Genomic DNA, 55,148 nt, shown 5'->3' with positions numbered 1-55,148 from the left:
TCAGGGACAGTGAATCGAGCGAAGAGGCGCTCCAGGATTCATTGAAGCTATTGGAGGAAAAATACGGTATAGATCGAGATGCCGAGATCCGTAAATTAGGCGAAAACCCGGGCGAGTGGATTGACCTGCTAAGGGAATTGAAACGTGGTCGGTAAAATCTTCGGCGTTGTGGAAGGGTTCTACCGAAGGCAATACACCTTTGAACAAAGACTGGACCTCATAGAATTTATCGGAAGTCTTAACCTCAACACCTATGTATATGGACCCAAGGCCGATATCTATCACCGCAAAAAATGGCGGGAAAAGTACCCTGACAGGAAACTGAAGGAATTCGAAAGACTCAATCAACACAGCACGGAAAGACATGTCAACTTCGTATATGCATTGAGCCCGGGTGACAGGCCAGATACCGGTGACGTGATCGAGAAGATCGACACACTGATAGACGTTGGCATCCGCCATTTCAGTATCTTCTTTGACGATATAAGAGTGCCGCTTGATGCTCGTACTGCCAAGAAGCAGGTGGATGCAACCAATGCCCTTTTCAAGCATCTTAAGGAAAGATTGGAGAAAACAAGTCTCTTCTTCTGCCCTACCCAGTATCGTGGATTCAAGAAGACCGAATATTTGAAGCACGTCGCGGTGAATCTTCACAAGGACATTGACATGATTTGGACCGGCAAGAATGTTGTCTCCTGGGCAATAACCGAGAGGGATGTAGCCAGGATCACCGAAACTGTTAATCGACCAGTCCTGATATGGGATAACATCTTCGCCAATGACTATATACCGGGTAGAATCCTCCGTTTCCCTTACCGCAGGCGCGCTCCTGGAATTGTCAGAGCGGTTCGTGGCATCCTAATCAACCCGATGAATAACTATCGTGAGTCAAAACCCCTGATCAGAACGGCGGCGATGTTCTTTCATGACCCTCATGTCTATGACACGCGCACGGCCTGGAAAGCAGCGACAACCGTTCTGTAACGCGACATGAGCATAACAGGTACAAAGTTACATACAATTAGAAGACTACGCCATAACATTTGAAATTCAATGTCATATTGCACATAGCTAAACCACTTTCTAATAAAATTCATTACCACAGTGCAAAAGTTCTATCAAAAAACCTCGAGAAACTGGCTAATATTATTGGGGCACACGCGTGCAGAATTGTTGACTTTGGCTAATATTCAGTTATAATACCAAAAGGAGATTTAGCATGCAAGAGCAAAAACCGCCGTTGAACATTGAGATTAGTCCTGAACAGTCTGAAGGTATATATGCCAACGGAGTCGGGATCCATCATACACCTTCAGAATTCATCCTTGATTTTCTGCGCGTGCTGCCTGGGGCCCAAAAAGCCAAGGTTTTCACGCGTATTATCATGACGCCCCAGAATGTCACACTGCTGAGGAACGCATTGGACGACAATATTAAGAAATACGAGGAACGTTTTGGCAATATCAAGATCTTCGGCAAAAACGAAAAAGAAATCGGTTTTAAGAAAAGTAATTGATTTCTTTGTAAAATCCGAGTATCACGCTTACCTGGTCGGTGGCTACGTACGAGACTCCACACTGGGCAGAGAATCAATTGACATTGACGTAGTGGTCGAAGGCGATGGCATTAAGGTCGCTCGTCTGTTAAATACGAAAATCAAGGGAAAACTGACAAGTCACGACGAATTTGGCACTGCATCCATCAGCATTAACAGTTACAGGGTGGATCTGGCCAGCGCGCGAACCGAGAAGTATCCTTCGCCAGCGCATCTCCCCCATGTATATCCATCGACTATAGTGGAGGATTTAAATCGCCGGGATTTCACAATAAATGCCATAGCCATGTCTATCTCGCGGGAAAACTTTGGGGAAATATTCGATCCTTTCGACGGCATGAGCGACATTAAGAAGAAACTGATAAGAATTCTTCACCGGAACAGTTTCGTAGACGATCCAACGCGCATCTTTCGGGCATTGAGGTACAAGAACCGCTTCGGATTCAAACTGGAAGATGAAACCGAGCGCCAGATGCGACAGGCATTAAAGGACGGAATGGTGCAGAAGCTGAGCGGACAGCGGATATTTAACGAACTCGGTTTGATATTCGCCGAAGTATCATACCCGTCAACGGTCAATGATTTGTGCAATCATGAAGTTTTGCCAATAAAACGGAGCGAACTGAAACTCATGCCTACTTCAAGCAAACATGCTTTCTACTTCCTGCTGTCAAAATTACCGAGAAACAGCATCCCGTTGCCAAAAGAAAGCAAGAGAATTGTTGATGATTTCCGGAGTATTAGCGGTGTCATAACAAAATTGAGCAGGGCGAGTAAAAGAAGCGCCATCTACGCAATACTCTGCCCAGTCACTGAAGAATTAGCAGAGGCAATAATGCTAATCAAGCCGGAACTGGCTGGAAAAATTAAGACTTACCGCAAGCTGATGAGAATAGAACCCTTCATTACCGGGAAGGATCTGCGAAAATACAACATAAAACCTCAGAAACAATACGCTAAGGTCCTAAAGAAGCTATTTGCTCTGCAGTTGGACAGGAAGTTCAAGAACCGCAAAGAAGCAATCGCCCACCTCAAGACCATCAAGAAGAAATGAACAGACTTCTAGGTCTTGTCATCTCAATACCCGCAATTCTGACAGTAATCACGGTGCACGAGTATTTTCACGGCTACGTAGCATACCGCCTCGGCGACGCGACGGCAAAATTCGCAGGACGCCTTACACTGAACCCAATCAAGCACATAGACCTCTTTGGGTTCATTGCTTTTCTGCTCCTTAGATTTGGCTGGGCTAAGCCAGTACCAGTCAATCCCTATAATTTCCGAGACATGAAGAAAGGTATGCTTTATACGTCCCTCGCCGGCCCCACGTCGAATTTTCTCTTTGCAATTCCTCTGGGCATTTTGCTGCGCGTGTTCCCTGGGTTGTTACAGAATAACGTTCTCAGGCCGATAGGTCTCATGCTCGGTCTCGGACTTATCTACAGTCTGATCTTTTGCGCGTTCAATCTAATACCGATCCCGCCGCTTGACGGGTCAAAAGTCCTTTTCAGCCTACTGCCACCACGTTACGTCCATATCGAGCACTGGCTCGAACGCTACGGGTTCGTGCTACTCATTGGATTGATATTTTTCGACCGGATTACAGGTATTCCAATACTATGGGGATGGATTGGACCTTTCGTGAATATTTTCACACGACTATTTGCTGGCACGCCTGCCGTCATAGCTTTGGGCCTCGGTCTTTTAGCATAGTGGTCCTTTCAATTTCAAATTTGTTGCAGGGTTAAAATAAGGGGGCAAAATGAGTAAAACCATCAAAATCATCATAGCCATTGTCTCCATAATAGTTGTTCTCACATTAGCAGGTTATATCGCGATCAGGTCATTTCTGACGCCAGAAAAACTGCGCCAGATATCAGAACAGATCGCCAGTCAATCTCTACAACGTCCAGTAGAAATAGGCAGTGTCAACCTATCAGTCGGCTTCGGAATCTCAATAAGTATAAGGGATGTATCGATCCCGAATGTTAAGGGATATAACGCTCAGCCGATGATTGAAATAGAAAAAACCGCACTCAATCTAAAATTGCTGCCTCTGCTCCAAAGACGCATTGTGATCGGCAGCATCGATTTCAATAAATTCACGCTCAATCTTGAACGTAATACAAGTAAGGAGCTCAATGTTCTCGCATTGATGCCTAAAGAGGCAAAAGGACCCGGATGGGCTCTGTCACTGGACAAATTGCGGCTCAAGAACTGCGAGCTTATGTATTATGATGCGGTCACAAAATCCACGTACCGATTGCATGATATCAACCAGAAAGTAAGTTTCAGGAAAAACCGGATATCGCTCACCGGCAATCAACTCGCATATTTGCCCAAGAATGAAATAGTGCCCGAAAGGGATATTATTATCGAAAATGCCGTAGAATATGACACTTCATCAAAAGACATGAACGTAAAGAGCATCAAAGTGCGCATGGATCCAGCATCCCTGACGATCTCTGGACAGATCGAACGAGGAGAATCCATAGATCTGCACGGTGAGATAGCAGTTGACAAAATGTCCAGGCTAACCGAACTTCTACCTGAAAAATACCGTTTTGAAAAATTGGACGGTGCACTGAAGAGCGAATTCTCCATATCGGGAACAACAAAGGAACCAGCGATCGAAGGCAGCTGTCAGATCGAAGATGTCACTATTGTGCCGAAGGGCATGAGCCGCGCAGTGGAACAGATCAATGGAGCATTCGCATTCACACGCAGCTCGATCCGTGATATTAAGATAGAGGGTAATATCGGCAAAACAAAATTCAGTATCGGGGGGAACATTTCGAATCTTGATAAACCTGCGCCGCTTTTCAACATTTCGACCCAACTCAATGGGAATCTTGATGACTTCCAATCGCTGACCCCGGAAATGAAGGATGTCAAATTATCGGGTATAATCACCGGTAATATAGCATTGAAGGGAACGATGAACGATCTGAGCTATTTCGGAGATATCCATATTCGCGAAGGCCTGATCGATGGCATCGGATTGGGTAGACCCATCAGTGATTTCACGGTCAAAGGAACCATGCAGAACAATGCGGCAAGAATCAGTGAATGCCATGGCCGAATCGGAAGATCTGATTTCTCACTAAGCGGTTTTGTCTCTAATTTCAAGAGACCTGTTGTGCAGATCAATAACCGTTCAAATATCATCGATCTCGATGAACTGTTGCCAGAGAAAGGAACCAGTGCGAGTAGAGCAGGCAAGAGCAAGCCGGGTAAACCCGTTCCACTGACCTTACAGGGCACGGTCGTTGTCAAAAAGCTGACGGGTTTGGATATGGAGTTTACCGATGTCAATGTTGATTTCAGCTATGTAGACGGGGTGATCGATCTCAAGAATTGCCGGGCGCAGGCATATGATGGTCAGGTTAACTTTGACTTTTACTACAATGCGTATAGTCCTGAACCCTACCGGATAAATTCAAGAATGACATCCGTTCAGGCGCAGAAAGTCACCAAGCGCTTTCTTGGCTTCGATCGAGTAAAAGGAGATCTTAGCGGCATTGCGAACTTTAACGGAAATGGACTGGACCAGCAAGCCGTACAATCTAATATTAACGGAACCGGGAATTTGAAAATCACTAACGGCGAGTTCAACAATTTTGAGTTCATGGTGAAACTTCTGGATTGGATGGGACTCAAAGACCAGAAGGTGGTCAAATTTAACAATCTTAATACCGGATTTACGATAGCGAACGGGCGTGCAAGCGCTGACGATTGGACAATGTCCGCGCGAGTAGGGGATTTTCTGGCCAGAGGAACCATTGGCTTGAACGGTTCGGTTGACATGAATATCGCGGTCACACTGTCAAAGCATTACTCCGATATTGTCAAACGGTACCATGGTGATTGGTTATTCTTCAACGATAAAGATGGACGGACCATTATCGATGTTATCGCAAGAGGAAAAATGAAAGCCCCTACGTTCACTCTGGACCGTAGCCGTATACAGGAAAGAATAAAAGGAAATATCAAGAACGAGTTCGATAAGAAAATAAAGGACTTCGAGTCAGATTTGAAAAACATTCTCAAGGGCATAAAATGACCGTTACAATGAAAGCAATCGGAAATGCCTGAACTGCCAGAAGTAGAAACCATCGCCCGCGAGCTGCGACCCAAGATCCGCGGTAGAACCATTACTGATTGTGTGATACTACGGCCTGACGTAATAGCACATCCGAAGCCGGCACAATTCTGCAAAGCAATTGTTGGAGAAAAAATACTTGACGTAAGCAGAAGAGCCAAGTATCTGATTCTGGAATTGGGTCACGAGAAACGGCTTGTTTTCCATCTGCGTCTTTCCGGAACCATGGCTATCATTCCAACACATCTTGAACCGCACAAATTCTCAAGACTCGCTCTAGTATTGAACGACTGCCAGTTATTGTTCAACGAACCTCGTGTGCTGGGACGGGTATATCTGATCAAGGCTAAAGATACTCCTCCCAACCTCAAGGGATTCTACAACCTCGGTTGTGAACCGGTTTCTGACGACTTCACACCTGATTACTTGAAGGCAAAGATAAAGAACCGAAAAGCAAGGATAAAATCGCTTCTCCTGGACCAAAATATCTGCGCGGGCATGGGTAATATATATTCTGACGAAGCTTTATTCCGCGCTGGCATTAGACCGCTGAGAAGGGCCAATCGGATAACGAACAGAGAAATAGAGAAACTCACAAAAGCGTTGAGAGATGTGATAACCGAAGGAATCCTCAATTTTGGCACATCGGTCTCTGACTACACAAGAACCGACGGGAAGGATGGTAATTTCCAGAATTTCCTTTGCGTATACGGGCGAGAAGGTGAACCTTGCAGAAAATGCGGCACCATGATAGCGCTGAAGAAGATCGGCAATCGAGGCACCAGGTACTGCCCGAAGTGCCAGCACTAGATACTGAACACACTGAAATAAAGGACACACTGAGACACTGAAAGGCCATCATGCATAGAGCAATGGCGCTACTTGATTATTATGCAAAGGGCATAGCGCATGGCGCATAGAGGAAAACATTGGTAACAAGGGGACTGGCTCCGTAAGGTGCCTGTCCCCGGGGATGTCCCGCTTTGCTGGAGACACCCTATCGTTGAAGACACGTCCGTATTACGGACTGGAGTATGCTCACGCTGCAGACATGCTTACGCTGAATTCATATCGCTGCGCTCCTGAAGACACGCCATGCTGGAGAATCGGAGATCCCCTCATCCCTCGCGGCCTTCGGACACTGAATTCTGCTGCTTCCGCAAATTGTCGAACGGTATTGGAGACCAAATTTGCGAGAATCCCGCTCAACGGAAGCGGGGCAAATCAAAGATTCACCTAAGCAGAGATTTGGCACGCTCAGATTTCCAATCAAATCAAGATTTGAAGAAACATGGCGTGGGCATAATTCGCGACGGAGACACCGCGCGCGTGTCATTGCGAGCCGTTTTCTGGCGAAGCAATCTCAGTCTTCAACGGGATTAACGAAAGTAACGGAATTAACGAAAGTATCGTATTCCCGTCCCACGTTGACATACGTGCACAAATGTGTATATTTACACTATGAAAGAATTTCCCAGCCGGTATGATCCTGCCGAAATGGAGAAAAAGTTATACGATTTCTGGTTAGAATCGAAGTTCTTCACGCCAGATATCAATTCGGACAAACCACCCTACACAATCATGATACCCCTACCCAATGTCACGGGACGACTTACCCTGGGGCACGTTCTCAATAATTCCCTTCAAGACATACTCATAAGATACAAGAAGCTTACCGGACACGAAACCTTATGGTTGATGGGTATGGACCATGCTGGAATCGCTACTCAAGTAGTGGTCGAAGAAAAGCTACGCAGCAGGAGTATTACAAAAGAGGAGCTGGGTAGGGAAAAATTCGTGGAGGAAGTATGGAAATGGAAGGAAGAATCTGCCCAGATTATTCGGGAACAATTGAAAAGAGCCGGCTACGCCCTAGACTGGTCTCGTGAACAATTCACGCTCTCTGAGAATTACTCTAAGAAAGTAATAAAGGTATTCGTTGACATGTACAATAAGGGTCTGATCTACCGGGGGGAATATATTATTAACTGGTGCCCGCGGTGCCTGACCGCGCTCTCTGACGAACAGGTAGAAACCGAGGAGAAACCCGGCAAACTATACTTTATCAGATATCCGATAGCCAGCAGCGATGAATACATAACCGTCGCTACGACCAGACCTGAAACAATGCTTGGGGATACAGCTGTATGCGTCAATCCACGTGATAAACGATATAAAGCATTCATCGGCCGCCGGGCTATCCTACCGATCATGGAAAGGGAAATACCCATCATTTCTGATGAATACGTTGACCCGGAGTTCGGTACGGGCGCACTGAAGGTCACCCCGGCGCATGATCCGTTCGATTTTGAGCTGGCGAAGAAGCATAAACTTGATTTCATTGATATCATGAATCCGGACGGCACTCTGAATGCCCTTACCCGGCAGTTCAACGGACAGGACCGTTACGAAGCAAGAAAGAAGATTGTCGAACAGTTAAAAGCTTCGGGCTTGCTTGAAAAGATCGAAGACTACAAACTACCGCTCGCAAAATGCGAGCGCTGTGACACTGCGATTGAGCCGAGAATCTCAAAACAATGGTTCGTTAGAATGAAACCACTGGCCGACCCGGCGCTCAAAGCGGTAAAAGAAAGCAGGGTACGCATTTTCCCTCAGAGGTGGGTGAACCTTTACAATTACTGGATGGAAAATGTAAGAGACTGGTGCATTTCACGGCAGCTCTGGTGGGGGCACCGCATACCGGTATACTACTGTAATTCCTGCTACGACCCTGATAGTGCTGATTCAGAGCAAGGTATCACGGTTGCCGAAGCAAAACCTGACCGTTGCTCTAATTGCGGCTCGGTAGATATATACCAGGATGAAGACGTCCTCGATACGTGGTTCTCTTCATGGTTGTGGCCTTTCGCAACACTCGGCTGGCCAGCTGATACCGAGGATTACCGTCGCTTCTACCCTACTCAAACACTCGTTACCGGTTGGGACATAATATATCTATGGGTCGCGCGTATGATCATGGCAGGATTGGAATTTACCAAACAAGTTCCCTTCACGGACGTCGCATTTCACGTCATGATCCGCGACGATAAAGGACGAAAGATGTCCAAAAGCCTGGGCAACTCACCCGATCCTATACAACTCATAGAGAAATATGGTGCTGACGCGCTGAGATTCGGCTTGCTCTTGATAACACCGCGAGAGCAGGATGTTCTCTTCACTGAAAAATCTATTGATGTGGGCAGGAAATTCTGTAACAAATTGTGGAATGCCGCAAGATTGATATCGATCACTGCAGCCGATGGGGAATTCGATATTGAACGAATCTCGGTGTACGATGCCTGGGTTATAGGCCGCTTTAACACACTGCTGTCGAAAGTTGAAGAAAATTTCGCTACTTATGAAATCAATGCAACAACAAAAGAGATATATGATTTTGTCTGGCATACGTTCTGCGATTGGTATCTGGAGTTCCTGAAGGCGAAACCTTCCGCTGTAGCAAGATATTTACTGAAGCAATTGCTGGTGACCCTGCACCCGTTCATGCCGTTTATCACCGAAGAGTTATATCAGAAATTCGGGTTCCAGAAAGAAAGCATCATGCTCGAGACTTGGCCGGATAAGATCAGCATCAAGAAGGATGCTCAGCATGTCGATCGGCTCGTCCATCTGATTGAAGAAATCCGTAATGTCCGTGGAATCTTCAATATTAATGCAAAAGAAAAACTGAATATCACAATAAATGCGGATGATGATATTACAGGTTTCTTCAAAGGGAATGAAGATATTGTAAAGAAATTATCCCTTACAGAAACTATCATGTATTCTCGACCGGGCAAAGAAGCGATGGCGAGCATCATCATGTCTGATATGGAGTGCTACGTTATACTATCAGGGATCGACATAGCTAAGGAAAAAGGGCGCCTGGACAGCGAAATTGATTTTCTCGCAAAACGGATCGATGAGATCAAGCACCGTTTGAACAATCCGAATTACATGAATAAAGCAAACGAAACAACCAAACAGAGGGAAAGAGAACGTCTTGAAGCCTTCCTGAAGAAAAAGGAAGGTATTCAGAAAGCGATGAAGAGATTATGAAATATCTGGGTTGGATAATCGCAATTTTGCTGGTGGCAGCGCTCTTTTATGCATATCGCACAAAATATGCCCCGCTCAAGAAAGATGTCACTGAATTACGCGAGGAAATCTCGATGTGGGAGGGCGTTCTCAGAGGCGAACAGGGTGTCAAAGGTGAACGCGAGCGATTCGCCACCGACCGGTTTTTTGACAACGACAAGCTTACACCGTTTGCCGAAGTCGAAATTCTACGGAAGTTCGACCTGCGTAATAGAGGTGTAGAGATCTACCTGACCGCGCCAAATGCGTTCACGCGGGCAGGTGATCTTCTCAGGTTTTTTACTGAACAGCACATCAAGTACCGAAATCTATCCATGTACGTTGCAGTCGATTCAGTCGAACGCTTTGAATACAAATTTATCAAGTGATTGCCATTTTATACCGAAAAACACTATTCTGCATGATCGTATTGCTCCTTATGTCTGTCGGTCTGGCGACGGCGGAGAAAAATTCTAACGTGGCAATGCTTTTGTGTGTGATTCCTGGCGGCGGGCAATTCTACACGGAGCGCTATGTAACCGGCGTAGTTATTGGAGCTGCTGAAATCGCCATCGGCTATTATGCCTACAAGTACCATCGTGACGATGACTATACAAAACGCAACTCCATGCTCTGGTGGGGGTTGTTCACCTTCGGTTTTTCATTAGCAGATGCCTACGTAGGGGCCAAAATGCATGGCTTTGATGTGGAAACTGATATTGATAAGGTAAGCGTTAGCTATAAGTTCAAATTCTAACAGGTCCTGTCGGTAAGTAAACCCATATCCCTTAAGATTGCCATTTCAAATAAGAAATTAGGGGAAACCTCGGAAGAATTGACGGAAAAAACGAAGTTTCCCTGAGTGTTCCGATGATTGTTACTTAATTTCTGTCATTCGCAGAAATTTTTGTTCATCAATAATCTTTACGCCCAGTCTCAAAGCCTTGTCGTACTTAGAACCAGGTTCTATTCCTTTTACCAGGTAGTCTGTTTTCTTGGATACACTCGACGATGGATGACCACCAAGCTTACGCACAACTTCCTGTGCTTCATCCCTGGTCATGGACTTCAGCTCACCTGAAAAGACGAAAGTCTTGCCGGTCAGAAGGCTCTCCGTGGTTCTTACAGGTTTTAGGCTGAAATTGAGACCGAATTTCTTGAGATTATTAATCGTGTCAACGTTCTTCTTAATACTAAAGTAATTTTTTATACTTGTAGCAAGTATCTCCCCAATTCCATCAATTTGAATCAATTCTTCAACCGAAGCTTTTACTATGCTATTGATATTGGTGAATTTCTCCACGAGCAAGTGTGAGGCATTGATTCCGATATTTGGTATGCCGAGAGCATACAGAACGCTCGTGAATGGCCGCTTCTTGCTCTGATCAATGCCAGCGATAAGGTTCTGAGCAGAGGTTTTACCCATACGTTCGATATCTGCTACCGTAGCTGCATCAAGCCTATAGATATCGTCAAAACCACTTACGAGCCCCACATCTACGAGTTTGTTGACCAGAACATACCCCAACCCTTCTATATCCATGGCTTGCCTAGACGCGAAATGAAGGATTTTCCCTTTTATTTGAGCCGGGCAAGAGGAATTAACGCAACGCCAGTCAGCTTCATCTGGCAAGCGATAGATCTTCTGATTGCAGACCGGGCATCTGCTTGGAAAACGAAATGTCTTCTCCCTGCCTGTCCGTTTCTCCTTAACGACCTCAACGACCTTGGGGATCACCTCGCCACCCTTCTCGATGACCACATGATCGCCAATTTTGATTTCACGCCGTTTTATTTCATCCTCGTTGTGCAAGGTTGCCCGCGATATGGTCGATCCTGACAGAGAAACCGGATCGAGCAGAGCCACGGGTGTTATCCTGCCGGTACGACCAACCTGCAGCTGGATATCCGTCAATTCAGTGATCGCCTGTCGTGCTGGATATTTGAAGGCAATAGCCCACTTCGGGCTTTTCGCTGTAAAACCAATTGTTTCACGGGCATGGAAATCATCGACCTTGATAACCAGACCATCCACCTCATAATCAAGCTTATCTCGCCTGTCCCGCCAGTACGCAATGTAGTCGAAAACCTCATCAATGCTTCTACAGAGTTCTACATGTGGTATGACCTTAAATCCTGCCTCGTGCAAAAGCCTTAGCACCGCATAGTGTGACCTGTAATTCGCTCCCGGTGACACCGGAACCGTATGGATGAAGATATCCAGACCTCTATCGGCGACGGCACGGGGGTCCTGCAGTTTTAGTGTACCGGCAGCGGCATTCCGAGGATTGGCAAACAGCGGTTCACCGGATTTTTCACGCTCTCGGTTCAACGCCTTGAAAGATGCCTTCGGCAGATAGACCTCTCCCCTGACCTCAATATCCTGCAAATCGGCTGCCTCAGTCAAGAGATGGAGCGGGACCGATCGTATCGTCCTCAGATTCTGTGTTATTTCATCACCATACACTCCGTCACCCCGTGTGGCGCCCCGCACAAAGTTGCCGTGCTGATAGTTCAGCGTTACTGCCACGCCATCGATCTTCAATGTCGTTTCATATTTGACCGGTGTCTCTACTATTTTTCTTATCCTTTTGTCAAAATCCCTGACTTCCTGCTCTGAGTAGGTATTATCCAGACTGAGCATCTTGATCCTATGCTCCACTGTCTTGAATTCACGTAGCGGTTCACCGCCAACGCGCTGGGTTGGCGAATCTGGGGTCACATACTCTGGATGTGCTCGTTCGAGTTCTTCCAGCTCTTTATAGAGACGATCATACTCGATATCAGAAATTTCTGGCTGGTTGAGCACATAATAACGGTAGTCATGATAATCTAATTCTCTACGTAAACGTTCTATTCTCTTCTTCGCCTGCCGTGACGTCACATTTAATTATACTAATTGCCCATTTTGAGTCAATATTCTGAATAATATTGTTGACTTTTTGGTGCGAATGTATAGAATTACGTAATGCCTAAGCAGGTAGATTTTCTGGTCGTAGGTTCGGGCATTGCCGGGTTGACTTTTGCTACCAAAGCAGCCAAGTATGGCAAAGTATCAGTCCTCACAAAAAAAAGAAAAGCAGATTCCAGCACCAATTATGCGCAAGGTGGAATCGCGGCCGTATTTGGCAGGGATGATGCTCCGCAGTATCATATAGAGGATACTGTGAAGGCAGGCGAGGGTTTATGCCATGAGGATGCGGTTGCGACCATGGTGCACGAAGGACCCGGATTGGTGCAAGAACTCCAGTCCATGGGATGTCGATTTTCAATGGATCCCCAGGGCAACTTTGACCTTGGACAAGAAGGCGGTCATTCCAGAAGACGCATCGTGCATGCGAAGGACTATACCGGGCAAGAAATAGAAAGAGTGCTGCTCGAGGAAACCAAGAAAGCTGGCGTGTCCATAAGCGAAAATGAAATCGCGCTGGACCTTCTCATCCAGAACGGCGATTGCCTTGGTATCTATTACCTTGATGCGGACACGCGTCAGATCGACATAATATATGCAAACGTGACGGTTTTGGCAACGGGCGGCATTGGCCAGGTATACCAGCATACTACAAATCCCCCGATCGCTACGGGTGACGGTATTGCAATGGCATATCGTGCTGGAGCAAAAATAGCAAATATGGAATTCGTGCAATTTCACCCGACTGCGGTATACAACATAAAGATCGACGGACGCTCCTTTCTCATCTCGGAAGCAGTGCGTGGCGAAGGAGGGACACTGAAAACAAAAGACGGGACCGCGTTCATGGAAAAATATGCAAGGGCTGGAAATCTAGCACCACGTGATGTCGTCGCCCGCGCATGCTTGAGTGAAATGATCGCGACAAATGCCAAATACGTGCTTCTCGATGTAGCCCACCTCCAGGCGGATTTTATTAAGAATCGCTTCCCTACAATCTACGAAACCTGCCTCTCCTGGGGTATCGACATCACACGTGAACCAATCCCTGTAGTACCGGCAGCGCACTACCTCTGTGGCGGGATACAGGTTAATGAATGGGCAGAATCCTCTATACCCAGATTATTTGCACTGGGTGAATGCAGCTGTACAGGAGTGCACGGGGCGAATCGACTCGCGTCGAATTCCCTGCTCGAAGCACTGGTGTTCGCCAGCCGAGCATCAGAACGGGTAAAGGAAATGAAAAACGTCAGCCCGGCAAAAAAGGTACAGATTAAGCAAAGTGCCAGGACCGGTCCGAACCTGATGTTTCAAATCAAGGAGATAATGGACCAAAATGTCGGGTTGATCAGGAATGAAAAAGCACTACGTGCGGCACAATCTATGATAGCGAAATTCAGGGACCTCTTTGAAGACGGTATCCACATAATCAACGCCGAGTCGCGCAACACGACCGTAATCGCAAAGCTCATCATTGAAAGTGCACTCGAGCGTAAAGAATCCCGTGGTCTGCACTTCATGACTGACCACCCTGAAAAACGTCGAGAGTATTCCAGTGATACAATAAAGAGAATCGATGACAACCGCAAATGACACTATTAAGGAGTCATCAACTAAATAGGAAAAAGGATGGAAACAGGAGAATTTGAGGTTTTACTAGAAGTAGGTCAGGCGTACTTATTAAGTAAGGATTATGGAAAAGCAATAACAAAATTCAGCGAGGCGCTTAGAATAAACCCTCACGACCCAGAGACGTATTATTATCTGGGGCTTGCATATGAGGGCGCCGAAAGGTATTCGGAAGCGGTGCAAACATACGAAAAAACACTCAAGATCGATCGTGGCCATGGCAATGCTGAAATCCGCCTCAACGAAGTCAAAAAGAAACTTGAAGAAACAAAGAAAAAAAAGAAATGATTTGCCCGAGGTGCCGGCAAAGAATGATCGAGAAAAGAGGCACACATCACAAGAAGAAAAAATATGTATGCTCCAGATGCGGCATGGTACGATTCGTCCAGTTAAAACGAAGGAAGTCGATCCAATAATGGATATACATATCACCTAACCAGGCATGGATAATTACTACTCCATATTGGGTATTATGCAGAACGCAACTCCCGGGGAGATAAAGAGAGCTTATCTCGGGCTCGTGCAGAAATATCACCCCGATCGTTTTGCCGATGCGCGAGAGAAACAAAAGGCACACGAAATATTCTCACGCGTAACGGCAGCATACCGAACTCTATCGGATGAGAAACTTCGGGCCAAATACGACCAATCCCTAACCAAATACACTACAGATGCAGACGAAGCAAAGGAAATCCAAGCGCAAAATCTCTTCAACCGGGCGGTAGAGCACATAAATAACGGGGAGCCATGGCCTGCCCTCAATCTACTCAAGACTGCGTACAGCTATGACATGCGCCCATTGTATCTTTCATACCTGGGACTTGCACAAGTATATACAAAAAGAAACCAATCCGACGGGTTCAAAAAACTAGAACATGCACTAAAAAAGGAATTATTCAACCCGACAATGCATTACAACATTGGATTGGCGTTTGAATTCGTCGGTAAGACAAAAGAAGCCCTTCGTTCATACAAACAGGTACTTACCTGGGACTCAAAACATAAGCGCGCAAAATTAGGTGTGGTACGGCTCAGTACATCGAAAAAGGGCTTCATTTCCAAGCTATTCGGAGGTAATAAGTGAAGAAGACGCCCACGCTCGCGCTTTTCGAGGAACTCTGTGAGAAGCTTTCGATCGTCGTCAAATATGATAGGTTTTTCGGTAAAGGAGGATATTGCCGATTGAGAGATAAATCCTACTTCATCATTAACGAGAGACTCTCGGCCGAAGCGAAAGAACACATATTCCTGCATGAAATGCGCAGCATCGAACTCAAGGATGTTGTACTACCGTCAAAGCTGAAAGAATTATTCGAAAAAAAATGCTCCTGAGAACGGAGCAGAGACAGAATTATACCATAATGTAATCACTTCATTTTTCATCTCTGATTTCACCAACCAACTCTTCGATCAAATCTTCAAGTGTTACTATCCCTACTTGATGTTCTCCATCGATGACGATTGCCATGTGTTCCCCTTTTTGCTTCATCGCAAGGAATATTGTCATGCACCTTTCATCAGCACGTACGAAGAAAGGTTCACGTAACGTAATTTCGCCTGAATAGAGATAGTCCTTGATATTGAATATACCGATAATATTGTTCCGTGTACCGACGTAGACAGGGATCCGCGTAAATATCCTGGTTTCGCTTTTCACAATTGTGTCGAGCTCATAACCTTGTGTACACATAAAGGCAGCATCCATTGGGATCATGACTTCACCAACTCTTCTTGTTGAAAAGTTGAAGAGCCGGGAAGCAAGCTTGCTGGCTTCTTCTTCGTATTCGCTCATCGCATGTACAATATCAAGACGCTGGGTTGAATGAGATTCACTTGTGCTGCGGAAGAGAATCGCAACATACTTTGCCATGTTAGCATATAGCCAAACGACCGGATAGGTCACGATCTCGATATAATAAATCACATTAGATAGTGTAGCCATTGTGCTGACCGGATGAGAGAGGGCAATCGATTTAGGTATGAATTGCCCAAAGAGTAGAGAGAAGAGGGATAATGTGACCGTAGATACGATGATACCATTACTACCCATTATGTCGACGAAGAATCTTGCGTAGAGAGTCGATGCAACAACAATTATGAAGTTCTCGCAAACCAGAATCGTGGAGAAGAATCTTTCGGGACGAGTGATGAACTTTTCAAGCCGTAATGCCCATCTCTTCTTCTCCCACTTTGCTTTGAGTATCTTTACTCTTTCAATACTTACGAGGGCAGTTTCGCTTGCTGTAAAAACACCGATGCTAATGGATAGTATGAGCGGCAAAATGAAATCTGTCACAGCTTCCTCACCAGTACCTTCTCGATGATACGGTCATGAATTTCCTCGACCGTCAACTCGAGACCCGATATATGAATTCGTGCTTTCTCACTAGGAATACCACCGAAATGGTTTAGGATATACCCCGCGAGCCTCTCGCCTTCATCGGCGAATGGCTCGACCTGCAGGATGCGCGCAAGATCGCCGATATTGATGTCTCCCTCGAATAGAAAAGTGTTTGCGTCAATTTTCTTGTAAGGCAGATCTGCGATTTCATCATACTCATCAATGATCTCCCCAAAAAGAGACTCTAAAATATCTTCTAGTGTAACTATGCCGGTGAAATTCCCGAATTCATCTACGACGATGCTTATATGGATACCTTTCTTCCTGAATTCCCCCAGCAAGTTGTCTAAATGCTTCGTTTCGGGGACCACGTAGAGTTCTCGCATCATGTCCTTGATGGTTGTTTCTGGCTGCTGCTTTCGTATACTATGCATAAAGAGATCCTTAGCGTAGAGGATACCAATAACTTCGCTCTTTTCATCAAAGACACATATCCTGGAATGTTTCTCTTCAGTAACCACCTTCCTGGCGTGTTCAAGACTTGACGTGGACTCGACGCCCACCACCTTCTGCCGCGGAGTCACTATTTGGCTTACGGTCATCTTGCCAAATTTGAGTATCTGGAAGCCGAACTCCTCTTCGCCTTCATCCAATACCTTGAAGCGCTTGGCCTCAGATAGCATCAATTTAATCTCTCTGTCAGAAATTGTCTCCGGTCTTGCGATCATCCGACGCCCGAGCATGCGATGCATAACTCCTTCCATACCACGAGAAACCGGAGAGAATAACCAGGAGAGATATTCAACGAACTTACCGAAACGCAACGCAAGAGTTTCGGCATTGGAAATAGCAACGGTCTTGGGCGCGATTTCTCCAAAGATAAGTATTATGGACGTCATCAGAATGAACTCAACGACGAAAGAAACTGTTGTGTCAAAATGGTAGCGTTGAATCGTTTGGAGCAGTATGACCGCGCCAACGGACGAAGCACCGACATTCACCAGAAGGTTGGCAAGAAGTATGGTCGCGAGTGTCTTGCCGGGGTTCTTCTTTATTCTCTCGAGCGATCGAGCGCCCTTTCTATCTTCGAAAAGAAGAGTCTTCAGCCGGAACCGTGATATCGAGAATATCGCGGCTTCCATTCCTGAAAAAAATGCACTACAGCATAGAAATATGCAGATGAGCAAAATATTGACCGGAAGATTATTCATTACTAAGATACTCGGCGCACTTCCTGTGCATGTCTGCGCCTTCACGCTTATTGCGGTGGTCATAACCAAGAAGATGCAACAGTCCGTGCACAATATAGTAGTTTAGCTCATAAGAATCCCGGGCCATCTTATCGCATAAGTATATTTCTGAGACTTCCCCGAGATTGAATGAGATAACGTTAGTCGTTCGCTTTCTATTGAGGAATATTTCATTCAAACGCCTGAGATATCTTCCATCAGCAATGATAATATTCACAGCGGGAAGGTCTTTTCGTTCGTCTTTCAGAACTTTTTTCACTAATCTGCGAATGGATGGCCTATCGATACGTTGGCGATCCGTTGTATTATAGATGTTTATTCGCATCAGCTGGATTGCGCCGGAATTGTATATTTATTTTTCTTTTCTTCCTTCACCGGCGGCTGCCCGCTTGTTAGCCTGTTCATAATCGACACGTGGATGAAAAACGCCCGTAAGGATCGGTATGAAAGCGGTCTTGATTTGTTCAAGATCACTACGGTTAATTGGGCAGTCGTCCAACTGCCCATCGTTGAACTTCTTGTCTATATTCTCCTTTACGATCTTCTGAATCTTGGCAACCGTTATATTATGCTCGCCTCGTGCTGCAGCTTCAACACTGTCCGCGAGCATGACCAATGCTGTCTCCTTGGTCTTTGGCCGAGGACCTGGATAGCGATAGGAATCCTGTGCAGTATCCTTTGACTCGGCGAGAGCCATCTTGTAGAACATTTCAATCATTGTAGTACCATGATGCTGTTCGATCACTTCGATCAGTTTCTTGGGCAGCTTCATCTTGCGCGCGGCCTCGATACCGTCCTTAACATGAGAAATTATCACCAGGGCACTCATTTGCGGTTTCAGCGTATCATGGGGATTACGTATCCCAATCTGATTTTCAATGAAATACTCCGGTTTTCTCAATTTCCCGATGTCATGATAATAAGCACCAACCCTGGCGAGAATAGGATCGCCACCAATGAACCGGGCTCCTGCCTCGGCGAGGTTACCGACAACGATTGAATGATGATATGTCCCAGGCGCTTCAATCGCCATTTCCTTGAAGATGGGTAAATTGAGATTTCCCAGTTCAAGTAGCGTGAGATCCGTCGTGAAATCGAATAATCTCTCAAATAGAGGCAAAAACAGCACAAAACTCAAATTTACGAGGATACTATTGAGAATACCCGATCCAAGATGTATCAAGTTTATGCCACCGTCGGACAGATAGATGTCGATGAAAAGAATCGCACTCACATTGGCCACTGCCAGATATATCAAAGGCCGATAGAATGCTAGTCTCGAATCTATTGTCTGGCTCGAAAAGGAGGCCACAAGGCCACTCACAAAAAGGAATGTGAAAATTCCCACAGAATTGAGAACAACACCGAATATCGTAGCGAATATTGCAGAAAACAATATCGCCACCTGAAAATTGAAATACAAAGCGAACATAAAAATAAAGAATGCGACAGGAGTCAAATATATCAGATCGGTGGCGTATGTGAACCTGGCGATCATCAGATAGGCGGCAGACAGCAGACAGATAAAATAGAGATTCTTCAACTCGAGCAGTTTGGCCTTTGTCGTTTGGTCGAATTTGAAAATCAGAAAGAGCAGCGCTAAATAAAGTACATTACGGAACAGGATAGTCTTGATTATCTCCCAGGTTCCTATTGATGTGTATGTGCTCTCCAAGGCGAGAATTTTTTCCATGGTTTCACTGTCAACGCGTCTGTGTTTCTCGGCTACAATTTCGCCTCTCAGTATTTTTCCTTTTGTCTTGGGGATATTGGCGAATACTTCGTCAATTCGTTCATCCGTTCTATCTGAGTTGAACGTAATATTAGGAGTAACAAAGAACGATGCGAGACTGCGGTATTCGGATGGTTGGTTTAGTGAGACCACACTGACTGCTTCTTCCAATGTAAAAAGGCGATCCATGGATTCCAGGGTCTCTTCGCTACCGCTCACTATCGCTATGATCCGGTTGGCGGAAGTCTTCTGATTCACTATCCCATTGGCATATAGTTCAGAAAGCCCCTTACGCAGGCGCTCAAGAGTGGTTCTGGGACTTCTCATCAAATATCTGATGGCACCGCTGCTCAACGCATACTGCTTCTGAATGAGAGATATCATCGAATCTCTATTTAGGTTCAATGCACGCACTGAATCTATCAACACAGCTAATCGAGTAATATCCGCAGATATACCACTGAATACCGTATTATCCAGTTCGAAGACCGGCGGTATTCTTCGCGCAATCTCTTCGCGTTCTTCCTGTAACCCTTGTTCAGTCTTTGGTATGTAGAAATCATACGGCGCGATAATGTCATAAGGAGCAATCTCACCAGTGGTTATATCATATTTCTGCGGTACGGCAGGTGGCGGAAAGATAACATTCAGCAGAAGTATCGTCCCTATGAATAAGAGTAGTTTAGGTTGAACTTTTGATATCATAAGCCTTGATTATCTTTTGCACAAGGTGATGCCTGACGACATCTTTTTCGTTCAGATATATGAATTCAATACCATCAATGTTCTTAAGCAAGTGCTGTATTTCGATCAAGCCAGAGAAAACGTTAGGCGGGAGGTCAATCTGGGTAATATCCCCCGTTACCACGACCTTGGAGCGCCAACCCATCCGTGTCAGAAACATCTTCATCTGCATACCGGTGGTGTTCTGTGCCTCATCCAGTATGATGAACGAATCATTAAGAGTTCGACCCCTCATGTAAGCGAGAGGCGCAATTTCTATGGTCTTTATATCCAGATATCTTCTAATCCGGTCGTACGGGAGAAAATCGTTGAGTGCATCATACAACGGGCGCAAGTAAGGATCGACTTTTTCTTCAATAGCTCCAGGTAAGAAACCCAGGGATTCACCCGCCTCAACTGCCGGCCGCGTCAACACCAGACGTTCTACTTTCTTTTCAATGAGAAATGATACGGCTTTGGCTACTGCAAGATATGTCTTGCCAGTACCAGCCGGTCCAATGCTTACGACAATATCATGATTATCAATGGTCTCCATATAGACAGACTGACCAGGCGATTTTGCCTTGATGAGTCTTTTCGGCGTGGGAATAGAATTCCCCTGCCCTCCCTCATGCTTATTGGTAGCCTCAGAGGTCTGTTCCACCCCTCCTGTCATATTCTTCAGACGATCACTAATCATCTTCTGCGCTGCTTTAACATTCTTCTCATTACCTTTGAGATAGATGTAATTGTCACGCATCGACACGGCAATACCGTAGCGCGCGTGTATATCTTTCAGAAAGTCGTCTTGGAATCCCGATATTGTTGTTGGATCACATCCTGAAATTGGTATTGATACTTTCACTTGAATGGGAGGGGCGAGTGTTCAACCCCTCCCTTGTATATTAATCATGAGGTATCACAAATTCCTGATTCGGATAAATGAAATCAGGATCTTTGATCTTATCTTTGTTTGCCTCGTAGATTTCGGGCCATCTTTTTGCATCAGAGTATATCGACAGATATGATGCAATCAGCCACAGGCAATCCCCGGATCCAACGGTATATTGATCCAGGGTTGGGATGAGTAGTACCCAGCCCGGGTATATAAGATTGGGATCAGTGATCTTGTCTGTGTTCGCTTCATGTATCCAAGGCCATTTTGAACCATCGCGATACACTTTGCTCATACTTGCGATCTTCGAGAGCCAATCTCCCTCTATCACGGTATACCTGCCCCACTGGCAGCGTTTCCATGTTTCCCGCAACTCTGCCACCTGCTCACTCAAACCTGAGTACATCATCTCCATTTTGGAGACAGACGTCCTCAATTCAGCAACCTCAGGCTCCAGTGCGGCGATATCTGCATTCACCTGGTCGAGTTCGGCCATGACGCTTGAGAGCTCAGCCTGTGCTTCCTCTTCAGTCATTTTGTCTTGGGCAAAAGCCATAACAGGAACCACGAAGCATAGAACAAGTGCGATTGATAGTATCTTTTTCATTTTGTCCTCCTCACTTCGCGCAACGGGCATCGATCTTCGCCTGCAATTCGTCGATTTCAGCCTGCAGTCCCGCTATGTCCGCTTCGAGTTCTGTACGCCTTGCCATCAGTTCGTCTTTTTCAGCCTGTAGACCAGCCAGTTTCGATTGTGCAGATTCGAGGGCAGCTCGGGCTTCAGCCAAAGCATCGAGCGTTTCCTGCTTCGCCATCTTAGGACCGCAACCGATAATCAAGACGGCCAGGAACAATAACGCAAGTGTCTTTTTCATAATACCTCCTCCCTGCATTCTTGTCATATATCAAACTATATTCATATTTGATAGTATGTCAATAGCCAAAAAATACCCAAGCAGAGGGCAATGCAATCGTGAATGAATGTGTTAATTTGCAGGTTTTTCAACACTTTTCATGCCACACCTGTTGACTTTTGCCAATATATGGCTATCATTTGGCATGGGAATTCATGCCATAATAGTAGCTGCCGGTGCCGGAAGAAGATTCGGTGACAAGAAACAGTTCTTCCTTGTCCGCGGCCGTCCCCTCTTCTTCTACGCGGCGTCTGTTTTTCAGAAGCATGACAAAGTCGACACAATCACCATCGTTGTGCCAAAAGCGAAGATAAGAAGCACGAAGAGAACAATCAGGGATGCCGGCCTGAACAAGATAAGCAGCGTCGTGGCCGGCGGCAAGCGGAGGCAAGATTCCGTTGTCAACGGGTTACGTACCCTGAGAAGCAAATCGGGCATCGTCATCATCCACGACGCGGTCAGACCGCTAGTCACACAATCAATGATAACAAAGGGCATTGCGATGTGCCGCAAACACAAAGCGGTCATTCTTGCAGTCAGAGTGAGCGATACGGTCAAGAGAGTTGTCAAACGTCGCGTTCAGGACACGATCCCACGTGAAGACCTTTTTCTTGTGCAAACGCCACAATTCTACGACTTGCAGACCATTAGAAAAGCCATGAAACAAGCCGATTTCCGCATCGAATATACTGATGAATCGGCAATCCTCGAATCACTGGGCAAATCGGTCTACGTATGCCAGGGCCACCCAGGCAACATCAAGGTCACGGACCGCAAAGACCTGGGAATAGTTGAGAGAAGCCTACCGTGAAGAAAGTAATAATCCTTGGTTCAACAGGGTCGATCGGTCGGAACACAGTACGGGTAATAAATAACCTCGGGAAATACAAAGTTGTCGGACTTGCTGCATACGGCAATTACCGGTTACTATCTGAGCAGGCATCGCTACTAAAACCGCAAATCATCACACTCATAAAAGATAAGCAACAGAAACACCTCAGGAAGAAACTCGGCCGTGTCAAACTGCTTGTTGGCGAAAACGGTATTGCAGAAATGATCGACACCCTCGATGCAGACAAGATTATCTGTGCACTAGCAAGTTCTATCGGTATCAGAGGCATCATGCGTGCGATCGAAAAGAAAATGGAGTTGTGCCTGGCAACAAAGGAAATACTCGTGAATTATGGAAATCTTGTCATGCAGAAAGCAAGGAAAGCGCGTGTAAAGATCATCCCCATCGACAGCGAACACTCGGCAATCTACCAGTGCCTCGAAGGTAGGAAAAAAGCGGATGTCATGAGTATTATCCTCACCGCATCGGGTGGTCCGTTCCTCAAGAGATCGTTGCGTAATGTGACCAAAAAGGACGTGCTGAATCATCCGGTTTGGAAAATGGGCAGAAAAATCACGGTTGATTCCGCAACAATGATGAACAAGGGACTTGAGGTTATCGAAGCTTACCATCTATTCAATTTCCCTGCGCACATGATAAAGGTCGTGATACATCCCGAAGCACTATGCCATTCGCTCGTTCAATTCAAAGACGGGACGTTACTGGCCCAACTATCAACTCCAGACATGCGTTTGCCTATACAATACGCGCTCACTGCGCCGGACCGATTGCCGTCCCCGACAACTTATCTCGATATCACGCAAAATAGGTCACTCACCTTTACTTCGCCAGATTTCAAAAAATTCCCTTGTCTGCGGTTAGCATATCAGGCGCTCGAAGTAGGCAAGACCATGCCAGCTGTACTCAATTCAGCCAATGAAGAGGCAGTTAAACTGTTCCTTGATGATAAAATCAAATTCAACCAAATACCGTCGATTATTGCGGAAGTTGTTGAACAGCATCAACCCCGTCAAGGTAACCTCGAGCATTACTTGCAGGCTACAGCGTGGGCGAAAGAGAGGGTCAAAAGCATAGCATGCTAGTTACGCTGCTCGCCTTTCTCTTCATCCTGGCATTTTCAATAACAATACATGAATTCGGACACTTCTTGATGGCTAAATTCTTCAAGATACCCGTTGAGAAATTCTCTATCGGCTACGGTCCTCCACTTATCCGCAAGAAAATCGGCGAAACCGATTTTCGTATCGCCTATTTCCCTTTGGGTGGTTATGTGAAGATCGCCGGTGAAGATGAGGGTGAAATTTCCCAGAAGACACTGAAAGACACTGAACACACAGAAAAAACACACACTGAAGTTAAGGATAAGGTTGCGGGTTTTTATGATGCACCAATATATCAACGTGTGCTCATAGTGCTGAGCGGACCGCTCTTCAATATTTTTTCATCATTCTTCGTATTCGCGGCAATAATCGGTATATACGGCATGTTGATAAATCCCTATATGAAAGTCGTAGTTGAACCCGGCACTGTTGCCGAGAACGCTGGTCTGCTGACGAACGATTCCATAGTCGCTGTATCCGGTATGCGCGTTCGTGATTGGGATGAAGCATCAGAAATACTTATTGAGCTTGAAGGTGAAGATGTGTCAATCGGTCTGATGCGCGACGGAACGTATTTGGAGAAGAATATAGTAATAAGATTAGACTCATTGGGCATCACGCCGCTCGTTCCACCTCTGCTGGGGTCTCTCAAACTTGACGGTCCGGCCCAAAAGGCAGGCATGAAGGAAGGCGTTCGCATCATTCAGATCGATAACCAAGACATAAGCTCGTGGAATCAAATGATAGAAATAGTTCGGCCTTCGAAGAATGTTCCGCTGTACTTTGTCTGGGAAGAAGATGGTGTTATCAAAGATGCACAGATCACACCGGTACCATTTTACGATCCCATTAGCGCCGACACGATAGGACAGATAGGTGCGATAATGCCGTTAGAGCGCAAGCACGTACCCTTAATAGACGTTGTGTCGCTCTCAGTGCAGAGAAGCATTGAGGTTCTGTGGTTGACCCTCAAGACACTATATCAACTGATCATCGGACGCATTTCTCGGCGTTCCATAGGTGGACCTATCGCGATCGCGCAGTTGAGTGGTGAGTCGGCGCGCTGGGGTTTTGAGAATTTACTGGGACTATTAGCGATCATATCGATCAATCTGGGGTTGATAAACCTCTTTCCGATTCCTGCGCTCGATGGTGGGCATGTTATGATATCCATTATCGAGGCACTAAGAAACAGGAGATTCTCCCACCGGACGCGCCTGATTATCCAGCAGGTAGGTTACGCAATCATCCTGCTCCTTATCATTTTCGTCACATTCAACGACATAACCAGGTGATTTACATCATCAAATCGGTAGATTTATGAAGATTCTCTTCTATAATCCCGCACCGAGTCAACGTCGCTACACGCCTTTTGAGGCACTAAGAGGAAGTCCCTTCTTCAGAAGACCAAATTATGACGCAATGCGCCTTGCACATCTTGCCAGGAGCCATGATTTCATATATGTAGACGAGCATATTGAGACCCTGCCTGACATATCGCCTGATATCGTTGTAATCCACGTACCGCTGAATCTCGGTCGTCACGTGGAAAACCTGACCGTCTCCAAATGGGGCAGTGAAACACCTACAGTGTGCTACGGTTCATATCCAACTCTCTTTCCATCCGGAACCATGGGATATTGCACATCGACCGTTATCGGTGATATCTGTGCCGTATGGAATAATATAATCACCGATTTCAGAAAGAAAAACCTCAAGGACATCTACACGTCGGACAAGATCCGGCACTTTGACGTCGACAGGGGATTTGAAATGAAATTCGGTTTTAATCCCTTCTTCTCACAGATAAGAACATCTTTCGGCTGTCACTGCGTGGAGGCACACAAAGACTACTGTTACGAGAATGTTCTTTACAAAAGTGCAGACCGATGGAATATCAACAGGGCAACCGAGGCAATTGCCCAAACGAAACGCAAAGCAGTATTTGTTCTGGATGATGATTTCCTCTATGATATCAGCTATAGTATGAGGCTTCTGGAAAAATGCTGGCGCTACAAAAAAATGTGGATATTTCAAACCACGAGCGATATTTTCAAAAGGCCGGAGTTATTTCATCAATTGCGTGACGACGGCGTGCGCATTATCTATCTGAAAGAAGACTGGCTGGGGCGTGATCTGATCGACAACATTGATAATGAATCATATCTAAAAGAAAAAGAGTATCAAATAGGAATGATCCATAACTGCCGTATAACAGCAGGATGCAAGATCAGATTAGGGTACGAGGGAGAAGACAGCCAGTTCTACCAGCGTCTATTGAAATTCCTTACAAGACTAAGAGTCGACATAATCGAACTCGCTGTACAGACCCCGTTACCCGACACAAAGACATATAAAGAATACCTGGCAAAAGGTCAGATCGTGCAAGACTACTCGCTCTATGATCAATGGATGCCGGTAGTGAATACTCCCGGGATGGCACCTCAAGCGCTCTATTCAACAATGGAGTGGCTGCGGGATCGCTTTTACTCGTGGGATTCAATAATGCTACGCAACATTATTGTGTCACCGCGGCTCGGTTTTTATAACACGATATTCTTTTATCTGATCCCGAATCTTTCGTACCGCAGCAATTTTCTCGAAAAGGTTGGATACCCGCCATAACATCAACAGGCATTTCAACATTACTTTAGTCCAAGATATTTGTGGATCTGCGGGATTATCCTGACGTCATCGAGCACCTGTAAGGCTGTTTTCTGTATATCGAGCAGACCATCTATGCGATCGCCAAAGACAGGTTGAATGACGAGTGGTATAGTCTTCCGCACGCGAGCAACGATCTCACAAACCGTCATGATTTCATGCATCTGGATATCGTTCGTTATCACGATTTTCACAAAAACACTCTTGTTCGCGGCAGATACCAAGGAACGTTCATGCTCCGCCCATAATGCAGATTGTCCAGTGGCGCTGGGTATCTTGAAATCGAGAGCAACGGAGTCAAAATAATCGACTAATCCCTCAAGATTCTCAGGCAGCGATCCGTTGGTTTCCAGGTACAATGACTTCTTTAACTCGCTAAGATGAATACAGATTTCGCGCAGGAACTCCCTCTGCAGCAACGGTTCGCCACCCGTGATCGCCACGAATCTGTCTTCGATCTTATCGACAACAAAATCAGGGGTCACAGGATTTTCGAAAACAGTACCCTTGTACAATAATTCTCCGTTCTTAGCCCTTGCTTCGCGGGTGTCACAGTAAGCGCATGAAAGATTGCATCCGTATAACCTCACGAATGTCATCCTCTGCCCTACCTGCACACCCTCGCCCTGCAGCGATGAGAAAATTTCTCTGACAAAACCCTTCATTGGGAAAATAACTATCTGCTATTGTTCGACAAGATCATTGGATGACTACTCTCACTCCACCCACTTAACCTTGCACCGTGACTTGTATATCCTATCTACTTCCTCAACGTACTCTTGCATGACTGCACCGGCAAAGGTCAGAGGGTCAACTTCATAATCGGCCAGGCCCTTTGTTTTCACCGGGGTGTTCTGTGAAGATATATTGATACCCATGTGTATGAGGGTAGAAAGAGGTGTCACCGTGGTAACCGACACAGATAGTTTTGAGTCATCATCGTATAGATCGGTATGAACTCGTCTTACGGCCAGGTCACCGAGTTGTCGGTTCAAGGAATCCTTGACGATATTTACAAGCATTAACTGCCTGAGCACACTCTTCTCAAGATCTGTATCGTGATGTTCAACAATGAAGTGGAGCATATTATCCGAGTATATCCTGTTGCCGGCCTTGAGGTCTTCAATATCGACCATGGCAGTCCTCTTTACATCGCAGGGACCGCAGAAAGCAACTATTGAGTCACCGATGACACCAAAGACTGAATAGGCAAAATTGCTCCTGAGCTGCTCACCCGTGTAGGTGATTCTTTCCTTCACGACATGATGCTTCATTCTTCGATCAATTTATCAAGATGTTCCTGCGCGGATTTGTTATCGGGCGACAGCTTGAGAACTAGTCTGAATGCATCACGTGCATCACTTATTTCATTCAGTGCCTCATATGCAATACCCAGGTTATAGTAGAGTTTGGGATCGGTCTTCTGAATCTTCTCGGCCTTGCGCAGAACCTTTATCGCTTCGTCATAACGTTGGCTCAAGATGTAGAATCCCCCCAGCTCGATCAGATCACTGTAGTCGTCGTTCATAGTTTCCTGATCTTGTCTATGTCTTCATTACGCCCGAGCAAGATATAGACATCGCCAGGTATGATTTCATCAGCTCCACCAGGGCCGACAATGAATTCCTCTTTGAAATCGGTTGAACCGTCCGGCTTGGAGTATGGAATTTTTCTCTTGATCGCGACAACACTCACCTTGTACTTATCACGCAGCTTGAGCTCGGAAAGAGTCTTGTTGGCAAATTTTTTCGGCGCAACCATCTCAACTATGCCATAAGTCTCCGAAACCTCAATGAAATCGAAGATCTTGGGACTGGCAAGACTCTGAGCCAGACGGTCGGCCATCTCTCGCTCCGGAATGGTTATCCGGTCAGCGCCCACCTTTCTGAGAATCTTTGAGTGCAGGTCGCTTTTTGCCTTGACAATGACCTGTCTCACCCCGAGTTCCTTCAATGTCAATGTGATCATGATGCTGTCTTCAACTGTATCACCCATACTTACTATTGCCGTATCAAAATCCTGCACACCCAACTCGCGCAGGGATTTTTCATCCGTGGCATCAAGAACAACTGCCTGCGATACTACACCTTCCATCGCCTTCACTTGCGCTTCGTCCTTGTCTATTGCCAGAACTTCAAAATTCTTCTCGCTCAAAGCGCGAGCAATGCTTGAGCCGAAACGGCCCAGGCCAATAACCACGAATTGTCTCATTCATCCTCCTCTTGTCTTACCTCCACGGATTTTTTTCTGCAGGTGTGCGATCAGTCCTCCATCACTGAGTATTCCCATGACAAAATCGGGCAGTCTCGACGATTGAACCGTTTTCCCTGTCTTACAATTCCTGACGAGGCCTTTCTCAAGATCGACCTCTATTTCATCACCGTGCTCCACCATGCGCGCCGCCCCGGGTGCGACAATCACCGGCAGACCAAGGTTGATGGCATTGCGAAAGAAAATCCGCGCAAAAGAATCAGCAACAACGGCACTTATGCCGAAAAATTTCAGGCACGTTGCTGCCTGCTCACGCGACGACCCGCAACCGAAGTTCTTGCCGGCAACGATTATTTCTCCTGGTTTGGCTGTTTTCAGGAAATCAGGATACACCGTTTCAAAACAATGCTTTGCCATTTCCTGTCGGTCGGTTGTAATCGACAGGTATGTCCCGGGATAGATGACGTCGGTATTGATGTCATCGCCAAACTTATAGACCTTGCCCCTGATCATCTTCATACAACTTTCTGGGCCTTGCGAGAGGCCTCTGGTGCAGTTATGACGCCGGTCAGCGCCGATGACGCCACGGTGGCTGGCGATGCCAGGTAGATGAATGATTCAGAACTTCCCATTCTGCCTTTGAAATTACGGTTTGTCGTTGATATACATACTTCACCTGGAGCCATCAATCCCTGGTGGGCACCAAGACAAGGGCCGCAGCCCGGGTTTAGCACTACCCCTCCTGCCTTGACGAAAATCTCAAGGTAACCTTTTCGCATTGCATCGAGATAAACTCGCCGAGAAGCAGGGATAACCAGAAGACGGACGTCCGGTGAGACCTTTTTACCAGCAAGAATCTCACTAGCAGCTGCCAGGTCTTCAAGGCGGCCATTGGTGCACGAGCCGATCAGTGCCTGATCGATCCTGGTGCCGGCAACTTCAGATACCGGCTTTACGTTATCCACGGTGTGCGGACACGCAATCATGCTCGTCAAAGAAGAGACATCGATGTTCATCTCCTCAACATATTCGGCATCAGAGTCCGGCAAAAGTGGTTCGAATTTTTGCTCGGTATGATCCCTAACATAGTCAATTGTTTTCGTATCGGGAGCAACAAATGCTACTTTGGCGCCCATCTCCATCGAGAGGTTTGTCAAAACCATTCTTGATGCAAGACTCATGTCACTGATTGTCGCTCCGGAAAATTCAACCGCGCGATAATCAGCGCCAGATGCACTTATCTTACCGATGATATTGAGTATAAGATCCTTCGCCGACACGTACTTCTGGAATTTACCGGTGACATTTATCATCATCGTCTCCGGAACCATGAACCAAAGCTCGCCGGTCGCCCACACCCCCGCCATCTCGGTGGCTCCAATGCCGGTCGCAAAAGTTCCGTACGCTCCATGGGTTGTCGTGTGAGAATCAGTACCAACCATGACATCACCTGGGCGGCTATGCCCGTGCTCGGGCAGTATCTGATGGCAGATGCCTTCTTTCAGATCATAAAAATACTTTATATGCTGTTTGGTCACGAACTGTCTTATCCGCTGGTGTGTCGCTGCGGTCTTTTCACTTTCAGCAGGAACGCGATGGTCGAATAGGATCACCATGCGATCTGGATTCCATACCTTTTCAACACCGATTTCTCTGAAAGCCCGCAATACGACATCGGCGTTTTCATGAGACATTGCCACATCTATCTTCGCAGTAACTACTTCCCGCGGCTTCACTGATTTTCTGCCCGCAGCTCGGGCAAGAATCTTCTCAGCAAGTGTCATGCCACGCACCCTGTATCTCTATTCTTCAGAGGATCTCTCCCACGGTCCGTCATATTCGGTCTCCTGTGTGCACATTCGCCTCATCGGCTTCTCCGATGTCATTTCTTCATAAACATGTGCGATCATGCCTGCAACCCTGCCAATGAGAAAAAATGCCTTTCCAAGCCGCCAGTCAAAACCCATGTCAGAGATGATTGCTGCGATCGCACCGTCGACATTTATTGGCAGCGCCTTCTTGCATGCGAATTCCTGCTCGATTGCCAGAGATAGCTTCACGTGCTCACGCTCAAAACCCAGATCCTTGGCAAGCAAGAACAAACGCCGTGTCCGGGGGTCCTGACTGTGAATACGGTGACCGAAACCAGGCATTCGTTTCTGCGTATCACTTAGATGCTTCAACAACTCGCGGGCGGTCGTCCCGTCGGACCAACCGTTCTCTTTACCTTTCTTAACCCATTCCTGCAGAATACGGGCTCCCTCCTCAATTGCGCCACCATGCACATCACCCACAGCAAGCACTCCGGCCGCTACTGCAGTCGGCAGTGGAACACCGGCAGAGGCAACCAATCTCGCTGCATGCGTCGTGGGAGGTGTTACGCCATGATCGACCGAAGAGGTGATGAGAGCGTCGATCATAGATGCCTCATTCTTGTCCGGCATTTTGCCGGTTAAAAGAAGAAAAAAAACAGAGGCGAAGGGAACGCTACCGATCAGATCCTCCTGCCGATAACCTCGGGTTACAATATGATTAGGTTCAATCTTCGAAATACCAGTCTTCCACATACCTCCTCCTCATCAACCACAATGATTGTCTAACCTCACTGTGCTTCGTGGCCGAGTGCCTTTTTCACTAACATGGGTATCTCGCTGAGAGTTTCTGCAATGAGCGCTCCGTTTTCATCCAATGCCCTGATCTTACTGGCTGCCGTACCCATGTTTCCTTCGATTATGGCACCTGCATGACCCAGTCTTTTTCCCTGGGGCGCCGCTTTACCAGTGATGTAGGCCACTACGGGTTTCGACATTTCCTTGATGTATGGAGCGGCCAGTTCTTCATACACGCCGCCTATCTCACCTGCCATTACCACGGCATCGGTCTCATCATCCTCTTCAAACAGCCTCAGTACGTCCTCGAAATTCGTACCCAATATTGGATCCCCGCCCAATCCCACGGACGTGGATTCACCGAGCCTGGCAAGGTTGAGCGAATTGGCAATATAATAAGTTACGGCGCCGCTGCGTGCGACCGTTCCGATACGACCGGATTGAAAAGCGATTTTTGGCAACATGCCGATCAGGGCTCTGCCCGGTGAAATGATCCCGGGGGTATTGCCGCCTATGATCATCGCGTTATTCTCTTTTGCCACCCGCCGTGCATACAGCATATCATGAACCGGTATTCTCTCGGTGATCACAACAATACGCTTGATACCAGCTTCGACCGCTTCAAGGATCGCATCTTTGGCAAAACGGGGAGGTACCCAGATACTCGAAACTGTCACATTGGGATGTTCAACCAAACAATCCCTGACCGTATCATAGACAGGAACACCTTCGACTTCCTGACCAATTTTGCCCGGCGTGACACCACCTACTATCCTCGTCCCATACTCCCGCATGAATTTTGTATGCAGCGCAGCATTGGTCCCGGTGATCCCCTGCACAATTGTCTCTGTATTCCTGTCGATTATTATCGACATCTATTTCTCCGCCTTGGCAGCACGTATCGTTTCCTTAATCACCTCTTCGATAGGCATATCATACGCATAGACCGTTATTTTCTGAAAGAGTTCAGGATGTTCACTCTTCGCCTGTTCGATTATTTTCCTCCCCTGTTCTTCCATATTGCCGGCCATTCTCATCACCATTGGTTTCACCGGTTTTTTCTCGATCACATACTGAACAACGGCTTTCGCCCAATCATCACAACGCGATATGCCGCCAAATCTTGCACCAAAAATAGCCTTCACCCGCGGATTATCGAGCAATAGTCCGAGCATAGCGCGTAATTTCTCCTGGGTCGGCGCTCCGCCAGAATCCATGAAATTCGCCGGCTTTCCGCCGTAATGCTGTATCAAATCAATTGCCGCAATACCGAAACCCGCGCCACCGGGGAAAACTCCGATATCACCATCGAGATCTACATAAGGAATCCCAGCCTTTTTCGCGATCCGCTCACGCTCACTCAATTCGCCAACTTCATGCCGGGCTGTGATGCCCATTTCCTTCAAATCAGGATGGCGGAACATTGCATCCTCATCCAGATCGACCTTTGCATCGAGCGCAAACAGCCTGTCACCCTCCGTCACAACGAGGGGATTGATCTCGGCGACTTTACAGTCGTAACCGAGAAAGAGGCGGTAAAGCCCCAGGATCACCCCTGCGCCAGCATTTAGCAATGCACCGTTCAATCCCAATCCGCTGGCGATCGTTCGAGCCATAAAAGCATGCATATCCGCACCGGTGTTCAAGTAGAACTTTAATAATTCTTCCGGTTTAGAGCGGGCCACTTCTTCGATATCAATGCCGCCATGCCGGCTGGTCATTACCAGGAACCGATGCTGGAGGCGGTCAACTATGACCGAAAGATATAGTTCCCGCTTGATCTTTATTCTCTGCTCAACCAGAACACGCTCAATACTGTGGCCGCCATGCATTTTACCCAATATCGAAGAAATCCTTTCCCGGGCCTCATCACGGTTAGAGGCAAACTGAACAAAGCCGGATTTAGCGCGGGCGCCCACAAAGGCCTGGGCCTTTATCACTACAGGATATGTTACCTTGTCCAATTGCTGATAGCTGTTCGAATCGATCACGACACCGGGAGGAACTGGCAAACCATACCGCGCAAAGATCCTTTTTCCTTCATATTCGTAGAGTCTCATAGGTGTCCTATTATATTTACTCCGGGTGTCAATGCAAGAGCTAGGCGCTAAGTCGTCTTCGCAATATCGAAATCAATAAAATCACAATGGTGGATTATGATCGCTTCCGGCGACCGGGTTACGCTTTCGCCTTCTTTTGAATGTGCAGCGACTATATGGGCAACTTCGACCGGCAAGCCTGCCTCGAGGACAAGACCATAGCCTGAGACCGGATGACGGACCAGTTTTCCGTACCCGCTCTTTGTAATGGTTGTGCCTTGCCGCTCATATTCGAGCAGTTTACCCACATCATGCACAAGGGCACCTGCAATCAAAACATCCATATCGAGGTCTTTCCTTGTCTGCCCTATCGCCATTGCCATGTCAGTAACGGTCCTGGTATGCTCTATCAAACTGGCTTCCACCTTAGCCAGAAGCGTGAAAGGAACGTCATCTATTTTGTCCCATTTTCCCTTTTCGATCGCAAGTAGCCACGCTTTGACGACACCATCCCGCAATTCCTTATTCTCTATTTTGTCTATTTGTGGAAAAATGTCTTCGATATATTTTCGATCCATATACCACCCTCTCTACATTTCACTCAGTATGCCTGAGATATTCCAGCAAACCACCTGCCTGCATTATCTTGATCTCAAGTGCCGACAGAGTACGCGCCTGCAACTTTTCACCGCGTGTCTCGTTTTTTATCGATCCGCTACTCACATCAATCTCCAAAATGTCGCCATCGGCCAGCTTTCCGGTATTTTCCAATATTAAGATCGGCAAACCTGTGTTCACACAATTCCGGTGGAATATACGTGCGAATGATTCGGCAATCACAACCGCTATCCCGATACCCTTGATTGCTACTGGCGCGTGCTCGCGTGACGAACCGCAACCGAAGTTCCTGCCGGCAACAATAATATCACCGGTGCTCACGCCGCTTTTGAATTCATCACCCCGATCAGTGCCTTCCATCGCATGACGCGCCATCTCAGCCTTGTCAGTCAAGGGCAGATACTTGCCCGGATAGATCTGGTCTGTATCGATATCATCACCGAATTTCCAAACACGTCCTCTCGCCGTCATAAACTCCTCGGATCAGTAATCTCACCCTTCAGAGCTGTCGCTGCGGCGGTCGCAGGCGATGCAAGGTACACATTCGCACCCTTGCCGAGTTTCCCCACAAAATTACGGTTGGAAGTAGAAACCATTGTCTCGCCTGGAGCGAGTATCCCGGGATGCCCGGTCGTACAGAGAGCACAACCTGGGTTGGTAACGACCGCGCCGCTGGCAAGGAAAATCTCGTGAACACCAGAACGCACCGCCTCCTTTGCCACGTCGATTGTCGCCGGCACAACGACCAATCTCAACCCATCTCTTATCCTGTGCCCATTCAATATTCTTGCGGCCGTTTGCAGATCTTCGTGACGGCCATTCGTACAAGAACCAATGAAAACTTGATCGACCTTTACCCCGGCTACATCGGCCACATCCCTCACATTATCGGGCGAGTGAGGACAGGCCACCTGGGGGACAAGATCGTCGACGGAGAACTCGTAGGTCTCACAGTATCTTGAATCCTGGTCTGCCGATATTCGCTCAAGCGGTTCTTCGGTGCGTACCCTGATAAAATCCAGCACTTGTTCATCCGGTACTATGAAACCAACATCGCCGGACATCTCGGTAACAAGACTGGTCACGGTAATACGCTCCGACAGATTCATGGATGCTACGGTCTCGCCGGAAAATTCGATCGCCTTATTGAGGGCGCCGCTTGTCGTGAGTTCTTTGACTATCGAAAGAATTAGATCCTTCGCTCCAACAAAATCCATGAATTTGCCGCTGACTTCGATCTTAATCGTCTCCGGGACCTGGAACCAGAGTTTACCCTTGTACATTGCACCGGCTATATCAGTAGTACCCATGCCAAAACCGGCGGCACCCACTGCTCCAAGGAGATTCATGTGACTGTCAGTACCCACGATAACATCCCATGGTTTCACCAAGCCGTTCTCTAAGAGTATATGCTGCCCTATGCCTGTATTCACATCGAACAGTCGCACACCCTGGCGCCGCGCAAAATCCCGCAGTATCTTCTGGTTCTCTGCAACCTTCTCATTACGCGCCGGAATATGGAGGTCAAAAGTTATCGCTACCCTGTCCGGGTCGAACACCGGCTGAGTACCGTAGCAACTTTCATATTCCTGAATGACATTGGGACCGCCAAAATCACGCATGGCAACAAGGTTCAACCTCGCCCATAAATAGTCACCGGGCTTAACATCCCTGCCGGCCGCACGTGAGAAGATCTTTTCAATGATGGTCATTTCTATTTAGATGATTAAATCTCCCTCTAACATTTATCAGCGATCGCTTCGGCCATCTCTAAACTCGTAGCATTGCCACCCATGTCATAGGTGCGGGTTTTGCCTTCTCTTATGACCGCTGAGACGGCATCCTCCACCCGTTTTGCCGCATTCGTATCACCAAGCCATTCGAGCATCATCCTGGCAGCCAGAACCGTCGCTATAGGATTTACCTTGTACATGCCTGCATACTTCGGTGCAGATCCGTGAGTTGGTTCGAATACTGCGTAATCGACCCCTATGTTGCCGCTTGAACCGAAACCCAGCCCGCCGGTCATCTGGGCGCACAGATCAGAAATGATATCACCGTAGAGATTCGGGGCAACCAGCACATCGTAATCATGGGGTCTTTTCAGCAGCCACTGGCAGAGTGAATCAACGTTCGCGTCATCCGGTTGGATTTCAGAATATGATTTCGCCACATCATAGAAGATCTCAAGAAACAGTCCATCCGTTGCCCTGACCACATTAGCCTTGTGGACGCACGTCACCTTCTTGCGCTTCTCCTTCCTGGCAAAATCGAATGCCGCTTCGATTATCCGCCGGCACCCCTTCGGAGTATTAACTTTGATGGAAATCGCAGCATCTCGCGCCACTTTTTCCATGCCTTTTATCTTCAACATCTCTTCGGGTACCGGATAGTATTCAACACCTGAATAAAGGTCCTCGGTATTTTCCCGGAATATGACAAAATCAATGTTCTCTTTATAGTTCAATGGATTACCAGGGTAGGCACGACACGGTCTGCGGCAAATGTAAAGATCGAATAACTGCCGCATGCGAACGATCGGACTCCGGTATACGTAACCTTTGTTCTGCAATGTTTTATCAAGCTCTTTGTCCGCAACCATCTTCGGCTTTGAAGTAATCGCTCCGAACATTGCCGCATCGGTATCCTTCATCAGATCGATCGTTCTCGTTGGAAGGGGATCCCCTTCCTTGCACCAAAATTCCCAACCGATATCGCCGTGCACATATTCTGCATCAAATTCAATTTTGTCAAGGACTATCTTGGTCGCATCGAGTACATCCTTACCAATACCATCACCTGGCAACCAGGCGATCCTATGTTTTGCCATCTCATTCTCCTTTGCGATCAGTGCCGTAACTCAATGAGGAAACCAGTCCTCTGTACCTGCATAGATGTACCACTTCGCCGGACACGCCGAAGCCGTCGAATGCAGATCTCGATTCTCTTTTTTTATTGTTGATTGACCGTACCTTGATAGATACGCCACTTCTTGTAAAGCTTCCCCCCCATTTTCTTGATGCCGTTGTTGACTTGGTGATTGTCCTCCAGAGTCCAGGAAAGTTCGCCTCCCTTGTACCCGAGTCGTTTACCCGCCTTAAAGGACTCCAGATATAACAGTGATTCCAGACCCATTTTTTGAAATTCCTTACGGACACCCATGATCACGAGTCTGACTTCCGTTATCTTCCGTTTGTAGTAGAGGAATTTTAGCATCTCGATCAAACCGAGATTGCCGTTGAGCTTCTTCAATACCTCATTATAATTGGGGACGCTCAACGATACCCCAACTGGTATGTTATTTACCTCGACTACGATCACTAATTCCGGCACTAGCAGGGGTTTGAGGACCCTGGCTATTTCTTTGAATTCCGATTCGGTCATCGCCACAGCACCCCAATTGGGACTCCAAGCATCGTTGTAAATTTCGCGGATCTTTCTTAATTCATTCGAGAAATCATTCATGTTAACAGGACGGACTTTTATATCCTGGATGCGCCGGCGGACGATGGATGTGATACGCTCAAGGTATTCGATCGGTGCATCGTCGGTATTGACGTAATATGCGTAGAGGTCCTTGGCTTTTTTCAAGCCCGATGCCAGTGCAAGATCGTGGTAGTATTCTGGGGTGAAGGTCATCATGATAAAGGGCGACGAAAAATATCCCTCCAGCAGAAATCCACATTCGTCATTCGTCGACGGATTCATCGGTCCTATGAATTTGTCCATACCTTTTTCGCGGTGGAATTTTCCCGCCGCTGCATAGAGTGCCTGCGCTACTTCGGCATCATTCTCACATTCAAAGAAACCAAAATACCCGGTGTTCTCTTTCCAGCATTCAACATAATTTCGGTCCACGATTGCCGCTATCCTACCGACCAGATGTTCTTTTCGATAAGCAAGTAACAACTCCCGCTCCGAATGCTCCCAGAAAGGATTCTGGGACATATCGAACAGATGATACACGTCCTTCCTCAGTGGAGGAACCCAGTACCTATCATTCTTATAAAGTTGATATGGGAATTCCACGAATTCTTTGAGTTGCTCTTCGTTTCCGACATGGACAATCGAAATCATTTTATCAACCCGATTTCCCTGGCGCATTTGGCAAAAGTATCGAGTACTATCTCTATGTCTTCATCGGTATGTGTTGCCATATAACTGGTCCTTATCAACGCCCGGCCTGGAGGTGTCGCGGGAGATATCACAGGATTGGCAAACACGTGATTGGTAAATAACATCTTCCACAACATGAAACAGGTCTCGTCGGCGCCTACGATTACCGGCACTACCGGGGTCTCAGACTCCCCCACATCGAGTCCGATACTCTTGAAACCTTCTAATATACGCTCGGTTATTTCCCAGAGCCGACGCCGACGTTCCGGCTCGGACTTGATTATATCCAGTGAAAACTGAGCGCTCGCGACCGCCGCAGGTGTCATGCTGGCTGAAAAGATCAACGCCCGCGCCGTGTGTTTTATGTGTGTAATCACATCCTTTTCCCCAACGGCGAAACCACCGAGCGACGCAAATGCTTTGCTGAAAGTCCCCATTATCAGATCCACATCATCTAACACTCCAAAATGCTCGCAGGCACCTCGCCCATGCTCCCCAAGCACTCCGATGCCGTGCGCGTCATCAACAAGGAGCCTGGTATTATACTTCTTTTTCAGCCGCACAATCTCACTGAGGTTGGCCAGATCACCCTCCATGCTGAAGACTCCATCGACGATAATGAGCTTCCCTTTATCGTCCGGCAGAGACTGGAGTATCCGCTCAAGCTCCTCCATGTTGTTATGAGGATATTTTTTGACAACACCGAATGACAGACGACATCCATCGATGATCGAAGCATGATTTTGACGGTCGATAATAATAATGTCATCCTTGCCGACGATCGAGGATATGATACCAAGATTGGTCTGGAACCCGGTAGAAAAGACAACAGCCCCTCCCTTATTGAAGAATTCAGCGAGTTCGTTTTCCAGCTTTAAGTGGATGTCGAGCGTCCCATTGAGAAAACGTGACCCGGAACACGTTGAACCATATTTCCGCACCGCATCGATAACAGCCTCTTTCATCCGCGGATCAGCCGCAAGACCAAGATAGCCGTTTGAGCCGATCATGATGTACTCCTCACCATGAATTTTAACACGATGGTCCTGGGTGGATTCGATGGGCGTGAAATAGGGATATATCCCTGACTGCTTCGCTGTTTCTACCGTTTTAACGATTGTATCGCACTTCTTGAATAGATCCATTTAGGCAATTATACACATAGGCACGAACAAGTCAATATTGGCCATATTTCATCTCTTCTTGGTGGTTATGTGTCTGAGGAACCATTTCATGTCGAATATCTTGTCGAGCTCCGCATCGTCGAGAAACCCGTTGATTTGGCGGTCAGACTTGGCGACCGTTCTCAGATGAGTCTTCGTCTGAACTGCCACGAAGGATGCTTTCTGCACGATGCTGTAAGCGCGTACACGTTCCATGCCCTTCTCAATGAGCGCGTTCATAAGACGCTGGGATGCGTACACACCCTGGCTCATATCAATATTCTCCTTCATGCGATCCGGAAATACTTGAAGGTTCCCGATGACCCACAGCATCTTTTCGGTAATATAGTGTACCAGGTGTAGCATATCAGGAAAGATCACACGTTCAACGGATGAGTTCGTGAGGTCTCTTTCATGCCACAAACTCACATTTTCCAGGCAACTGAACATGTAGCCACGGATGACCTTAACAAGTCCGCATACCCGCTCGCAGATGATCGGGTTCTTTTTGTGCGGCATGGCCGATGAACCCTTCTGCCCCTTAGTGAAAGGCTCCGAGACTTCCCCTATTTCGGAACGCGAAAGGTTGCGTATCTCAGTGGCGATGCGTTCCAGCCCACACGCATACAGGGTATAAGCTGCAGCCAGTTCTCCGAAACGATCCCGCGGCAAAACTTGAGTGCTCACGGGTTCTGGTTTAAGACCCAATTTCCGCATGACTTTTTTTTCGATCCGCGGTGGTAAAATTGTATAAGTACCAACAGCGCCAGATAATTTGCCGTATGATATGTTCTTCTTCGCGTTCAATAACCTGTTATGGTTTCTCTGCGCCTCCTCGTACCACGATGCTACCTTGTAGCCGAAGGTAATTGGCTGGGCAAAGACACCATGCGTCCTCCCTATTTGAGGGCAGTTCCTGTATTTTATACTGAGTCTATGCAGTTGTTCGCATAATCGACTAATGTCTTTCAGAATAACGTCAGTTGCCTGTATAATGATCAGGACGAAGGCGGTATCGACGAGATCGTAGGAAGTCATCCCGAAGTGGAGCCACCGCCCTTCTTTCGTAACCCTCTCGCGTACAGCCTCAAGGAATGCAATGACGTCATGATTCGTTATCTTCTCGATTTGCTCTACCCGCTCCGGCGTCACCTTGACCTTCTTCAATCTGCGGCTCAATCCCTTTGGTATGATATGCTCAGCCTCTTCGACTTCGGCAACGACCCTTTCAACATCAAGCCATACCTGAAACTTATACTCCTGGCTCAGTATCCTGGTAAGTCCTTCAGTCTGATAACGTTTTATCATAATCCTAAATAAAGTTGGACAATACGACCATTACGGTCAATGATAATGCTCATATCACGCTGGTACTTTGATGCCCTCTGGAAATCTGTTTTGTTATGGATGCGTGTATTGCCGACCATCAGAATTACATCACCCGGCGCAATACCGAGTCTATTACCCAGGCTGTTTGGATCGACCTTTGTAACAACCACACCCTCATTATATGCAAGACTATATTTACGAACAAGTTCTTTATTTATGTCCTGAACATGCATACCGTAAACCACGACCCTCGTTTTGAGAAGGTCGGATTCTTTGAATTCTTCGACCACAAAGCTGGCATTTATCGTTTCGGTCTTACGCTTCAGGGTTAAATCGAGCTTATCGCCAACGTAGACATTCGCAACCAATCTGTTCCAGTCTGCAATCCCTGAAACCGTCTTCCCGTTTATGCTAACTATCCGATCACCATCTTTGATCCCTGCTTTGCTCGCAGCACTCTCAGAGTCAACCGCGCTGACGGCAACAGTGCCCTCCCGGACTTGCACGGGTGTGGTGCTGTCCTGAGCGACCTCGGCTATCCATAATCCGACCCACGGGATTCTCACCCGTCCGTGCTGGCGAGTTTCATCTATGAATTTCTTAACATCGTTTATCGGCCGGGCAAATCCAATACCTTCAGATCCGCCACCCGAGGTAAATATCGCCGTATTCAAGCCGACAACCTCCCCGAGAACATTGACCAAAGGCCCGCCAGAATTACCAGGATTTATCGCGGCATCGGTCTGGATCATGTTCTTGTATATCCGGTCTTCCCTTGTCGACTTGATCGAGCGATTCAATGCCGAGACAACTCCGACCGTCACCGTAGGCCGTGTGTCTTCAAGTAGAAAACCGAAGGGATTACCGAACGCGACGACCCATTCACCGATCATCAACTCATCCGAATTCCCCAATTCAGCATAAGGAAATTCGGCCCCATCGATCTTGAGAAGGGCCAGGTCATGAGTGACATCCGCAGCAATCAGAAGCCCCTCAAACTGGCGGCTGTCCGGCAGCGTAATATTAATACGAGTCGCGTTCGATATCACATGCTCATTTGTTACAATATAACCGTCCTGGGATATGATCAATCCTGTACCAAGACTCCTTATCTGCTGACGGTAGTAGCGCTCCGGGAAAAAATCCCCGAAGAAATTACGGAAGAAATCATCCGCGAAAGGTGAATAGAAAGGCGAAGCAGACACGACTTTCGTCTGAACGACGGTTAGCGAGACGACCGAGGGGCTGACCTTTTGCGCCGCTACAACGATCGCGTTTGCCCTCTGCCTGGATATCTCATCGCCAAGACTCACCAACTGCGCATCTTCGTAGTAATAGGTTCTGGGTCTAGGCCTGAGCCAAATGTACAATTGGACCGCAGCCAGGCCAATGATAATACCTGCAAAGATAAGCAAAAAATCACTGCGTTTCATATTCAATACTCGGATTTTATCCTCCCCTGGAAAAAACCGACCGCTCAATATTTAACTTCACTAAGAAACAAACCTTGTGGTGGTGCAAAATTAACCTCGCCTGTGCGTTCATCGAAAAAGGCTGGAACATCGGCGAGCGTGAACCTTCGCCGGCTAAGGTCAACCATGAAACCTACGATGCCACGAACCATCTTACGTAAAAACCTGTCGCCTTCTATTTTGACAACGATCTGAGTATCTTCATGCGTTACGGATATCTGCTGCACGTTGCATAAGGTATTGTCGCTTCCATTATGCACTGAGAAGTTCTTGAAATCCCTCTTTCCCGCGAGTAAAGGAATCGACTTTTGCATCATCGTAACATCAGGCATTTGTTTGAGATACCAACTGTAACGTAACTTGAATGGCGAGGGCTCCAGTGTGAGATGGTAATCGTAGATTTTACTCTTAGCCCAGTACCTGCTATGGAACTCGTCCGGAACAACCGCGATATCTTTGACATACAGGTCATCCCCGACCAACGAGTTCATACCCTTTCTTAAAGAGAACAGCGGAATCTGCGTTTCTGTATGAAAGTTGGCGACCTGCCCGAGCGCGTGAACTCCCTGATCGGTCCTCCCGGCACCGATCAGTTTTATTTCCTCCCCGGTGATCTTTCTTAGTGCGTTCTGCAATTCACCTTGTACCGTTCTCTTGGCTGGCTGGTATTGCCAACCGAAAAAACGAGTTCCATCATATTCAACTAAAACGCTCAAATTCCGCATCTGTTCAATTATAGCCAAAAGAACACATAAATCAATAATAGTTGTCAAAAGAGTATGGGGATTTTGTTTGGCTGCTGTGGAATGCTGGCATCACGCCAGAGGTAGTCTGACCGAAAATGTAGTACCTGTACCGAACCTGCTCCTTACCACAATGCTACCGCCATGGGCTTCGATTATATTCTTGGCGATCGCAAGACCCAGCCCAGTGCCACCTTTCTTCGTCGTGAAGAACGGTTCGAAGATCTTCTTAAGGTCCTGCTTTTTCATACCCCCACCGTGGTCACGGATCTCAACACGCCCAAATTTCGTATTCTGAGATGTAATAATTTCTATCGTGCCATCCTTTTTGCTTACCTCGTAGGCGTTATTGATTATATTGGTGAATCCTGATTTCAATTTGTTCAGGTCGGCGAGCACAAAGAAATCGGCATCCTTTCTCTTCACGTTCAGCTTTCGCTCATTAGTTCTTAACATGCTGCCAAGTATCGCTTCACTTATCACTTCGCTTATCATTACGCGGTTCTTGTTTTTGGGTGTGAACTGAGAGAAATTAAGAAAATCGGTTACTATTTCATTCAATCTTTTTGTTTCCTTCAGCGCAATGTCGATGAATGGTGCTACGCTCTTGCGGCGTTTAGTGTCACGGATAACCTCAAGCGAGCCCCTGATAGACGACAGAGGATTACGAATTTCGTGCGCGAGCGAACCTCCCAGTTCGGCAAGCAGTTTTGTCTGGCTGGTAATTCTGGCATTCTCCTCAAGCTTCCTGATCTCGGTCATGTCCTGGAGTATAGCAAGACCGGCTTTGCCTTTGAATATGCAGGCATATGATACTACGTAATAGCGGTTACCGAATTTCAACTCTATCGACTTCCTCGTGCCGCGGTCTTTCAAGAACCTTGCGACGTGTAGGTGAACCGTGGCGCGTAACCGGCTGTCGCCAATATTACTATACAGTATGTCGCCTTTGCTATCCACGGTTATCACACCAGAAGGTAAATTCTTTATTATATCTTCGGTCGTCAGACGGAGACGGGTAGCCTCCTCGACCCGCCGTAGATAGCTCTCAGATAGTCCTCCGCTCAATATCCCCATCAACAGAAAAAGGAGAGCAAAAACATAAAAGCGATACATTACCATTGAGGCTGTATAGCCTTCGATCCCGCGGCTCTCGACGAATACCAACCCCAGGAAGAAAAGAGCAACAGTTAGCGATATGATATACGCGCCGCGTTTGTATAGATAAATGGAACTTGCCAGAATCAAGATCGCGTATAACAAAGGGAACATGCTCTCAATCCCGCCCGTATAGTGAATAACTGCACCAACCAGAGGAATATCGGAGAAGAATATTGTGTAGAGCAAGGTATTCTCAGGTATTATCCTGCGTAATAACAGAAAAGCTACTGCGAGTATGACCGACATGATGATCAAATACCATGAAGGATTGGGTTCACGGTAAAGAGGCGGATAAGAGGTTAGCAGAATGAATGCTACTATGAATGGATGAAGTACAATTAAACCGGAAACCCGGCTGATCTTAGCTGGATATTTCATTGCTGTATTTCCCTGCCAACACGGCGAGTAAAATCATCTCGCATTACTACAGTACACGCCGGTTTTCGCTTTTTCCCTACTCCATAATTGTTCCGGCGAGTTGGAAGATCGGCAGGTACATTGAAATGACTATGAAACCAACAACCCCGCCTAAAACGACCATGATCACAGGCTCAAGTGCACTGGTCAAGTTCTCAACGGCCTGGTCTACCTCTGAATCATAAAAATCGGCGACCTTTGCGAGCATCTCATCCAGACCACCAGAGGCCTCACCGATCGCAATCATTTGAGTCACCATGGGAGGAAAGACAGCGGTCTTCGTCAACGGATCGGCAATATTCTCACCGCCCTTGATAGAAGAGCGTGCTTTTAGAATCGCATCTTCAATTACCCAGTTGCCGGAACTCTTAGCGGTAATCTCAAGTGCGTCGATGATAGGAACACCGCTGGACAGCAAGGTCGAGAGCGTTCTCGATAACCGCGCAATTGATTGTTTGCGGATCAGGTTACCGAAAACAGGAAGCTTCAGCAGTAATGGGTCGATCGTCTTTGCCCCGGATTCAGTCTTGTGCCAACGTCGTGCGATAGTAAAAAACGCAATGAATACTAGCACCAATGGTATTGCCCAGACCTTGAGAAGATTTGACATCCCGACCACCAATTGTGTCATTGGAGGTAGTTGTGCTCCCACCCCTTCAAACATTTTCGCGAATATCGGAATGACGAAGATGAGAAGGATGGCAATCGCCATGATCGCCACGGATAGAATGATGATCGGATATATCATGGCACCACGGATCTTGCGCACGAGCGCGGCTGATTTTTCAAGATAATTCGCAAGACGCACGAGGATCACATCAAGTGCACCACCAGTCTCGCCCGATTCGACCATGTTGACGTAGAGATTGTCAAAAACCTTTGGCTGACGGCGCAAGGCATCGGCTAAAGAAAGACCGCCCTCGACGTCAGTTCTCACCTCACCCAAGACCCGGCGTAGAGCCTGACTCTCTGTCTGCTTGGCAAGGATCTCCAAGCAACTCAACAATGGTAATCCGGCATTGAGCATCGTGGCAAATTGCCTCGTGAAGACTGCCAGAGCACGTCGCGAAACACGAATACCAAATAGCCCAAGACCCTTCTTTTCCTCCTTGATCTTGATGGATGTCGGAATTATTTTCTTCTGGCGTAAAGCAGCGACAACATCGGCCTGTGAACTAGCGGCAATCTCACCACTTGCTGCGGCGCCTGTGGCCGTCCTACCCTTCCAGACAAATAATGGCATCGAACCTCCTTATTCTGACCCCGAATTGCCGGGGTGCATTGTCTCTCTTGTTATATTAATGTAGAATATGAACCTAACCGATAATGCTACGATAAATAGACAATAAAGCCCGCTCATTAATCTCTCATTTCAACACGGGTGACTTCTGTTCCACCATGTGCTCGAATTCCTCAATATTGGGTGAGTAATCGAATGCCGTCTCAAGCGTTACCAACCGTTTTGCATACAGCGTGTAGAGCGCCTGATTCATTGTCTGCATTCCATATTTCTGGCCGGCCTGGATTGATGAATAAATCTGATGTTCCTTCTCATCCCTTATCAATGCTCTTATCGCCGGTGTACCAACCATGATCTCAGCGGAAAGGACCCTGCCACCGCCGATTTTTGGCAACAGTTGCTGAGTCAAGACCGCCTCAACTACGAATGCGAGCTGCGACCGGACTTGCCCCTGCTGGTGTGGCGGGAACACGTCGATGATACGATGTATTGATTCAGCAGCAGAGTTTGTGTGGAGTGTCGCAAGGGTAAGATGACCAGTTTCGGCTATTGTCAACGTTGTGCCGATAGTTTCAGGGTCACGCATCTCACCCACCATAACAACATCCGGATCCTCACGCAGCACATACTTCAACGCATTGGCGAAAGATTTTGTGTCGCTGCCTATCTGACGTTGGTTAACGATCGCTTTTTTGTGTCGGAAAAGATACTCAATGGGGTCCTCCACGCTAACGATATGACAGCGCCTTTCACTATTTACGCGATCAATAAGAGCCGCAAGGGTTGTGGACTTACCGCAACCGGTAGGACCGGTGACCAGTATCAATCCCTTCGGTCTTTTTGCCAGTTGCTCGACCACGCCTGGTATGCCGAGCTCCTTGAACCCCCTGATCTCAAAGGGGATGGTACGAATAGCTGCTGCAGCGCTACCCCGCTGTTGAAAACAGTTACCGCGGAAACGGGATAAACCTGCAATTCCGAACGAGAAATCCAATTCCCATTCCATTTCGAACTTCTTCTTCTGTTGATCGTTCAGCACGCTGTATATCAAGTTTTGTATGACCTCTGGCGTCATTATCTCGTAATTGGTCGGCACTAATTCCCCATCTATACGAAACATCGGCGGCGCGCCCGTTGTCAGGTGAAGATCCGTAGAGTTCCTTTGAACCATTTCCTCCAAAAGTTGCCTCATTGAAACCGGCATTTTACCTCCTTAATTTCTAAACTCCATGCTTACTTAGAAAGATACTGTCTCTCTCATTAACTCTTCAACAGTAGTAACGCCCTGTTTAACCTTGTCAATGCCGTCATCCCGCAGCGTAAACATGCCTTCCTTTTCGGCCTGCTTGGCTATATCATCGGAACTCGCGCCTTTCAGAATCATGGAACGCATGTCCGAAGATAAAGGCATGACTTCGTAAAGACCGATACGGCCCTTGTATCCGGTCTGATTACAGTTCGGGCATCCTTTTCCCCTAAAAATCATATTATCTGGCAGAGCACCTTTCGGAATCCCTGCTTCTTCGAGTAACTTCGGATCTGCCTCTATTTTCTCTCGACACTGAGGACAAATACGCCGTACTAAACGTTGTGCCTGTATCAATATCAGAGCACTCGATACCAAATAAGGTGGCACACCGATATCAATCAAGCGGTTTATCGTAGTCGGTGCATCATTCGTATGGATCGTCGAGAAAACGAGATGTCCGGTGAGTGCGGCGCGAATTGCGATTTCTGCAGTTTCAGAGTCCCGAATCTCACCGACGAGGATTATGTTTGGCGCCTGGCGCAGAAAAGCCCTTAATGCATTGGAGAAGGTGAGCCCGATTTCCTCATGAACCTGTATCTGGTTGATACCATGAAGATTATACTCAACCGGGTCTTCGATCGTCATGATCTGCCGGTCGGGGCTGTTCATGCGGGCAAGCGTTGAATACAGAGTTGTTGTTTTGCCGCTCCCTGTCGGTCCCGTGATCAATATGATGCCATACGGACTCTCAATGCTTCTTAGGTATTTCTTCAGCGAATCCTCGCCAAATCCAAGTTTTGTCAGGTCCAGCATCAGAGAACTGCGGTCGAGGATTCTCATCACAATCTTCTCGCCGTATAACGTAGGAATGGCCGAAACACGCAAATCGATCATCTTAGTACCAACCAAGATATTGATCCGGCCGTCCTGGCAGAGACGCCTCTCGGCAATATCCATCTTTGCCATCAACTTGAGTCTTGTTATAATACCCGCTTTCATGTTAAAGGGCGGCAGCTGTTGTTCGCGCAGCACACCATCAATACGAAATCTTATTCTTACGTGTTTTTCATAAGGTTCGACGTGTATGTCCGACGCTTCTTTGTTAACCGCATCCGCAATGTAGAAATTAACAATACGGATAACCGGTCCACCCTCAGCATCGGCACGCAATTTGGTTTCTTCAATGTCCTCTTCAAACCCCGTTTCAAGCAGTTCGAGGTCCTCGACGTCCAGTTCTTTCGTTTCAGTGGCGGCTTCCACCCTAACCTCGGCCAATCCTTTCTCCATTTTGTAGTAACGATCAAGCGCATCACGAATACTTGACTCCGACGCAAGCACCGGACTGATTTCCTTACCGGTAATGAATCGTAAGTCTTCTATGGCACTGATGTCAGTCGGATCGACCATTGCGACTGTCAAGTATCGACCTTTGACATCAATGGGCAGAACTTCGTAGTGATATGCTTTTTCTGCCGGAATTCTATCCAAAACTTTTTTATCTGGTATTACATAATCCAGATCGACCACCTCCATCCTGTAGAGGTTACTCAACTGAGCAAGTAATTTGCCTTCTGAGACATAGTTGCGCCCGTTTAAAATACTTATGAGACGCTGCCCGGTATCTTTTTTCTCACGCACCGCTTCACGCAACTGTTCTTCGGTTAAAAGACCCTGCTTGACTAAATAGGTTCCCAGTTTCTCTTCCACTACTCCACCTTTGTTTCGCGGATGACCTCTTCGAGGGTCGTCACGCCATCCCTTAATTTGTTCAACGCAGAATCGCGGAGAGTAATCATGCCTTCCCCAACCGCAGTTTTCTCAATGTCAGCGTTTGATGCTCTCTTCAGAATCGCCTCTCTGATCGGCGCAGTCACGAGTAGCGTCTCGAACACACCGATCCTCCCTTTATAGCCAGTGCCCCGGCAGTGCTTGCAGCCATCACCGCGATAAAGCTTGAAATCAATTTTCTTTGGATTGACGCCCGCATCGGTCAGAACTTCATTTGAATATTCTATTTCCTTGCGGCATTTGGGACAGACCTTCCTCAACAACCGCTGCGACTCAACGGCCAGCAGGGTTGAAGCAATGAGAAATGGTTCAACGTCCATGTTGATCAATCTTGTCACCGTTGCCGCGGCCGAGTTTGTATGTACAGTAGAAAGAACAAGATGTCCGGTCAATGATGCACGGATCGCAATCTCGGCAGTCTCCAGGTCACGGATTTCACCTACCATTATGATATTCGGGTCCTGTCGTAGATATGCCCGCAGGGCAGATGCAAATGTCAAACCTATTCTTTCGTTCACCTGTAACTGGTTTACACCGCCGAGTGAGTATTCGATAGGGTCTTCGGCAGTGATAATGTTCAAACCGGGATCATTTAGCTCGGTTAAGGCCGAGTAAAGTGTTGTAGTTTTTCCTGAACCGGTTGGGCCAGTCACGAGGACGATACCGTACGGCGTCTTTATTGCCCGGCGGAGGCACTTCAAACTCTCCGCCTCAAAACCAAGGAGGTCCAGATTCAGCTGAATCGCGGACCGGTCAAGGATTCTCAACGCGACCTTCTCTCCAAAGAGGGTGGGAACAGTGGACACACGGATGTCGATGATTTTGTTCTGCACCCTGGCTTTTATCCGGCCGTCTTGGGGTAGCCTTTTCTCTTCAACTTTCAGTTTTGCCATGACCTTGATGACCGTCGCCAGAGCCCTGTTCAATTTCTTAGGGGGTTTCATCACCTCGTGTAACATACCATCAATTCGATAACGGACACGCATGTCACTCTCATATGGCTCGATGTGTACGTCAGATACATTGAGGATAACCGCGTCGCTGATAATTTTGCTGGAGAGTTTGAGAGCAGGCCCGCTATCGCTGTCATCAACGACGCTTGCCAGATCCTCTTCCTTTCTCTCCTTTACTTCGACTTCGCCCTTGTTCTCCATGTCACCAGCGGCATCGGCCATGTCCATTTCAAACATGACGTCGGAGAAAATACGTTGAACATGGTAGTGGCTCTCGATTATCTTCGCAATATCCTCAATATTAGCGACAACCGGTTCGATCTCAAAACCGGTTGCGAACTTTATGTCCTCGATCGCAGCCATGTCATGAGGGTCAAGCATTGCCAGAGTTAGTTTGCGACCGAATCTCGACACGGGAACGACCATGTATTTGGCTGCGATATCACCCGGCAGAAGTTTCAGGACTGATTCATTGGGTTGTTTTGCTCTCAAGTCAACAGACCTTACTCCGAAATGCTTCGAAAGCGCTTGCAGTAATTCTTCTTCAGATATGAAGCCCATCCTAATGAGTGTAGCGCCGAGCCTTTCACCATCTGTCTTCTGCTCCTCAACGGCCTGCGCCAGCATATCTTCGCTGATTAACCCTTGATTTACCAATACTTCGCCGAGCTTCATAATCTATAAATAATACAAATAAATAATAATTTGTCAAGAGAAAAGACCATTCTGCGGGGGAAAAACGCTAAAAAATCGACATAAATGTAGCATAATGATTTTGAGCATATTCCACGCAATCATTTTCTGATTGAATACCCCCGCATTTATCGTCTACCTCGTTCCTGTCTCAGACACATGTTGACACGATGACTATTTATGCTATATTTCCATGTGTTATTAGGTATTGACCGCCTGGTTACCGAGGATTTCAGGTCGCTCAAGGGGATGAAAATAGGTCTGCTGTCGATGTCTTCATGCTGTGATTCAAGGCTCATCCCTACAATCTCACTACTCGCAAGTGCAAAAAGGACAAAGATCGTGGCTCTATTTGCGCCTGAACACGGATTGCACGGAGCTCTGCAGGATCAGATAGCCGTCCCTGATTCGACTCATGACGCAGGAATAAGAATACAAAGCCTGTACGGCAGACAACGAAAGCCCGCCCTGGCAGCACTGGAGGACACTGAGGCGATTGTCATCGACCTACAGGATATTGGCGCGCGCTACTATACGTTTCTGTGGTCAGCCGTGTTGATGATAAAGCAAGCGGCAAAGAGCAACAAGATCATCTTTGTTCTCGACCGTCCGAACCCGCTCAATGGGATTGACGTGCAGGGCCCAGTGCTCGATGCTACTTTTGCATCATTCGTTGGACTTTATTCCGTACCAATACGTCATGGCATGACCATTGGTGAGATGTGTGCCATGCTCAACCAAACAGAGAATTTAAAGGCCGATCTCAGAATAGTAAAAATGCGTGGCTGGCGCCGCAGTGATCATTACGATCAGACTTCCCTGTTCTGGAACATGCCCTCGCCAAACATGCCCCATTTCTCGACAGCAATGATCTATCCGGGGATGTGTCTCATCGAAGGGACGAACGTGTCCGAGGGACGAGGCACAACACGGCCGTTTGAGATATTCGGCGCACCGTGGGTCGATGCCAAGCGCTTGCTCTGTGAACTCAACAGAAAACGCATCCCAGGAGCGGCTTTCAGGCCCGTTCACTTCATACCAACCTTTCATAAGTATCGCGGCGAGTTGTGCGCAGGTCTCCAAATATATGTGAAGGACTGCAGAAAATTCAAACCCATAACAGCAGGTCTTGAAATTATCAGAACACTTTATCGGCTCTTCCCAGGCTCCTTCCGCTGGCGTGATCCGCCTTATGAGTTTGAGAAGAAGAAAATGCCCTTTGATATACTGATCGGTAACCGTTGGGTCAGAGAAGGGATTGAACAAGGCGCCAGGATCAGAACATTACAGGAGCGCTGGATGCCTGAGCTGAAAAAGTACAGAATGGCAAGAAAGAAATATCTACTTTATTAACTATGAAAGCTATACTGTTGGCGGCGGGTTACGGGAATAGATTGAAACCATTAACCGATGTGATACCAAAACCACTCCTTCCGATAGTAGACACTTGCATGATCGACATAAACCTCGGACGCCTCCTGAATGCAGGAGCATCATGCGTCGGAATCAATCTATTCCACAAACATGAAATCATTGAACATCATCTTAAAAAATACGACCGGCGTGTGTTTCCAGTGGTAGAAGATATGTTGAAAGGCACGGGCGGCGCGTTCCTTAATTTCCGAGATTTCACTGAAGATAATTTCATAATGCAGTCCGCTGATGTGATTTCAGATATCAGTTATGAAGAAATCTTTGATTTTCACAAAAAACACAGACCGATCGCCACGCTGGTGATGGTCCGTCACCAGGGAACAAAATTCAGAATCGATAAAGAAAACCGGGTCGACCGGATTTTAGGTTACGACTCAACCCCGTACACGTACGCCGGCATCGGTGTATTTTCGAGCAGAATATACTCTTTTCTGCCCGAGAAACCGGCATTCACAATACTCGAAGTACTAAGAAACGTTTTTAGAAAGAATGAACCGATCCTGGGGATACCTTCTGTGATGCATTGGTACAACATAAATTCATACTATGATTATTGGAAAATACACGGTGATTTGTTACAAGGAAGGACCACGCTTGATGGACTAAAATACCAATCACCCATCTACATCGCGCCCTCGAGCCGGGTAGAAACCGAAGAACTGCGCGGATTCGTAAGTATTGCCGACAATTGCAGAATCGCCAAAGGCGTGTGCCTGGAGAACACAATTGTCCTGCCCGGAACCTCGCTCTCGACTGGCCGCTATCGAAATTGTGTGATTTCCGATTCCCTCAGGATAGCAGTTGCATGAAGGTTGGTGATATAGTCCAGGGCTACAAGCTGACAGAAAGAATCGACCGGGGCGGTTCCGACCGTGAGTTCTTCCGCTGCACAAAAGACAATACCCCCTTCATCATGGTCTACGACAAAGACGTCGAGCAGTACCTGAAATTGCAGCAGCATCTGGCAAAAAGAAAAATCGCAGTTCCGGAAATATACTGGTATGATATTGAGAAAAGAATTATGGTGCAGGAAGACCTCGGTTCGCGTTCTCTCTATGAAATGAGCAGGTCGGGCATTGGTCTGCATGCCATATACAGGCAGGTCATCGATGAACTCATCCGGCTACAAGTAGAAGGCAGACCCGGCGTCTCCGTAGAATGTCACTATGATGCCGAACACATACGCTGGGAACAAGAATATTTTCGCAAGTTTTTTCTCATTCAATATTGCGGGATCACGCAAGACGCATCAAGGAGCATCGATATCGACCTCGAGGGCATCGCTAAGCGCATCCTGCAATTGGCAGAACCCATAAGCGACTATCTAATGCATCGCGATTTTCAATCTCAGAATATATACTACAAGGAAAATAGAATCCGGATCATTGATTTTCAATCAGCGAGAATAGGTCCTTTAACTTATGATCTTGGAGCCCTGCTCAGAGATGCATACGCAGAGGTCGACCAGCAAACCGAGTACGAACTCTTTAACTACTACCATTCACAGCTACAGAAAAAGGGGATCGCTATCGCCCGGGAAGAATTATGGCAGATCTACAGACTGACTGCGCTGCAGCGCGGCATGCAGGCACTTGGTGCCTTCGCTAATCTTTCTTTGAACAAAAACAAGACCCACTTTCTTAAATACATACCACGCGGAATTCAACTGTTGGCACAAGGATCGAAGGATACTGAATACAGGATGCTTCATTCAATAATATCCTCACTACAAGCCTGATATCATGGCCTTCAACGAATTAGACCATTTTCTCACCGATCTGGTTGACAAAAGAAAAATCCCTGGCTTTGTATGCTGGGTCGGCAATCTCAGTACATCGTTTTTTCAGAAGACATACGGTTATGCACAAATCAAACCGCAGAAAGTCCGCATGAGCGGGGATACGGTATTCGACCTGGCATCGCTGACCAAACCGCTTGTGACCGCCCTATTGGTGATGCTTTTGTGGGAGAAAGGAATGTTGAGCATCGAACATGCACTGGAGAATTTCCTGCCGGTGTTTAAGGGAAAACCAAATGCAAAGAAATCTATCAGGCAACTCATGACACATACGTGTGGGTTGCCGGCGTGGTATCCAACATATCTGATACCGGAGGCGACCAGGCTCGAATTTCTATCCAATCTCAGCGCCACTGATGAAGAACCCGTATATTCCTGTTTAGGATATATAATACTCGGTAAGATAATCGAAAGTGTCGCCGGAACGGGACTCGACAGTTGTTTTGAACAAAATGTGACTAGAAAATTAGGGTTCCATACGCTTGGATTCGGTCCTGTATTTGACAAAAAAACAGTTGCAGCAACCGAGCTGGGTAATGAACACGAACGGACAATGGCAGGCCGCCACGGCGATGTTTCTCGTATCGAATGGCGCAGGTACTTGATCCAGGGCGAGGTTCATGATGGCAACGCCTACTACAGTTATGGCGGAGTTGCAGGCAATGCAGGATTGTTCTCCAATCTTACCGACCTTGTTACAATAACCAGAGCATACCTGAGTGCGGAGCTGCTGAAACCAAATACGCTGTCTATGATGATAAAGGAGTGTGCAGGGAAAAACGAAAAACGCAACCTCGGTTGGCGCGTAGATCCATTCCCCGGATCGCTTTCACCTGATTCATTCGGTCACACCGGATTCACTGGCACCATGCTCGCGGTCGAGCCCCGGTCAAATCTGATAATAATATTACTCACAAATGCAGTGCACCCGAAGGTTCAGCTCGGATTGATGACACCGATACGACGCACTGTCGTTAGCATCGTTGCCCAAACGATGCATCTCAAAAATACTAATCCCTAAATACGAAATCCTAAATAATACCAAATATGAAAATCCCAATCATCAAAACGGTTAACGGGGGCATAACCTGGTTCTCGACTCCGCTCGAACAATAATCTATCCTTAACGCAATTAGCGAGAGTAACGAAAATAACGAACGTAACGGGAGTAACGATACTAGCGAGAATAACGAGTGCAACGGGAATAACGGAATTAACGAACGCAACGGGAGTAACGATAGCAACGTTCTTTAAAAGAGGTAATCTATCTGCAAATCTATTTTTGTAGTATTCTCTTTATCAGTATAATCGGATACCGGTATCCCTGGATGATCAGGATAGTAGACATCCGTGTTGTTATACAATCCAGTAT

Annotated in this window: 53 protein-coding genes; 22 read left to right on the top strand and 31 right to left on the bottom strand. The window is 47.1% G+C overall.

Annotated features, from left to right (window positions below; all coding sequences use genetic code 11):
• Positions 1 to 144 precede the first annotated feature (144 nt).
• The 9 genes from OEV79_08280 to OEV79_08240 all read left to right on the top strand — a co-directional run bounded on the left by OEV79_08280 (position 145) and on the right by OEV79_08240 (position 10,488).
• Positions 145 to 984, top strand: coding sequence for a protein O-GlcNAcase (locus OEV79_08280; protein ID MDH4211432.1), 840 nt, complete (start codon positions 145 to 147; stop codon positions 982 to 984).
• A 235-nt stretch (positions 985 to 1,219) separates the two neighbouring features.
• A complete protein-coding gene (locus tag OEV79_08275; GenBank protein MDH4211431.1) occupies positions 1,220 to 1,516 on the top strand; it encodes a DUF3467 domain-containing protein in 297 nt (98 codons plus the stop codon).
• Entirely contained in the window at positions 1,455 to 2,609 is a 1,155-nt protein-coding gene (locus OEV79_08270; protein MDH4211430.1) for a hypothetical protein, read from the top strand. Before OEV79_08275 ends, OEV79_08270 begins: the two co-directional genes overlap by 62 nt.
• Entirely contained in the window at positions 2,606 to 3,268 is a 663-nt protein-coding gene (locus OEV79_08265) for a site-2 protease family protein (protein ID MDH4211429.1), read from the top strand. Before OEV79_08270 ends, OEV79_08265 begins: the two co-directional genes overlap by 4 nt.
• A gap of 49 nt (positions 3,269 to 3,317) precedes the next feature.
• Positions 3,318 to 5,618, top strand: coding sequence for an AsmA family protein (locus OEV79_08260; protein ID MDH4211428.1), 2,301 nt, complete (start codon positions 3,318 to 3,320; stop codon positions 5,616 to 5,618).
• 24 nt (positions 5,619 to 5,642) lie between these two features.
• The gene (gene mutM / locus OEV79_08255; GenBank protein MDH4211427.1) at positions 5,643 to 6,467 is read left to right on the top strand and encodes a bifunctional DNA-formamidopyrimidine glycosylase/DNA-(apurinic or apyrimidinic site) lyase; all 825 of its coding nucleotides are present in this window, start codon (positions 5,643 to 5,645) and stop codon (positions 6,465 to 6,467) included.
• A 651-nt stretch (positions 6,468 to 7,118) separates the two neighbouring features.
• Entirely contained in the window at positions 7,119 to 9,713 is a 2,595-nt protein-coding gene (locus OEV79_08250) for a valine--tRNA ligase (protein MDH4211426.1), read from the top strand.
• The gene (locus tag OEV79_08245) at positions 9,710 to 10,120 is read left to right on the top strand and encodes a hypothetical protein (protein ID MDH4211425.1); all 411 of its coding nucleotides are present in this window, start codon (positions 9,710 to 9,712) and stop codon (positions 10,118 to 10,120) included. Before OEV79_08250 ends, OEV79_08245 begins: the two co-directional genes overlap by 4 nt.
• A 32-nt stretch (positions 10,121 to 10,152) precedes the next feature.
• Entirely contained in the window at positions 10,153 to 10,488 is a 336-nt protein-coding gene (locus OEV79_08240) for a hypothetical protein (GenBank protein MDH4211424.1), read from the top strand.
• 120 nt (positions 10,489 to 10,608) lie between these two features.
• Here OEV79_08240 and ligA read toward each other — a convergent pair whose 3' ends face one another.
• Positions 10,609 to 12,615, bottom strand: coding sequence for an NAD-dependent DNA ligase LigA (gene ligA, locus OEV79_08235; GenBank protein MDH4211423.1), 2,007 nt, complete (start codon positions 12,613 to 12,615; stop codon positions 10,609 to 10,611).
• Positions 12,616 to 12,699: 84 nt separating this feature from the next.
• Here ligA and nadB point away from each other — a divergent pair, with 84 nt between their 5' ends.
• Genes nadB through OEV79_08210 form a run of 5 tightly spaced genes read left to right on the top strand, consistent with a single transcriptional unit; the run spans position 12,700 to position 15,603 of the window.
• Positions 12,700 to 14,235: an L-aspartate oxidase gene (gene nadB, locus OEV79_08230; protein MDH4211422.1), complete on the top strand. Its 1,536-nt coding sequence runs from the start codon at positions 12,700 to 12,702 to the stop codon at positions 14,233 to 14,235.
• 36 nt (positions 14,236 to 14,271) lie between these two features.
• On the top strand, positions 14,272 to 14,559 hold the full coding sequence (locus tag OEV79_08225) for a tetratricopeptide repeat protein (GenBank protein ID MDH4211421.1): 288 nt from the start codon (positions 14,272 to 14,274) through the stop codon (positions 14,557 to 14,559).
• A complete protein-coding gene (locus OEV79_08220; GenBank protein MDH4211420.1) occupies positions 14,531 to 14,707 on the top strand; it encodes a hypothetical protein in 177 nt (58 codons plus the stop codon). The genes OEV79_08225 and OEV79_08220 overlap by 29 nt, the downstream gene beginning before the upstream one ends.
• A 6-nt stretch (positions 14,708 to 14,713) precedes the next feature.
• Positions 14,714 to 15,355: a DnaJ domain-containing protein gene (locus tag OEV79_08215; protein ID MDH4211419.1), complete on the top strand. Its 642-nt coding sequence runs from the start codon at positions 14,714 to 14,716 to the stop codon at positions 15,353 to 15,355.
• Positions 15,352 to 15,603 carry a hypothetical protein gene (locus tag OEV79_08210; protein ID MDH4211418.1) on the top strand — a complete coding sequence of 84 codons (252 nt, stop codon included), beginning with the start codon at positions 15,352 to 15,354 and terminating at the stop codon, positions 15,601 to 15,603. The genes OEV79_08215 and OEV79_08210 overlap by 4 nt, the downstream gene beginning before the upstream one ends.
• A 40-nt stretch (positions 15,604 to 15,643) precedes the next feature.
• On the opposite strand, the gene OEV79_08205 is transcribed toward OEV79_08210, so the two are convergent.
• The 7 genes from OEV79_08205 to OEV79_08175 are packed head-to-tail and all read right to left on the bottom strand — an operon-like array spanning position 15,644 to position 22,087.
• A complete protein-coding gene (locus tag OEV79_08205) occupies positions 15,644 to 16,567 on the bottom strand; it encodes a CNNM domain-containing protein (GenBank protein ID MDH4211417.1) in 924 nt (307 codons plus the stop codon).
• Positions 16,564 to 17,823 (bottom strand): hemolysin family protein, encoded by a 1,260-nt coding sequence (locus OEV79_08200; protein ID MDH4211416.1) that lies wholly within the window; start codon positions 17,821 to 17,823, stop codon positions 16,564 to 16,566. The genes OEV79_08205 and OEV79_08200 overlap by 4 nt, the downstream gene beginning before the upstream one ends.
• Positions 17,816 to 18,187 (bottom strand): rRNA maturation RNAse YbeY, encoded by a 372-nt coding sequence (locus tag OEV79_08195; protein ID MDH4211415.1) that lies wholly within the window; start codon positions 18,185 to 18,187, stop codon positions 17,816 to 17,818. The genes OEV79_08200 and OEV79_08195 overlap by 8 nt, the downstream gene beginning before the upstream one ends.
• 27 nt (positions 18,188 to 18,214) lie before the next feature.
• Positions 18,215 to 20,299 (bottom strand): HDIG domain-containing protein, encoded by a 2,085-nt coding sequence (locus OEV79_08190; GenBank protein MDH4211414.1) that lies wholly within the window; start codon positions 20,297 to 20,299, stop codon positions 18,215 to 18,217.
• Positions 20,277 to 21,182: a PhoH family protein gene (locus OEV79_08185; protein MDH4211413.1), complete on the bottom strand. Its 906-nt coding sequence runs from the start codon at positions 21,180 to 21,182 to the stop codon at positions 20,277 to 20,279. The genes OEV79_08190 and OEV79_08185 overlap by 23 nt, the downstream gene beginning before the upstream one ends.
• Positions 21,183 to 21,222: 40 nt before the next feature.
• Positions 21,223 to 21,819, bottom strand: a complete 597-nt coding sequence (locus tag OEV79_08180) for a LysM peptidoglycan-binding domain-containing protein (GenBank protein MDH4211412.1) — start codon at positions 21,817 to 21,819, stop codon at positions 21,223 to 21,225.
• 10 nt (positions 21,820 to 21,829) lie between these two features.
• Positions 21,830 to 22,087 (bottom strand): hypothetical protein, encoded by a 258-nt coding sequence (locus OEV79_08175; GenBank protein ID MDH4211411.1) that lies wholly within the window; start codon positions 22,085 to 22,087, stop codon positions 21,830 to 21,832.
• 184 nt (positions 22,088 to 22,271) lie between these two features.
• Here OEV79_08175 and ispD point away from each other — a divergent pair, with 184 nt between their 5' ends.
• Genes ispD through OEV79_08155 form a run of 4 tightly spaced genes read left to right on the top strand, consistent with a single transcriptional unit; the run spans position 22,272 to position 26,704 of the window.
• Positions 22,272 to 22,937, top strand: a complete 666-nt coding sequence (gene ispD / locus OEV79_08170) for a 2-C-methyl-D-erythritol 4-phosphate cytidylyltransferase (GenBank protein ID MDH4211410.1) — start codon at positions 22,272 to 22,274, stop codon at positions 22,935 to 22,937.
• On the top strand, positions 22,934 to 24,061 hold the full coding sequence (dxr, locus tag OEV79_08165; protein ID MDH4211409.1) for a 1-deoxy-D-xylulose-5-phosphate reductoisomerase: 1,128 nt from the start codon (positions 22,934 to 22,936) through the stop codon (positions 24,059 to 24,061). Before ispD ends, dxr begins: the two co-directional genes overlap by 4 nt.
• The gene (gene rseP, locus OEV79_08160) at positions 24,025 to 25,374 is read left to right on the top strand and encodes an RIP metalloprotease RseP (GenBank protein MDH4211408.1); all 1,350 of its coding nucleotides are present in this window, start codon (positions 24,025 to 24,027) and stop codon (positions 25,372 to 25,374) included. Before dxr ends, rseP begins: the two co-directional genes overlap by 37 nt.
• 25 nt (positions 25,375 to 25,399) lie before the next feature.
• On the top strand, positions 25,400 to 26,704 hold the full coding sequence (locus OEV79_08155) for a hypothetical protein (protein MDH4211407.1): 1,305 nt from the start codon (positions 25,400 to 25,402) through the stop codon (positions 26,702 to 26,704).
• 20 nt (positions 26,705 to 26,724) lie between these two features.
• Here the strand turns inward: OEV79_08155 and OEV79_08150 are convergent, their stop codons facing one another.
• The 23 genes from OEV79_08150 to pilB (OEV79_08040) all read right to left on the bottom strand — a co-directional run bounded on the left by OEV79_08150 (position 26,725) and on the right by pilB (OEV79_08040) (position 50,526).
• On the bottom strand, positions 26,725 to 27,408 hold the full coding sequence (locus OEV79_08150; GenBank protein ID MDH4211406.1) for a 7-carboxy-7-deazaguanine synthase QueE: 684 nt from the start codon (positions 27,406 to 27,408) through the stop codon (positions 26,725 to 26,727).
• A 51-nt stretch (positions 27,409 to 27,459) separates the two neighbouring features.
• Positions 27,460 to 28,002, bottom strand: coding sequence for a DUF366 family protein (locus OEV79_08145; GenBank protein ID MDH4211405.1), 543 nt, complete (start codon positions 28,000 to 28,002; stop codon positions 27,460 to 27,462).
• Between the two features lie 11 nt (positions 28,003 to 28,013).
• On the bottom strand, positions 28,014 to 28,271 hold the full coding sequence (locus tag OEV79_08140) for a tetratricopeptide repeat protein (protein MDH4211404.1): 258 nt from the start codon (positions 28,269 to 28,271) through the stop codon (positions 28,014 to 28,016).
• Positions 28,268 to 28,954, bottom strand: a complete 687-nt coding sequence (locus OEV79_08135; GenBank protein ID MDH4211403.1) for a TrkA family potassium uptake protein — start codon at positions 28,952 to 28,954, stop codon at positions 28,268 to 28,270. Before OEV79_08135 ends, OEV79_08140 begins: the two co-directional genes overlap by 4 nt.
• Positions 28,955 to 29,473, bottom strand: a complete 519-nt coding sequence (locus tag OEV79_08130) for a 3-isopropylmalate dehydratase small subunit (GenBank protein MDH4211402.1) — start codon at positions 29,471 to 29,473, stop codon at positions 28,955 to 28,957.
• Entirely contained in the window at positions 29,470 to 30,738 is a 1,269-nt protein-coding gene (locus tag OEV79_08125; protein MDH4211401.1) for a 3-isopropylmalate dehydratase large subunit, read from the bottom strand. Before OEV79_08125 ends, OEV79_08130 begins: the two co-directional genes overlap by 4 nt.
• Before the next feature lie 18 nt (positions 30,739 to 30,756).
• Entirely contained in the window at positions 30,757 to 31,521 is a 765-nt protein-coding gene (locus OEV79_08120) for a citryl-CoA lyase (GenBank protein MDH4211400.1), read from the bottom strand.
• Between the two features lie 35 nt (positions 31,522 to 31,556).
• Positions 31,557 to 32,438, bottom strand: coding sequence for a succinate--CoA ligase subunit alpha (sucD, locus tag OEV79_08115; protein ID MDH4211399.1), 882 nt, complete (start codon positions 32,436 to 32,438; stop codon positions 31,557 to 31,559).
• Complete coding sequence (locus tag OEV79_08110; protein MDH4211398.1) at positions 32,439 to 33,623, bottom strand: acetate--CoA ligase family protein; 1,185 nt, start codon at positions 33,621 to 33,623, stop codon at positions 32,439 to 32,441.
• 47 nt (positions 33,624 to 33,670) lie between these two features.
• Positions 33,671 to 34,180 carry an HD domain-containing protein gene (locus OEV79_08105; GenBank protein MDH4211397.1) on the bottom strand — a complete coding sequence of 170 codons (510 nt, stop codon included), beginning with the start codon at positions 34,178 to 34,180 and terminating at the stop codon, positions 33,671 to 33,673.
• A gap of 19 nt (positions 34,181 to 34,199) precedes the next feature.
• A complete protein-coding gene (locus OEV79_08100; protein ID MDH4211396.1) occupies positions 34,200 to 34,691 on the bottom strand; it encodes a 3-isopropylmalate dehydratase small subunit in 492 nt (163 codons plus the stop codon).
• Positions 34,688 to 35,932 (bottom strand): aconitase/3-isopropylmalate dehydratase large subunit family protein, encoded by a 1,245-nt coding sequence (locus OEV79_08095; protein MDH4211395.1) that lies wholly within the window; start codon positions 35,930 to 35,932, stop codon positions 34,688 to 34,690. The genes OEV79_08100 and OEV79_08095 overlap by 4 nt, the downstream gene beginning before the upstream one ends.
• Before the next feature lie 26 nt (positions 35,933 to 35,958).
• Positions 35,959 to 37,050, bottom strand: a complete 1,092-nt coding sequence (locus OEV79_08090; protein ID MDH4211394.1) for an isocitrate/isopropylmalate dehydrogenase family protein — start codon at positions 37,048 to 37,050, stop codon at positions 35,959 to 35,961.
• 122 nt (positions 37,051 to 37,172) lie between these two features.
• Entirely contained in the window at positions 37,173 to 38,297 is a 1,125-nt protein-coding gene (locus tag OEV79_08085; protein ID MDH4211393.1) for an N-acetyltransferase, read from the bottom strand.
• The gene (locus OEV79_08080; protein MDH4211392.1) at positions 38,294 to 39,481 is read right to left on the bottom strand and encodes a pyridoxal phosphate-dependent aminotransferase family protein; all 1,188 of its coding nucleotides are present in this window, start codon (positions 39,479 to 39,481) and stop codon (positions 38,294 to 38,296) included. Before OEV79_08080 ends, OEV79_08085 begins: the two co-directional genes overlap by 4 nt.
• A 48-nt stretch (positions 39,482 to 39,529) precedes the next feature.
• A complete protein-coding gene (gene purB, locus OEV79_08075; GenBank protein ID MDH4211391.1) occupies positions 39,530 to 40,807 on the bottom strand; it encodes an adenylosuccinate lyase in 1,278 nt (425 codons plus the stop codon).
• On the bottom strand, positions 40,804 to 42,261 hold the full coding sequence (locus OEV79_08070; GenBank protein MDH4211390.1) for a trypsin-like peptidase domain-containing protein: 1,458 nt from the start codon (positions 42,259 to 42,261) through the stop codon (positions 40,804 to 40,806). The genes purB and OEV79_08070 overlap by 4 nt, the downstream gene beginning before the upstream one ends.
• A gap of 44 nt (positions 42,262 to 42,305) precedes the next feature.
• Positions 42,306 to 43,025 carry a tRNA pseudouridine(38-40) synthase TruA gene (gene truA / locus OEV79_08065; GenBank protein ID MDH4211389.1) on the bottom strand — a complete coding sequence of 240 codons (720 nt, stop codon included), beginning with the start codon at positions 43,023 to 43,025 and terminating at the stop codon, positions 42,306 to 42,308.
• A 90-nt stretch (positions 43,026 to 43,115) separates the two neighbouring features.
• Positions 43,116 to 44,582, bottom strand: a complete 1,467-nt coding sequence (locus OEV79_08060; GenBank protein MDH4211388.1) for an ATP-binding protein — start codon at positions 44,580 to 44,582, stop codon at positions 43,116 to 43,118.
• A gap of 76 nt (positions 44,583 to 44,658) precedes the next feature.
• A complete protein-coding gene (locus tag OEV79_08055) occupies positions 44,659 to 45,864 on the bottom strand; it encodes a type II secretion system F family protein (protein MDH4211387.1) in 1,206 nt (401 codons plus the stop codon).
• Positions 45,865 to 45,988: 124 nt separating this feature from the next.
• Complete coding sequence (locus tag OEV79_08050) at positions 45,989 to 47,065, bottom strand: type IV pilus twitching motility protein PilT (protein MDH4211386.1); 1,077 nt, start codon at positions 47,063 to 47,065, stop codon at positions 45,989 to 45,991.
• Between the two features lie 33 nt (positions 47,066 to 47,098).
• On the bottom strand, positions 47,099 to 48,817 hold the full coding sequence (gene pilB, locus OEV79_08045) for a type IV-A pilus assembly ATPase PilB (protein ID MDH4211385.1): 1,719 nt from the start codon (positions 48,815 to 48,817) through the stop codon (positions 47,099 to 47,101).
• Positions 48,817 to 50,526 (bottom strand): type IV-A pilus assembly ATPase PilB, encoded by a 1,710-nt coding sequence (gene pilB / locus OEV79_08040; GenBank protein ID MDH4211384.1) that lies wholly within the window; start codon positions 50,524 to 50,526, stop codon positions 48,817 to 48,819. The genes pilB (OEV79_08045) and pilB (OEV79_08040) overlap by 1 nt, the downstream gene beginning before the upstream one ends.
• Positions 50,527 to 50,739: 213 nt before the next feature.
• Between pilB (OEV79_08040) and OEV79_08035 the strand changes: the two genes are divergently transcribed.
• Genes OEV79_08035 through OEV79_08020 form a run of 4 tightly spaced genes read left to right on the top strand, consistent with a single transcriptional unit; the run spans position 50,740 to position 54,797 of the window.
• Complete coding sequence (locus OEV79_08035) at positions 50,740 to 51,897, top strand: DUF1343 domain-containing protein (protein MDH4211383.1); 1,158 nt, start codon at positions 50,740 to 50,742, stop codon at positions 51,895 to 51,897.
• Between the two features lie 2 nt (positions 51,898 to 51,899).
• Positions 51,900 to 52,787 (top strand): NDP-sugar synthase, encoded by an 888-nt coding sequence (locus OEV79_08030; protein ID MDH4211382.1) that lies wholly within the window; start codon positions 51,900 to 51,902, stop codon positions 52,785 to 52,787.
• Positions 52,784 to 53,716 (top strand): phosphotransferase, encoded by a 933-nt coding sequence (locus tag OEV79_08025; protein ID MDH4211381.1) that lies wholly within the window; start codon positions 52,784 to 52,786, stop codon positions 53,714 to 53,716. The genes OEV79_08030 and OEV79_08025 overlap by 4 nt, the downstream gene beginning before the upstream one ends.
• Before the next feature lie 4 nt (positions 53,717 to 53,720).
• Complete coding sequence (locus tag OEV79_08020; protein MDH4211380.1) at positions 53,721 to 54,797, top strand: serine hydrolase; 1,077 nt, start codon at positions 53,721 to 53,723, stop codon at positions 54,795 to 54,797.
• The last annotated feature ends 351 nt before the right edge of the window (positions 54,798 to 55,148 follow it).

The sequence above is a fragment of the candidate division WOR-3 bacterium genome (assembly GCA_029858255.1).
GTDB lineage: Bacteria > Hydrothermota > Tepidihabitantia > SM23-42 > SM23-42 > SM23-42.
The sequence above is the reverse complement of the archived record's forward strand: the minus strand, read 5'-3'. Positions and strand labels throughout refer to the sequence as shown.

Excerpts from the sequence above, each read along its gene's own strand:
- OEV79_08240 (MDH4211424.1), top strand. The coding sequence starts at position 10,153 with ATGATCGTATTGCTCCTTATGTCTGTCGGTCTGGCGACGGCGGAGAAA.
- OEV79_08265 (MDH4211429.1), top strand. The coding sequence starts at position 2,606 with ATGAACAGACTTCTAGGTCTTGTCATCTCAATACCCGCAATTCTGACA.
- mutM (MDH4211427.1), top strand. The coding sequence starts at position 5,643 with ATGCCTGAACTGCCAGAAGTAGAAACCATCGCCCGCGAGCTGCGACCC.
- OEV79_08140 (MDH4211404.1), bottom strand. The coding sequence starts at position 28,271 with ATGAACGACGACTACAGTGATCTGATCGAGCTGGGGGGATTCTACATC.
- OEV79_08050 (MDH4211386.1), bottom strand. The coding sequence starts at position 47,065 with ATGCCGGTTTCAATGAGGCAACTTTTGGAGGAAATGGTTCAAAGGAAC.
- OEV79_08090 (MDH4211394.1), bottom strand. The coding sequence starts at position 37,050 with ATGGCAAAACATAGGATCGCCTGGTTGCCAGGTGATGGTATTGGTAAG.
- OEV79_08250 (MDH4211426.1), top strand. The coding sequence starts at position 7,119 with ATGAAAGAATTTCCCAGCCGGTATGATCCTGCCGAAATGGAGAAAAAG.
- ispD (MDH4211410.1), top strand. The coding sequence starts at position 22,272 with ATGGGAATTCATGCCATAATAGTAGCTGCCGGTGCCGGAAGAAGATTC.
- pilB (MDH4211384.1), bottom strand. The coding sequence starts at position 50,526 with ATGAAGCTCGGCGAAGTATTGGTAAATCAAGGGTTAATCAGCGAAGAT.
- OEV79_08260 (MDH4211428.1), top strand. The coding sequence starts at position 3,318 with ATGAGTAAAACCATCAAAATCATCATAGCCATTGTCTCCATAATAGTT.
- OEV79_08110 (MDH4211398.1), bottom strand. The coding sequence starts at position 33,623 with ATGAGACTCTACGAATATGAAGGAAAAAGGATCTTTGCGCGGTATGGT.
- OEV79_08130 (MDH4211402.1), bottom strand. The coding sequence starts at position 29,473 with ATGAAGATGATCAGGGGCAAGGTCTATAAGTTTGGCGATGACATCAAT.
- sucD (MDH4211399.1), bottom strand. The coding sequence starts at position 32,438 with ATGTCGATAATAATCGACAGGAATACAGAGACAATTGTGCAGGGGATC.
- OEV79_08080 (MDH4211392.1), bottom strand. The coding sequence starts at position 39,481 with ATGGATCTATTCAAGAAGTGCGATACAATCGTTAAAACGGTAGAAACA.
- OEV79_08135 (MDH4211403.1), bottom strand. The coding sequence starts at position 28,954 with ATGAGACAATTCGTGGTTATTGGCCTGGGCCGTTTCGGCTCAAGCATT.
- OEV79_08190 (MDH4211414.1), bottom strand. The coding sequence starts at position 20,299 with ATGATATCAAAAGTTCAACCTAAACTACTCTTATTCATAGGGACGATA.
- OEV79_08150 (MDH4211406.1), bottom strand. The coding sequence starts at position 27,408 with ATGAAGGGTTTTGTCAGAGAAATTTTCTCATCGCTGCAGGGCGAGGGT.
- OEV79_08100 (MDH4211396.1), bottom strand. The coding sequence starts at position 34,691 with ATGACGGCGAGAGGACGTGTTTGGAAATTCGGTGATGATATCGATACA.
- OEV79_08245 (MDH4211425.1), top strand. The coding sequence starts at position 9,710 with ATGAAATATCTGGGTTGGATAATCGCAATTTTGCTGGTGGCAGCGCTC.
- purB (MDH4211391.1), bottom strand. The coding sequence starts at position 40,807 with ATGATAAAACGTTATCAGACTGAAGGACTTACCAGGATACTGAGCCAG.
- OEV79_08155 (MDH4211407.1), top strand. The coding sequence starts at position 25,400 with ATGAAGATTCTCTTCTATAATCCCGCACCGAGTCAACGTCGCTACACG.
- OEV79_08060 (MDH4211388.1), bottom strand. The coding sequence starts at position 44,582 with ATGAAATATCCAGCTAAGATCAGCCGGGTTTCCGGTTTAATTGTACTT.
- OEV79_08225 (MDH4211421.1), top strand. The coding sequence starts at position 14,272 with ATGGAAACAGGAGAATTTGAGGTTTTACTAGAAGTAGGTCAGGCGTAC.
- OEV79_08085 (MDH4211393.1), bottom strand. The coding sequence starts at position 38,297 with ATGATTTCGATTGTCCATGTCGGAAACGAAGAGCAACTCAAAGAATTC.
- OEV79_08175 (MDH4211411.1), bottom strand. The coding sequence starts at position 22,087 with ATGAAAAAGACACTTGCGTTATTGTTCCTGGCCGTCTTGATTATCGGT.
- OEV79_08105 (MDH4211397.1), bottom strand. The coding sequence starts at position 34,180 with ATGGATCGAAAATATATCGAAGACATTTTTCCACAAATAGACAAAATA.
- OEV79_08215 (MDH4211419.1), top strand. The coding sequence starts at position 14,714 with ATGGATAATTACTACTCCATATTGGGTATTATGCAGAACGCAACTCCC.
- OEV79_08030 (MDH4211382.1), top strand. The coding sequence starts at position 51,900 with ATGAAAGCTATACTGTTGGCGGCGGGTTACGGGAATAGATTGAAACCA.
- OEV79_08180 (MDH4211412.1), bottom strand. The coding sequence starts at position 21,819 with ATGAAAAAGATACTATCAATCGCACTTGTTCTATGCTTCGTGGTTCCT.
- OEV79_08020 (MDH4211380.1), top strand. The coding sequence starts at position 53,721 with ATGGCCTTCAACGAATTAGACCATTTTCTCACCGATCTGGTTGACAAA.
- truA (MDH4211389.1), bottom strand. The coding sequence starts at position 43,025 with ATGCGGAATTTGAGCGTTTTAGTTGAATATGATGGAACTCGTTTTTTC.
- OEV79_08125 (MDH4211401.1), bottom strand. The coding sequence starts at position 30,738 with ATGACACTTGCTGAGAAGATTCTTGCCCGAGCTGCGGGCAGAAAATCA.
- OEV79_08275 (MDH4211431.1), top strand. The coding sequence starts at position 1,220 with ATGCAAGAGCAAAAACCGCCGTTGAACATTGAGATTAGTCCTGAACAG.
- OEV79_08120 (MDH4211400.1), bottom strand. The coding sequence starts at position 31,521 with ATGTGGAAGACTGGTATTTCGAAGATTGAACCTAATCATATTGTAACC.
- OEV79_08095 (MDH4211395.1), bottom strand. The coding sequence starts at position 35,932 with ATGACCATCATTGAAAAGATCTTCTCACGTGCGGCCGGCAGGGATGTT.
- OEV79_08195 (MDH4211415.1), bottom strand. The coding sequence starts at position 18,187 with ATGCGAATAAACATCTATAATACAACGGATCGCCAACGTATCGATAGG.
- OEV79_08200 (MDH4211416.1), bottom strand. The coding sequence starts at position 17,823 with ATGAATAATCTTCCGGTCAATATTTTGCTCATCTGCATATTTCTATGC.
- OEV79_08070 (MDH4211390.1), bottom strand. The coding sequence starts at position 42,261 with ATGAAACGCAGTGATTTTTTGCTTATCTTTGCAGGTATTATCATTGGC.
- OEV79_08055 (MDH4211387.1), bottom strand. The coding sequence starts at position 45,864 with ATGCCATTATTTGTCTGGAAGGGTAGGACGGCCACAGGCGCCGCAGCA.
- nadB (MDH4211422.1), top strand. The coding sequence starts at position 12,700 with ATGCCTAAGCAGGTAGATTTTCTGGTCGTAGGTTCGGGCATTGCCGGG.
- OEV79_08025 (MDH4211381.1), top strand. The coding sequence starts at position 52,784 with ATGAAGGTTGGTGATATAGTCCAGGGCTACAAGCTGACAGAAAGAATC.